The organism is Rhizobium sp. rho-13.1, from assembly GCF_007000305.1.
Classification (GTDB): domain Bacteria; phylum Pseudomonadota; class Alphaproteobacteria; order Rhizobiales; family Rhizobiaceae; genus Rhizobium; species Rhizobium rhododendri.
Map to the genome: position 1 here is coordinate 168,990 of NZ_SCFL01000005.1, position 55,140 is coordinate 224,129.

Annotated in this window: 57 protein-coding genes (2 of these 57 running past the window's edge); 22 read left to right on the forward strand and 35 right to left on the reverse strand. The window is 60.9% G+C overall.

Annotation, left to right across the window (positions count from 1 at the left end):
* Positions 1–465, reverse strand: the beginning of a protein-coding gene (locus EQW76_RS15680) for a GGDEF domain-containing protein (protein ID WP_224128267.1). Its footprint begins 591 nt before the window's first position; the window shows 465 of its 1,056 coding nt (coding positions 1–465); its start codon is at positions 463–465; its stop codon lies beyond the left edge, outside the window.
* A gap of 256 nt (positions 466–721) precedes the next feature.
* On the opposite strand from EQW76_RS15680, the gene ndk reads away from it, so the two are divergent.
* The gene (ndk, locus tag EQW76_RS15685) at positions 722–1,144 is read left to right on the forward strand and encodes a nucleoside-diphosphate kinase (RefSeq protein WP_142829659.1); all 423 of its coding nucleotides are present in this window, start codon (positions 722–724) and stop codon (positions 1,142–1,144) included.
* An 86-nt stretch (positions 1,145–1,230) separates the two neighbouring features.
* Here the strand turns inward: ndk and EQW76_RS15690 are convergent, their stop codons facing one another.
* On the reverse strand, positions 1,231–1,737 hold the full coding sequence (locus EQW76_RS15690) for a hypothetical protein (protein ID WP_142829657.1): 507 nt from the start codon (positions 1,735–1,737) through the stop codon (positions 1,231–1,233).
* Positions 1,734–2,285: a CGNR zinc finger domain-containing protein gene (locus EQW76_RS15695; RefSeq protein WP_142829655.1), complete on the reverse strand. Its 552-nt coding sequence runs from the start codon at positions 2,283–2,285 to the stop codon at positions 1,734–1,736. Before EQW76_RS15695 ends, EQW76_RS15690 begins: the two co-directional genes overlap by 4 nt.
* 65 nt (positions 2,286–2,350) lie before the next feature.
* Between EQW76_RS15695 and EQW76_RS15700 the strand changes: the two genes are divergently transcribed.
* Entirely contained in the window at positions 2,351–3,247 is an 897-nt protein-coding gene (locus EQW76_RS15700; protein ID WP_142829653.1) for a branched-chain amino acid ABC transporter permease, read from the forward strand.
* 3 nt (positions 3,248–3,250) lie between these two features.
* On the opposite strand, the gene EQW76_RS15705 is transcribed toward EQW76_RS15700, so the two are convergent.
* From EQW76_RS15705 to EQW76_RS15725, 5 genes are all read right to left on the reverse strand, one after another.
* A complete protein-coding gene (locus tag EQW76_RS15705; protein ID WP_142829651.1) occupies positions 3,251–3,733 on the reverse strand; it encodes a molybdenum cofactor biosynthesis protein MoaE in 483 nt (160 codons plus the stop codon).
* Between the two features lie 5 nt (positions 3,734–3,738).
* Positions 3,739–3,993: a molybdopterin converting factor subunit 1 gene (gene moaD, locus EQW76_RS15710; protein ID WP_142829650.1), complete on the reverse strand. Its 255-nt coding sequence runs from the start codon at positions 3,991–3,993 to the stop codon at positions 3,739–3,741.
* Positions 3,990–4,586, reverse strand: a complete 597-nt coding sequence (pgsA, locus tag EQW76_RS15715) for a CDP-diacylglycerol--glycerol-3-phosphate 3-phosphatidyltransferase (RefSeq protein WP_142829648.1) — start codon at positions 4,584–4,586, stop codon at positions 3,990–3,992. The genes moaD and pgsA overlap by 4 nt, the downstream gene beginning before the upstream one ends.
* A 111-nt stretch (positions 4,587–4,697) precedes the next feature.
* Positions 4,698–6,737, reverse strand: coding sequence for an excinuclease ABC subunit UvrC (uvrC, locus tag EQW76_RS15720; RefSeq protein WP_143122968.1), 2,040 nt, complete (start codon positions 6,735–6,737; stop codon positions 4,698–4,700).
* Positions 6,734–7,501 (reverse strand): SDR family oxidoreductase, encoded by a 768-nt coding sequence (locus tag EQW76_RS15725; RefSeq protein ID WP_142829645.1) that lies wholly within the window; start codon positions 7,499–7,501, stop codon positions 6,734–6,736. The genes uvrC and EQW76_RS15725 overlap by 4 nt, the downstream gene beginning before the upstream one ends.
* Positions 7,502–7,865: 364 nt before the next feature.
* Between EQW76_RS15725 and EQW76_RS15730 the strand changes: the two genes are divergently transcribed.
* Positions 7,866–8,498 carry an outer membrane protein gene (locus EQW76_RS15730; protein WP_142829644.1) on the forward strand — a complete coding sequence of 211 codons (633 nt, stop codon included), beginning with the start codon at positions 7,866–7,868 and terminating at the stop codon, positions 8,496–8,498.
* 145 nt (positions 8,499–8,643) lie between these two features.
* Here the strand turns inward: EQW76_RS15730 and EQW76_RS15735 are convergent, their stop codons facing one another.
* Together EQW76_RS15735 and EQW76_RS15740 are read right to left on the reverse strand one after the other, a co-directional pair.
* Positions 8,644–9,237, reverse strand: a complete 594-nt coding sequence (locus EQW76_RS15735; protein WP_142829643.1) for a glutathione S-transferase family protein — start codon at positions 9,235–9,237, stop codon at positions 8,644–8,646.
* A gap of 31 nt (positions 9,238–9,268) precedes the next feature.
* Positions 9,269–10,153, reverse strand: a complete 885-nt coding sequence (locus EQW76_RS15740) for a 23S rRNA (adenine(2030)-N(6))-methyltransferase RlmJ (RefSeq protein ID WP_142829642.1) — start codon at positions 10,151–10,153, stop codon at positions 9,269–9,271.
* Between the two features lie 21 nt (positions 10,154–10,174).
* Between EQW76_RS15740 and EQW76_RS15745 the strand changes: the two genes are divergently transcribed.
* The 3 genes from EQW76_RS15745 to EQW76_RS15755 all read left to right on the forward strand — a co-directional run bounded on the left by EQW76_RS15745 (position 10,175) and on the right by EQW76_RS15755 (position 14,225).
* The gene (locus EQW76_RS15745) at positions 10,175–12,358 is read left to right on the forward strand and encodes a molybdopterin oxidoreductase family protein (protein WP_142829640.1); all 2,184 of its coding nucleotides are present in this window, start codon (positions 10,175–10,177) and stop codon (positions 12,356–12,358) included.
* Complete coding sequence (locus EQW76_RS15750) at positions 12,355–12,948, forward strand: NUDIX domain-containing protein (protein WP_142829638.1); 594 nt, start codon at positions 12,355–12,357, stop codon at positions 12,946–12,948. The genes EQW76_RS15745 and EQW76_RS15750 overlap by 4 nt, the downstream gene beginning before the upstream one ends.
* Positions 12,949–13,046: 98 nt before the next feature.
* Positions 13,047–14,225, forward strand: a complete 1,179-nt coding sequence (locus tag EQW76_RS15755; RefSeq protein WP_142829636.1) for an alpha-D-ribose 1-methylphosphonate 5-triphosphate diphosphatase — start codon at positions 13,047–13,049, stop codon at positions 14,223–14,225.
* Between the two features lie 18 nt (positions 14,226–14,243).
* Here EQW76_RS15755 and purN read toward each other — a convergent pair whose 3' ends face one another.
* Both purN and purM read right to left on the reverse strand, forming a co-directional pair.
* On the reverse strand, positions 14,244–14,933 hold the full coding sequence (gene purN, locus EQW76_RS15760; RefSeq protein WP_142829634.1) for a phosphoribosylglycinamide formyltransferase: 690 nt from the start codon (positions 14,931–14,933) through the stop codon (positions 14,244–14,246).
* Positions 14,930–16,003 (reverse strand): phosphoribosylformylglycinamidine cyclo-ligase, encoded by a 1,074-nt coding sequence (gene purM, locus EQW76_RS15765; protein ID WP_142829632.1) that lies wholly within the window; start codon positions 16,001–16,003, stop codon positions 14,930–14,932. Before purM ends, purN begins: the two co-directional genes overlap by 4 nt.
* 218 nt (positions 16,004–16,221) lie before the next feature.
* On the opposite strand from purM, the gene EQW76_RS15770 reads away from it, so the two are divergent.
* The 4 genes from EQW76_RS15770 to ppx all read left to right on the forward strand — a co-directional run bounded on the left by EQW76_RS15770 (position 16,222) and on the right by ppx (position 21,865).
* Positions 16,222–17,352 (forward strand): AI-2E family transporter, encoded by a 1,131-nt coding sequence (locus EQW76_RS15770; RefSeq protein WP_142829630.1) that lies wholly within the window; start codon positions 16,222–16,224, stop codon positions 17,350–17,352.
* A 7-nt stretch (positions 17,353–17,359) separates the two neighbouring features.
* Complete coding sequence (gene hdaA / locus EQW76_RS15775; protein ID WP_142829628.1) at positions 17,360–18,070, forward strand: DnaA regulatory inactivator HdaA; 711 nt, start codon at positions 17,360–17,362, stop codon at positions 18,068–18,070.
* Positions 18,071–18,132: 62 nt separating this feature from the next.
* A complete protein-coding gene (locus EQW76_RS15780; RefSeq protein WP_142829626.1) occupies positions 18,133–20,334 on the forward strand; it encodes an RNA degradosome polyphosphate kinase in 2,202 nt (733 codons plus the stop codon).
* A 10-nt stretch (positions 20,335–20,344) separates the two neighbouring features.
* On the forward strand, positions 20,345–21,865 hold the full coding sequence (gene ppx / locus EQW76_RS15785; protein ID WP_142829624.1) for an exopolyphosphatase: 1,521 nt from the start codon (positions 20,345–20,347) through the stop codon (positions 21,863–21,865).
* A 135-nt stretch (positions 21,866–22,000) separates the two neighbouring features.
* On the opposite strand, the gene EQW76_RS15790 is transcribed toward ppx, so the two are convergent.
* From EQW76_RS15790 to EQW76_RS15810, 5 genes are all read right to left on the reverse strand, one after another.
* Positions 22,001–23,359: an esterase-like activity of phytase family protein gene (locus EQW76_RS15790; RefSeq protein WP_142829622.1), complete on the reverse strand. Its 1,359-nt coding sequence runs from the start codon at positions 23,357–23,359 to the stop codon at positions 22,001–22,003.
* Between the two features lie 104 nt (positions 23,360–23,463).
* The gene (locus EQW76_RS15795) at positions 23,464–24,537 is read right to left on the reverse strand and encodes an adenylate/guanylate cyclase domain-containing protein (RefSeq protein WP_142829620.1); all 1,074 of its coding nucleotides are present in this window, start codon (positions 24,535–24,537) and stop codon (positions 23,464–23,466) included.
* 93 nt (positions 24,538–24,630) lie between these two features.
* Positions 24,631–25,776, reverse strand: coding sequence for a ribonuclease D (rnd, locus tag EQW76_RS15800; RefSeq protein WP_142829618.1), 1,146 nt, complete (start codon positions 25,774–25,776; stop codon positions 24,631–24,633).
* An 83-nt stretch (positions 25,777–25,859) separates the two neighbouring features.
* Positions 25,860–27,251 carry a multicopper oxidase family protein gene (locus tag EQW76_RS15805; RefSeq protein ID WP_143122969.1) on the reverse strand — a complete coding sequence of 464 codons (1,392 nt, stop codon included), beginning with the start codon at positions 27,249–27,251 and terminating at the stop codon, positions 25,860–25,862.
* Positions 27,252–27,342: 91 nt separating this feature from the next.
* The gene (locus EQW76_RS15810) at positions 27,343–28,581 is read right to left on the reverse strand and encodes an MFS transporter (protein ID WP_142829614.1); all 1,239 of its coding nucleotides are present in this window, start codon (positions 28,579–28,581) and stop codon (positions 27,343–27,345) included.
* A gap of 225 nt (positions 28,582–28,806) precedes the next feature.
* Between EQW76_RS15810 and aspS the strand changes: the two genes are divergently transcribed.
* Complete coding sequence (aspS, locus tag EQW76_RS15815; protein WP_142829613.1) at positions 28,807–30,597, forward strand: aspartate--tRNA ligase; 1,791 nt, start codon at positions 28,807–28,809, stop codon at positions 30,595–30,597.
* A gap of 117 nt (positions 30,598–30,714) precedes the next feature.
* On the opposite strand, the gene EQW76_RS15820 is transcribed toward aspS, so the two are convergent.
* A complete protein-coding gene (locus EQW76_RS15820) occupies positions 30,715–31,905 on the reverse strand; it encodes a DUF945 domain-containing protein (RefSeq protein WP_142829611.1) in 1,191 nt (396 codons plus the stop codon).
* Positions 31,906–32,134: 229 nt separating this feature from the next.
* Between EQW76_RS15820 and parC the strand changes: the two genes are divergently transcribed.
* Complete coding sequence (gene parC, locus EQW76_RS15825) at positions 32,135–34,414, forward strand: DNA topoisomerase IV subunit A (protein WP_142829609.1); 2,280 nt, start codon at positions 32,135–32,137, stop codon at positions 34,412–34,414.
* A gap of 18 nt (positions 34,415–34,432) precedes the next feature.
* Here the strand turns inward: parC and EQW76_RS15830 are convergent, their stop codons facing one another.
* From EQW76_RS15830 to hemB, 6 genes are all read right to left on the reverse strand, one after another.
* Entirely contained in the window at positions 34,433–34,825 is a 393-nt protein-coding gene (locus EQW76_RS15830) for a type II toxin-antitoxin system death-on-curing family toxin (protein ID WP_142829607.1), read from the reverse strand.
* Positions 34,822–35,043, reverse strand: coding sequence for an AbrB/MazE/SpoVT family DNA-binding domain-containing protein (locus EQW76_RS15835; protein WP_142829605.1), 222 nt, complete (start codon positions 35,041–35,043; stop codon positions 34,822–34,824). The genes EQW76_RS15830 and EQW76_RS15835 overlap by 4 nt, the downstream gene beginning before the upstream one ends.
* A 65-nt stretch (positions 35,044–35,108) precedes the next feature.
* Complete coding sequence (locus tag EQW76_RS15840) at positions 35,109–35,996, reverse strand: DMT family transporter (protein WP_142829603.1); 888 nt, start codon at positions 35,994–35,996, stop codon at positions 35,109–35,111.
* Entirely contained in the window at positions 35,997–36,770 is a 774-nt protein-coding gene (locus EQW76_RS15845) for an arginyltransferase (RefSeq protein ID WP_142829601.1), read from the reverse strand.
* 158 nt (positions 36,771–36,928) lie between these two features.
* The gene (locus EQW76_RS15850; RefSeq protein WP_111220496.1) at positions 36,929–37,387 is read right to left on the reverse strand and encodes an RDD family protein; all 459 of its coding nucleotides are present in this window, start codon (positions 37,385–37,387) and stop codon (positions 36,929–36,931) included.
* Between the two features lie 168 nt (positions 37,388–37,555).
* Positions 37,556–38,569 carry a porphobilinogen synthase gene (hemB, locus tag EQW76_RS15855; RefSeq protein ID WP_143122970.1) on the reverse strand — a complete coding sequence of 338 codons (1,014 nt, stop codon included), beginning with the start codon at positions 38,567–38,569 and terminating at the stop codon, positions 37,556–37,558.
* 132 nt (positions 38,570–38,701) lie between these two features.
* Here hemB and EQW76_RS15860 point away from each other — a divergent pair, with 132 nt between their 5' ends.
* Together EQW76_RS15860 and EQW76_RS15865 are read left to right on the forward strand one after the other, a co-directional pair.
* Positions 38,702–39,139, forward strand: coding sequence for a DUF6163 family protein (locus EQW76_RS15860; RefSeq protein ID WP_142829597.1), 438 nt, complete (start codon positions 38,702–38,704; stop codon positions 39,137–39,139).
* Positions 39,140–39,269: 130 nt separating this feature from the next.
* Positions 39,270–39,785, forward strand: coding sequence for a MarR family winged helix-turn-helix transcriptional regulator (locus EQW76_RS15865; protein WP_142829595.1), 516 nt, complete (start codon positions 39,270–39,272; stop codon positions 39,783–39,785).
* A 149-nt stretch (positions 39,786–39,934) separates the two neighbouring features.
* Here EQW76_RS15865 and EQW76_RS15870 read toward each other — a convergent pair whose 3' ends face one another.
* From EQW76_RS15870 to EQW76_RS15880, 3 genes are all read right to left on the reverse strand, one after another.
* Positions 39,935–40,465 carry an AAA family ATPase gene (locus EQW76_RS15870; RefSeq protein ID WP_142829912.1) on the reverse strand — a complete coding sequence of 177 codons (531 nt, stop codon included), beginning with the start codon at positions 40,463–40,465 and terminating at the stop codon, positions 39,935–39,937.
* A gap of 347 nt (positions 40,466–40,812) precedes the next feature.
* Positions 40,813–41,055, reverse strand: coding sequence for a hypothetical protein (locus EQW76_RS15875; protein WP_111220501.1), 243 nt, complete (start codon positions 41,053–41,055; stop codon positions 40,813–40,815).
* Positions 41,056–41,212: 157 nt separating this feature from the next.
* Positions 41,213–41,590 carry a helix-turn-helix domain-containing protein gene (locus tag EQW76_RS15880; protein WP_143122971.1) on the reverse strand — a complete coding sequence of 126 codons (378 nt, stop codon included), beginning with the start codon at positions 41,588–41,590 and terminating at the stop codon, positions 41,213–41,215.
* 94 nt (positions 41,591–41,684) lie between these two features.
* On the opposite strand from EQW76_RS15880, the gene EQW76_RS15885 reads away from it, so the two are divergent.
* The gene (locus EQW76_RS15885) at positions 41,685–42,749 is read left to right on the forward strand and encodes an SDR family oxidoreductase (RefSeq protein ID WP_142829591.1); all 1,065 of its coding nucleotides are present in this window, start codon (positions 41,685–41,687) and stop codon (positions 42,747–42,749) included.
* A gap of 214 nt (positions 42,750–42,963) precedes the next feature.
* Here the strand turns inward: EQW76_RS15885 and pqqE are convergent, their stop codons facing one another.
* The 6 genes from pqqE to EQW76_RS15915 form a co-directional block, all read right to left on the reverse strand.
* Complete coding sequence (pqqE, locus tag EQW76_RS15890) at positions 42,964–44,091, reverse strand: pyrroloquinoline quinone biosynthesis protein PqqE (protein ID WP_161990954.1); 1,128 nt, start codon at positions 44,089–44,091, stop codon at positions 42,964–42,966.
* Entirely contained in the window at positions 44,088–44,387 is a 300-nt protein-coding gene (gene pqqD / locus EQW76_RS15895) for a pyrroloquinoline quinone biosynthesis peptide chaperone PqqD (protein ID WP_142829589.1), read from the reverse strand. The genes pqqE and pqqD overlap by 4 nt, the downstream gene beginning before the upstream one ends.
* The gene (pqqC, locus tag EQW76_RS15900) at positions 44,384–45,187 is read right to left on the reverse strand and encodes a pyrroloquinoline-quinone synthase PqqC (protein ID WP_142829587.1); all 804 of its coding nucleotides are present in this window, start codon (positions 45,185–45,187) and stop codon (positions 44,384–44,386) included. Before pqqC ends, pqqD begins: the two co-directional genes overlap by 4 nt.
* Positions 45,150–46,055: a pyrroloquinoline quinone biosynthesis protein PqqB gene (pqqB, locus tag EQW76_RS15905; protein WP_142829908.1), complete on the reverse strand. Its 906-nt coding sequence runs from the start codon at positions 46,053–46,055 to the stop codon at positions 45,150–45,152. The genes pqqC and pqqB overlap by 38 nt, the downstream gene beginning before the upstream one ends.
* A gap of 33 nt (positions 46,056–46,088) precedes the next feature.
* Entirely contained in the window at positions 46,089–46,184 is a 96-nt protein-coding gene (gene pqqA / locus EQW76_RS15910; protein ID WP_111220508.1) for a pyrroloquinoline quinone precursor peptide PqqA, read from the reverse strand.
* 338 nt (positions 46,185–46,522) lie between these two features.
* On the reverse strand, positions 46,523–47,440 hold the full coding sequence (locus tag EQW76_RS15915; protein WP_142829585.1) for a DUF1003 domain-containing protein: 918 nt from the start codon (positions 47,438–47,440) through the stop codon (positions 46,523–46,525).
* A 554-nt stretch (positions 47,441–47,994) separates the two neighbouring features.
* Between EQW76_RS15915 and EQW76_RS15920 the strand changes: the two genes are divergently transcribed.
* The 6 genes from EQW76_RS15920 (at position 47,995) to EQW76_RS15945 (ending at position 53,728) form a co-directional block, all read left to right on the forward strand.
* Positions 47,995–49,299, forward strand: coding sequence for a L,D-transpeptidase family protein (locus tag EQW76_RS15920; protein ID WP_142829584.1), 1,305 nt, complete (start codon positions 47,995–47,997; stop codon positions 49,297–49,299).
* Positions 49,300–49,461: 162 nt separating this feature from the next.
* Positions 49,462–50,760 carry a serine hydroxymethyltransferase gene (gene glyA, locus EQW76_RS15925; RefSeq protein ID WP_142829582.1) on the forward strand — a complete coding sequence of 433 codons (1,299 nt, stop codon included), beginning with the start codon at positions 49,462–49,464 and terminating at the stop codon, positions 50,758–50,760.
* Positions 50,761–50,769: 9 nt separating this feature from the next.
* A complete protein-coding gene (gene nrdR / locus EQW76_RS15930) occupies positions 50,770–51,246 on the forward strand; it encodes a transcriptional regulator NrdR (protein WP_111220512.1) in 477 nt (158 codons plus the stop codon).
* A gap of 3 nt (positions 51,247–51,249) precedes the next feature.
* On the forward strand, positions 51,250–52,335 hold the full coding sequence (gene ribD / locus EQW76_RS15935; protein ID WP_142829580.1) for a bifunctional diaminohydroxyphosphoribosylaminopyrimidine deaminase/5-amino-6-(5-phosphoribosylamino)uracil reductase RibD: 1,086 nt from the start codon (positions 51,250–51,252) through the stop codon (positions 52,333–52,335).
* Positions 52,335–52,955, forward strand: a complete 621-nt coding sequence (locus EQW76_RS15940; RefSeq protein ID WP_142829578.1) for a riboflavin synthase — start codon at positions 52,335–52,337, stop codon at positions 52,953–52,955. Before ribD ends, EQW76_RS15940 begins: the two co-directional genes overlap by 1 nt.
* Positions 52,956–53,158: 203 nt before the next feature.
* On the forward strand, positions 53,159–53,728 hold the full coding sequence (locus tag EQW76_RS15945) for a cytochrome b (protein WP_142829576.1): 570 nt from the start codon (positions 53,159–53,161) through the stop codon (positions 53,726–53,728).
* A 3-nt stretch (positions 53,729–53,731) separates the two neighbouring features.
* Here the strand turns inward: EQW76_RS15945 and EQW76_RS15950 are convergent, their stop codons facing one another.
* Positions 53,732–54,280 (reverse strand): GNAT family N-acetyltransferase, encoded by a 549-nt coding sequence (locus tag EQW76_RS15950; RefSeq protein ID WP_224128265.1) that lies wholly within the window; start codon positions 54,278–54,280, stop codon positions 53,732–53,734.
* Entirely contained in the window at positions 54,277–54,780 is a 504-nt protein-coding gene (locus tag EQW76_RS15955; RefSeq protein WP_142829574.1) for a cupin domain-containing protein, read from the reverse strand. The genes EQW76_RS15950 and EQW76_RS15955 overlap by 4 nt, the downstream gene beginning before the upstream one ends.
* Positions 54,781–54,961: 181 nt before the next feature.
* On the opposite strand from EQW76_RS15955, the gene ribH reads away from it, so the two are divergent.
* Positions 54,962–55,140, forward strand: the 5' end (the start) of a protein-coding gene (gene ribH, locus EQW76_RS15960) for a 6,7-dimethyl-8-ribityllumazine synthase (RefSeq protein ID WP_142829572.1). 277 nt of this gene lie beyond the right edge of the window; only the first 179 of its 456 coding nucleotides appear in the window; it begins with the start codon at positions 54,962–54,964; the stop codon falls past the right edge of the window.

Genomic DNA, 55,140 nt, shown 5'->3' on the forward strand with positions numbered 1-55,140 from the left:
GTAGATCATCAGGTTGGTCAGCGAGGCGTTGAGGAAATCCATCTCGGCGGAAAATGCAGCAAGGCTCTGCATCGGGTCTTCGTTGACAGACTGTGTGATCGTTTCGACGGCTTGAACGAAACTCTGCTTGTGCCTCAGGCCCTCGGCCAGTTGCCCGGCGACGTCGCGCAGCATCCGTGCTGTCTCTGACTGGGTATTCTCGGCGACCAGTCCGCAATGGCTGACAAGGCGGTACCTGAGGCCGATCTCGTCGAGCATGGCCTGCGAAGGGTGGCTGCCGAGAAGAGCGATCTCGTTCGATAGGCTGCGGTCGGCGCCGAACAGTGCCTCATGGAAAAGCTGGTAGTTGCGCGGCAACCCGCGGACCTTGAACTTGGCCATGGCGTGGCCAACCTTCTGGAGGTCGACCGGACCGAGCATCGAATTGGCCGAAGTCGCAGCAGCGCCTGGCGTTGGGTGTTTCATCGCTCTGTCCTGCTTGAGGTCGTCCTGCGCCTGGCCGTTTGGGTAATCGCTCTCGATTTGCGGCCTGCCGGGTTAAAACGGCTTTAAGGTAGCCCGGTATGGCGCCGTTTTTCGATAGTATCGGCTGGCGGGGTTAACGGGCGGTTGCAGCCAGGCGACTGTGACGGTCCCGTGAAATTGCCGCATCCCCCTTGTTTTCAGGCGGGCAGGCGGGTAAAGACCGCCAACTTTTGCCGCAAAACGAAGGATTTGAACCATGGCCACTGAACGCACCTTTTCGATGATCAAGCCTGATGCAACCAAGCGCAACCTGACCGGCGCGATCACCAAGATTCTCGAAGATGCCGGCCTCAAGGTCGTTGCTTCCAAGCGCGTCTGGATGAGCAAGCGCGAAGCCGAAGGCTTTTACGCCGTGCACAAGGAGCGGCCTTTCTTCGGCGAACTCGTTGACTCCATGACATCTGGCCCGACGGTCGTTCAGGTTCTCGAAGGCGAAGGCGCCATCCTCAAGAACCGCGAAGTCATGGGCGCAACCAACCCGGCTAACGCTGCCGAAGGCACGATCCGCAAGCTGCACGCCCTGTCGATCGGCGAGAACTCGGTTCACGGTTCGGACGCTCCCGAAACCGCTGCCGAGGAAATCGCTTACTGGTTCTCCGGCACCGAAATCGTCGGCTGAATCAAGCTCTCGGCATCTTTGCCGAAGCCATTGAACTAACTTGTCAAAGCCGGGTCGTTCGCGTCCCGGCTTTTTCGTGGCTGCGATCAGCCGGCGGCGCATTTTTCCGGCGAGAAATCGATGCTGCCGTCGGGCTTTACCAACTCGGGATTGACGCTATAGCCCGGCCCGACGACCAGCGGCCTTGCTGTCAGCACCGATTGGTCGACATCCGATATGACCTGCGTCTTGATGGTCTGGAATGTCCGGCCGTCGCCGTCCACCAGCCGGATGTTGACGGCATAGGGCCGATCCTTGCGGACGCAATGGACGGCTGGGCTTTGCAGCGTGATCTTGTCCCAGAGCGGAAATATCTTTTCCTTCACCACCAGCGGCTCGCCACCCATCGGGTTTTCGAATTCGGCAATGGCAAAGCTGCCATCCGGCATCGGCGCCTTCAGCGCAAGATTGACGAGGTAGGTCGCAGTTGAGACGCGGTAGTTGAAGACGAAGTACCGGCCGTTCAACTCGGTCGGACCGTCGCTGTCCTGCCGCTGGCAACCGCCCAGCGTCAAGAGGGCCATGGTGACTGCGAATATCTCTCTGGTTCTCATGACGGCACCTCCTGCTTCTTGCGCCTGTAGTGCCGGCTTGCCTTTACCCGGTTGCCGCAGACGGCCATGTCGCACCAGCTGCGGCTACGGTTCTTGCTGCGGTCGACAAACAGCCAGCCGCAATTGCCGCAGATCTTCATGCGGTCCTGTTCCGGGTTCGCGAGCAGCCGCAGCGTCGAATGTACGGTCGCGCTGGCAAGACTGTCAGGCGTGGTGGCACCGCGCAAACATGTTGCCATGGCCGCGAGCAGATCGGCCAGCAAAGCATCCGATGTCGTGCCCAGCACCACCGCCCGGAAGTAGCCGTCGATCGCTTCCCTCAGATGCAGGAATGCAGGCGCCTCGGAGGATTTCAGTGGCTTGATATCGCCGAACAATGCCCGTTCGGCGCAGAACTGCATTGCCGCAGGCGCAAAGTCTTCGAGATGTTCCGGTGTCGCAAAACGGTCGATGCTGCGTGTTGCGTCGTGTCGCAGGATGACGCTGTTGGCGACATCGAGCGCAAGGCCGCCACCGGAAAAGCGATGAGGGGTCCAGGAAAAGCTCATGCCGCAAATAATAACTGGTAAAACCTATTTTGCCAGTTATTATTTCAGCCGTGGGGAGGGGTGGCATGGCCTATCTGTTGCAGCAACTGGCGAACGCTGTGCCGCTCGCAGCACTCTACGCCGCCCTGGCTTTCGGCTATGCCATTGCCTTCGGTGTCACCAGGCGGCCCGATATCACCTATGGCGCGCTGTTTGCCTTTGCTGGCCAGATGCTGCTGCTGTTCAGCGATGTCGGCTACAACCGGCTCATCCTCGTGCTACCCGCAGCACTGGCATTCGGAGCAGTGCTCGCCTTCGTCTACACGCTCGGCGCGGGTCTGCTCATTGGTCGCTCCGTCATCCAGCCACTGGCAAAGACATCGCCGAACACGGTGATCGTCGCCGCCTTCGGTGTCCTGATCGTGCTGATGGAAACCGCGTCGCTGGCGATGGGCAGCCGGCCGCGCTGGCTGCCGCCGTTCCTCAATGCGCCGGTGGTGCTCTGGAACGACATCAGCTTCCCGGTGACGCTGACGGAAATCCAGCTGCTGGACACGGCCCTCATGTCAGCGATCGTCCTCGGCGGCGCGGCGGTGCTGCGCTACACCGCCTGGGGGCGCATCTGGCGCGCCGTAAATGAGGAGCCGCTCGCCGCCCAACTTTGCGGCCTGTCGACCAGCCGGGTCTTCCTCACAGCCTATGGCAGCGCAACCCTGATTGCCACGGTCTGCGGGTTGCTGTCGACATCCTACTACGGCACCATGGATTTCGGCGCCGGGATGATGTTTGGATTGAAGGTGCTGTTGATTGCTTCGGTCGGCGGCTACGGCAATCCGCTGAAATCGGCGGGCGGCGCAGCGGCACTGGCGTTTGCGGAGACGCTGTGGAGCGCCTACGGGCCGCTGCTCTGGCGCGATCTCATGGTGTTCACACTGCTGGTTGTTTTGCTGGTCATCAGCCGGCGGGAGCGGGTCATTCCCTGAGCGTCACCTGTCTGCGGTCCATCTCGTCCGCGCCGCATCGTCCGCATCGCGGGCCGCCACCCAGTCTCCGGCCTTGCCGTCGGCAGCATGTTCTTTTTTCCAGAAGGGGGCCGCCGTCTTCAGGAAATCCATGACGAAATTGGCGCCGTCGAAGGCGGCCTGCCGATGGCTCGAGGCGGCAATGACGAGCACGATGTTTTCGCCGGGGAGGATGCGGCCGAAGCGGTGGATGGCCGTCAGGCCGCGCAGTTCGAAGCGTTCAATGGCAGCGGTGGCGATTCTCTCCATCTCGGCCTCGGCCATGCCAGGATAATGTTCGAGTTCCAGCGCCGCGAGACTGGCACCTTCGTCCCGGCAGAGGCCAGAGAAGGTGACGACCGCGCCGATCTCGTGGCGTCCTCGCGACAGCTTCGCCACCTCCGCCTGCAGGTCGAAATCCTCACGCTGGACGCGGATCGTTGGCAGAATGGGAAGAACGTCGGCCATCCCCGTCAGCCGCCTGTCATCGGCGGAAACAAAGCAATCTCCCGCGCGCCGACGATGCTCTCGTCATGCTCGACATGTTCCATATTCACGGCAATTCGGATGGCATCCGGAAATTCCAATGCCATCTCGTACTCTTCGCCCAGCGTCTTCAAATGATTGAGGAGATCGGCACCGGTAATCACATCGGCGGGAAGAACCAGTTCGTCCTCGCCCCGGCCGATCCGTTCGCGCACCCAGGCGAAATAGACGAGTTTGGTCATCCCTCGTCGTCCACGATGTGCTTCAGACCGACGCGGAAATAGTCGTAGCCGGAATAGATCGTCAGGATCGCCGAAATCCACAACAGCGCGATGCCTATCTGAGTCGTGTGCGGGAGGATTTCTTCGCCGGCGGGGCCCGCCAGCAGAAAGGCGATGGCCACCATCTGCGCCGTCGTCTTCCATTTGGCGATACGCGTCACCGGCACGCTGATGCTGACCTTCAACTGCGCCAGATATTCACGCAGTCCCGACACCAGAATTTCGCGGCAGAGGATGATGATCGCCGCCCACAGCGACCAGCCGGCAATCGTCTGGTCGGCTGCGACCAGTAACAGGATCGAGGCGATCAGCAGCTTGTCGGCGATGGGATCGAGCATGCGGCCGATATTCGATGTCTGGTTCCAGATCCGCGCCAGATAACCATCCAGGAAATCGGTGATCGAGGCGATGATGAAGATCCATAGCGCGACCCAGCGCGCCGTGTTGCTGATCGAAAGCTTTCCCTCGACGAAAAAGCAGATGACGATGAGCGGCACCGCCAGGATGCGTCCGTAGGTGAGGAGATTCGGAATGTTATATGCGCGCGATGCCATGAAAATCGTTTCGTTTGGAGCGTCCGGGTAGAATGACGGTCATTGCTCTATAGCGTCAATATTGTTTCAGTTTTTCCGCCGTCATTGCGTAGAATTTGCGACCTGCCGCTTTTATTTCGCGGCGTCGTCGTGAAAGTGATTGTAGACGAGCTTCGCCACGGTCTCTGAAATCCCCTCGACGGCGAGCAGGTCGGTGTATCCTGCCCGCGACACGGCCTTTGCGGTTCCGAAGTGCTGCAGCAATGCGCGTTTACGCGAAGGTCCGATACCGCCGATCTCGTCGAGCGGATTCTTGACGAACTCCTTCTTGCGGCGTGCCCGGTGCGATCCGATCGCAAACCGGTGCGCCTCGTCGCGCAGGCGCTGGATGAAATAGAGAACCGGGTCGCGCGGTGGGAGGGTGAAGTTATCGCCGGACGGCGGAAAGAATCGCTCTCTGCCCGCCTCGCGGTCGACGCCCTTGGCAACACCGATGGCAATGACGCTGTCCGTGATGCCGAGTTCGTCGAGGATGGCGCGCACCGCCGTCATCTGTCCCTGGCCGCCGTCGATCAGGATGACGTCGGGCCAGGCTGGGAAGGGCAGGTCGGCCGCATCCTCGCTGATCGCCTTGGTCCGGTCCGGCAGGCCTTCCTCTTTCAACAGGCGCGAAAAACGCCGCATCATCACTTCGCGCATCATGCCGAAATCGTCGCCGGGGGTGATCTCCGTCGATTTGATGTTGAACTTGCGGTACTGGCTTTTGACAAAACCTTCCGGTCCGGCGACGACCATGCCGCCGACGGCATTGGTGCCCATGATGTGCGAGTTGTCGTAGATCTCGATGCGCTGCGGCACATAGGGCAGCTTGAATGTTTCCTTGAAGCCTTCGAGCAGCCGCGACTGCGAGGCGGTCTCGGCCAGCTTGCGACCGTGCGCCTCGCGGGCATTGCCGACGACGTGGTCGACCAGGTCCTTCTTCTCGCCGCGCTGCGGCACCAGAATGGCGATCTTGTAACCGGCCTTTTCCGACAGCGCGGCTGCCAGAAGCTCGATTTCCTCGACGGTCTCCGACAGCAGGATCTGGCGCGGCACCGGCTTGTCGTCGTAAAATTGCGCGAGGAACGAATTCAGTACCTCGGCGCCTGACAGAGACGGATCGGCGCGCGGAAAATAGGCCCGGTTGCCCCAGTTCTGGCCGGTGCGGAAGAAGAACACCTGGATGCAGGATATGCCGCCCTCGTGGTGGATGGCGAAGATGTCCGCTTCCTCGACGCCGGCCGGGTTTATGCCCTGATGGCTCTGCACATGCGACAAAGCCGAAAGCCGGTCGCGATAGACGGCTGCACTTTCGAAATCGAGGTTCTCGGCCGCCAAGTTCATCGCATCGGCAATATGCGATTTGACGTTCTGGCTTTTGCCCGAGAGAAAATCCTTGGCTTCCTGCACCAGTTCGCCATAGCCGTCGTCGCTGACTTCGTGGGTGCAGGGAGCGGAACAGCGCTTGATCTGGTGCAGCAGGCAGGGCCGGGTGCGCGTCTCGAAGACGCTGTCCGTACAGGTGCGGATCAGAAAGGCCCGCTGCAGCGAGTTGATCGTCCGCCCCACGGCGCTGGCTGAGGCAAAGGGGCCGAAATAGGCGCCCTTTCGGCTGCGCGCGCCACGATGCTTGAAAATCGCCGGTGCCCGATGATCACCGGTAATAAGGATATACGGAAAGGATTTGTCGTCGCGCAGCAGCACGTTGTAGCGGGGGCGCAGCCGCTTGATGAGGTTGGCTTCCAGCAGCAGCGCTTCTGTTTCGGTGCGGGTCGTAACGAACTCCATGTTCGCCGTCTCGCGGATCATCTTGGCGATGCGGTTCGAGTGGCCACGACCGAGAGCGTAGTTGCTGACGCGCTTCTTCAGGCTGCGGGCCTTGCCGACATAAAGCACGTCGCCCGCCTCGTTGAACATGCGATAGACGCCCGGGGCATTCGGCAGCCGCTTGACGAACTCGCCGATGAGCTCGGCGCCCTTCAGCCCGGTCTCGTTCTTTCCGCCTTCGTTCCAGTCGACGGCCACCGTCAGGGCAGGGACGGCGATGCCGCCGCCCTCGACCTCGATGTCATCGTCGGTATCGTCCGATTCGTCGTAGAGAACGCCGCCCTCGGGCAGCTTTCTGGCATTCATTCAGCGGTCTCCGGCACGTCGGGCGTCTCCCAGGCCAGGTGCTGGCCTCCATCCAGGGCAATCATTTGGCCCGTGATCGAAGGCGTGTCAAAAAGAAAGCGGACCGTCCGGCCGAATTCGTCGAGCCCCGGGCCTGCCTTCAGCAACAGCCCGTCGATCTGCGCCTGGAAATCCTCCGGCGCCTGCCGGCTGCTGGCGAGCGTCGGGCCCGGCCCGATTGCGTTGACCCTGATTCGCGGCGCAAAAGACTGGGCGAGGGTTTGAGTGGCCGTCCAGAGAGCCGCCTTGGAAAGCGTGTAGGAATAGAAACGCGGATTGAGAGCCCAGACCCGCTGGTCGATGATGTTGACGATCAAGCCGGGTACGCTGTCCGGGAGTTGTCGGGCAAATTCAGCCGCCAGGATGGAGGGTGCCCGCACATGGACGGCGAAATGCGCCTCAAACGCCTCCGCATCGAAAGCGTCTGCCGTGTCCGAGCGGAAGGTCGAGGCATTGTTGATCAGCAGATCCAGTGGCCCGAGAGCCGAAACCGTCCGTTCGACAAGGGTCGAGACCTCGAAATTATTTTGAAGGTCGGCCTTGACGGCAATTGCCTTGATGCCGTCAAGCCTCAATTCCGCCGCCAGGGCTTCCGCCTCGACCATCGATGTATCTGCGTGAATTGCAATATTGAATCCGTTAGACGCGAGATCCCGGGCCATTGCACTGCCTATCCGGCGGGATGCGCCGGTGATCAGCGCGGTTCGGAGTTTGTTATCGGTCAAAATGTCGCCTTTTCACTGCGTTGGTCGGATTAGCACTTATATAGGGAGCCGATAGACCATAGGAAGCCACTCCGATGCAGGGGCAGGGGAGACAAATCTTCTATGTAGATCTTGAGATATATTTGAATAAAATTAAGTATAGTCTCTTTAATAATTTGTTATGGTTAACGATTGTCCTGTGGCGTTAAAGCAACATCGAATTTCAGCCATTCGGTTGCCACAATGATTTCACAATTTAGCTCTTCCAAATCCGCAATTGCATTCCAATTTACAGTCATCCGGGAGGGAATATCCAGGAATTGCTCGGACCGTTCGAACGCCAGGACAGTAGGCGACGGAACGAGATTATTAGGAGAATAAAAGTATGCGTAACATCATCACGACCCTCATGGCTTCGGCTTTCGTTATCGGTGGTTTCTCGGCTGCAATGGCTGCCGACGCTGTCGAACAGATTCCTCAGCCTCCCGTCGCTCAGGACGCTCCCCAGGTCAGCAACTGGGCCGGCTTCTACCTCGGCGCGGCTGGCACCTACAACATGGGCAAGATCAAGGGCCAGGGCGGCAGCGCTGACGCTTTTGGCGGCCAGGTCTACTCGGGCTACAACTGGCAGGACGGCCAGATCGTATACGGTATCGAAGGTGACGTAGGTTACTCCGGCGCCGACAGCACGAAGAACGGCATCACAGGCAAGAACGAAACCAACGGTTCGGTTCGCGCTCGCCTCGGCTACGACTTCAACCCCTTCATGCTGTACGGCACGGCCGGTGTTGCTGCTGGCCAGAACAAGATGTCTGACGACACTTCTTCTGACAAGAAGACGGCTGTTGGCTGGACGGTTGGTGCTGGTGCCGAAACGATGGTCACCAACAACATCTCTGCCCGCCTCGAATATCGCTACACCGACTACGGCAAGAAGAACTTCGATCTCGACTCCGGCAGCGTATCGCGCGGCTACGACGAAAATAGCGTCAAGGTCGGTATCGGCTACAAGTTCTAAGACTTGGTCTGATGTTACGGAAGAAGCCGGGTTCGTCCCGGCTTTTTTCGTTTCTAGGCCTGTAGAAAGGCGAGGTCGGCAACGAAACCCTGCCGTTTGCTATCGCACCAGCCAATCTTGACCGGAGCGGCGGCGTCAAAGCCTCCTACTGCGGCTTCAGTTCCGGAAATGCCGGAAAGCGCTTTTCGAAGTCTCGCAGCCAATAGACCAGTGCCTTGTGATCGTCTTCCCACTCGCCGGCGAATCGCAGTTGTAGGTAACCCAGCATTGCCGCCATGGCAAAATGGCCGCCGTTCAGCTTGCGACCGATCTTCGGCGTGTCTTCGTTGAGGTAGGTAAGCGCTCGCTGGGCCTTGGCCCACTGGCGGTCGATCCACGGCTGGAACACCTTCTCTTCCGTGCGGAACCGCCGCTCGTAGATGATCGACAGCAGGCAGTCGCATGTGCCGTCGCAAAGAGCCTCGAGGACATCGGCCTTGGTGCGCTTGGTCTGGCTGCCGGGATAAAGCCGCTTGCCTTCCATGCGGCCGAAATAATGGTTGATGCCACGGCTGTCGAAAACGGAAAGACCGTCGTCGGTAATCAGTGTGGGAATTTTACCGAGCGGGTTGTTGTCGAGGAGAATTGCAGGCCCGGCATTGGTGTCGACGCTGATTTCTGTAAGCTTGATATCGAGATAGCGTGCCGCCATCCTGACCTTGGACGAGTACGGCGATGTCGACGAGCAGAGAAGCTTCATGGTTGTCTTTCCAAAACGGGAAGGGGAACTCTCAGATGTCTTCGTTGGCATCGGGCTTGCGGCTCGGTTGCTCGCCGCGCAGCCAGAAGGCCCGGTTTGAGGAGAAACGGTCCTGCGCAAGGATATCCTTCAACACCGGCAGCAGGGCGTGCAACTCGTCCTTGAGCGTGAAGGGCGGATTGACGATGATCAGGCCGGAGCCTGACAATCCGGTGAAATCGCGTTCGGTGCGCACCGCAAGTTCGGCACACAGCATCTTCGGGATCTCGAGCGCCTGAAGCGCCTCGTGAAACGCCTTGATCGGCGCATCCTTCTTCAGCGGATACCATAGGCAATAGGTGCCGCCCGGAAAGCGGCGATAGGCGCGCGCCAGTCCGTCGACCAGCCGGTCATATTCGCCTTCGATTTCGAATGGCGGGTCGACCAGCACGATGCCGCGCTTTTCCTTCGGCGGCAGGTGGGCGCCGAGCGCCAGCCAACCGTCGAGTTCCGTCACGCGCACCTGGTGGTCGCCCTCGAACAGCCGGTGCAGCCGGCTCGCATCTTCCGGGTGCAGTTCCATCGCCGACAGGCGGTCCTGCGGCCGGAACAGCAGGCTCGCCAGCTTCGGCGAGCCGGGATAGAATTGCAGGCCACCGTCAGGATTGAGCGCATTGACGGCGGTGAGATAGGGCTCGAGCAGTTCCGCTGCCTGCGCTGGCAGGTCCGCGGCCATAACCCGGCCGATGCCATCCAGCCATTCGCCGGTCTTCTGGGCTTCCTCCGACGACAAATCGTAAACGCCGATACCGGCATGAGTGTCGAGCAGCCGGAAGGCCTTGTCTTTCGTCTGCATGTAGCGGACAAGCCGAGCCAGGACCGCGTGCTTGAAGACATCGGCGAAATTGCCCGCATGGTAGATGTGCCGATAATTCATTTTCGGTGATGCCTGCATGAAATGTTGCGATGCACCGGTTTTGCTCTTTTTGCCGGCCTCGCCTTGAAATATACAGTTGCGATGAACATTGCGACCCCCATTCCGGCAAAAGCGAGAATCGGCCACACGGCCTGTCCGCACGACTGTCCGTCCACTTGCGCCCTCGACATCGAGATTTCCGAGGACGGCCGCATCGGCCGCGTTCGCGGGGCCGGCGATCATTCCTATACCGCAGGCGTCATCTGCGCCAAGGTCGCCCGATATGCCGAGCGGCTGTACCATCCCGATCGGCTGATGAAGCCTGTCCGGCGCTTGGGCGCTAAGGGCGAAGGGCGATGGGGAGACATTTCCTGGGACGACGCGCTGGATGAGATCGCCAACGCCTTCGTCAAGGCAGAGGCGAAGGACGGAAGCGAAGCCATCTGGCCTTATTTCTACGCCGGCACGATGGGCTGGGTGCAGCGCGACTCGATCGAGCGTTTGCGCCACGCGAAGCGCTATTCCGGGTTCTTCTCGTCGATCTGCACCAACCCGGCCTGGACCGGCTTCACCATGGCGACCGGCGTGTTGCGCGGTCCCGACCCGCGCGAGATGGGGCGTACCGATTGCGTGGTCATCTGGGGCACCAATGCTGTCGTCACCCAGGTCAATGTCATGACCCACGCGATCAAGTCGCGCAAGGAACGTGGCGCCAAGATCGTCGTCATCGATATCTACGACAATCCGACGATGAAGCAGGCCGATCTTGCGCTGATCGTCAGGCCCGGCACCGACGCAGCCCTTGCGTGCGCGGTCATGCATATCGCCTTCCGTGACGGCTATGCCGACCGCGCCTATATGGCGAAATACGCGGACGATCCGGCGGGCCTCGAGGCACATCTGAAGACCCGCACCCCGGCATGGGCCGCCGACATCACCGGTCTGACGGTCGAGGAGATCGAGGCTTTCGGTGCGCTCGTCGGCCGCACGAAGAAGTCCTATTTCCGCCTCGGCTACGGCTTTACCCGCCAGCGCAATGGCGCCATCGCCATGCATGCGGCAGCTTCGATCGCCACCGTACTCGGCTCTTGGCGATACGAGGGCGGCGGCGCCTTCCATTCCAACAGCGATATCTTCCAGATGAGCAGCGCCGAACTGACCGGCCGCGCCATGAAGGACGAGGATATCCGGATGATCGATCAGTCGCAGATCGGCCGGGCGCTGACGGGCGATGCCGAAGCCCTTCGCCATCGCGGCCCGGTGACCGCGATGCTGATCCAGAACACCAATCCCGTCAACATCGCGCCCGAGCAGCGGCTGGTGAAGCGCGGCTTTGCCCGAGACGACCTGTTTGTCGCCGTCCACGAGCAATTCATGACCGACACCGCATCGATGGCCGATATCGTCCTGCCGGCGACGATGTTCGTCGAGCATGACGACATCTACCGTGCCGGCGGCCAGAACCACATCCTGCTCGGCCCAAAACTGGTCGAGCCGCCGAAAACGGTGCGCAGCAACCTCTTTGTGATCGAGGAACTGGCCAAGCGCCTCGGCGTCGCCGACCGCCCGGGTTTCGGCTTCACGGCCCGCGAGATGGTCGACCGCATCCTCGCCGACAGCCATCTTCCGGATTACGACTATTTTCTCGAGCACAAATGGTTCGATCGCCAGCCGGATTTCGACAAGGCGCATTTCATCGACGGCTTTGCCCATCCCGACGGCAAGTTCCGCTTCCGGCCGGACTGGAGCAACCAGCCGGCGCCGAACCGTCCGCCGAAATCGATCGGCCTGCTCGGCCCGCATGCGGAATTGCCGACCTTTCCCGATCAGGTCGACGTGATCGAGGTCGCGGATGCAGAGCATCCATTCCGGCTGGCGACATCGCCGGCCCGAAACTTCCTGAATTCCAGCTTCGCCGAGACCAAGACCTCGCGACAGAAGGAAGGTCGCCCGGAAGTCATGATCAATCCGAGCGATGCCGAAGCGCATGCCATCGCCGATAGTGACCTCGTGCGTATCGGCAATGTCAGGGGCGACATCCGCCTTCACGCCCGCATCACCACCGAGGTCAAGCCCGGCGTGCTGATCGCCGAGGGGCTTTGGCCGAACAGCGCACATGTGGACGGCGAGGGCATCAATGTCCTGACCGGGGCCGATCCTGTCGCGCCCTATGGCGGCGCTGCCGTCCACGACAACAAGGTCTGGCTGCGCAGGGATGTCCAATGACGAAATTTGAGAAAGCCGGCGTGGCAATCGTCGCGCAGACCACGCTGTCGAAGGGCTGGACCGAGCTCAGCAGCTACGACATCGACTACACCGCCTCGGATGGCGCGACCCACCGCCTGAAGCGCGAGATCTACCATCGCACCCCTGCGGCCACGATCCTGCTCTACGATCCCCACAAGGAGACTGTCGTTCTCGTCCGCCAGTTCCGCCTTGCCGCCCATCTGAACGGCGATGCCGGCTGGATGATAGAGACGCCGGCCGGTCTTCTCGACGGGGAGGAGCCGGAAGCAGCCATTCGCCGAGAAGCGATGGAGGAAACCGGATATCACGTGCGCGACGTCAGGTTCCTGTTCAAGGCCTATATGGCACCGGGTGCAGTGACCGAGGTCGTCCACTTCTTCGCTGCCGTCATCGACACCGGCGATCGTTTGTCGGAAGGCGGTGGACTGGTCGAGGAGCACGAGGATATCGAGGTCATGGAAGTGCCGCTATCGGAGGCACTGTCGATGATAGAGACCGGCGCCATCATCGACGGCAAGACGATCATGCTGCTGCAATGGGCTGGGTTGAACCGCGACCGTCTCGCCTGAGCGCTCCCGCTCATTCGGTCGCCGACGTTCATGCAACGGTCATCGACCACGGTTAAGGGCTGCGCCTTGATACGCCGGCATACGCCAAGGAGGTTCCCATGTGGCTCAACAATTTCAAACTCGTCCTTGCCGATGAAGTGATCGACAAAGGCGCCGTCCGGATCGACGACGGGGCGATTGCCGAGATCAGGGCAGAACCTGTGGCGGAGGCCACCTTCGAGGGCGGCGGGCGGTTGCTGATGCCCGGATTTGTCGACCTGCACGGCGACATGATCGAGCGCGAGATCGCGCCGCGGCCGAATGCGATGATGCCGATCGATTTCGGCATCCACGAACTTGACAAGAAACTGGCGGCCTCGGGCATCACCACGGCCTACGCCGCGCTGTCATTCGCGACCGAGAGCGTCTACGGCCATATCCGCTCGTTGGAAAATACGCGTGCCATCATCGAAGGCATCCACCGGCTGAAGGCCGGCCTGCTGGTCGATCATCGCGTTCATGCCCGCTACGAGATCACCAACCTTGCAGCCTCGCCGGTGCTCGAAAAGCTCATCGAGGACGACCTCATCGACATGGTGTCGTTGACCGACCACACGCCGGGCCAGGGTCAATACAACGACGTCGAAGCCTATATGGAGCGGATGTCGGCGCAGAGGGGCATTTCGGCGGAGGCTGCGGCCGAAGTCGTCGCCCTTCGCATGGAACGCCGCAACAATCCCGAGGTTGACAAGCGGCTGCGCGAGATCACCGATCTATCAATGAAGCACCGTATCTCGCTCGCCTCCCATGATGACGACAGTGCCGCCAAAGTCGTCGAGATGAACGGTTTCGGCATCACCATCAGCGAGTTTCCGGTGACGCTCGAAGCTGCAGAGGAAGCCCGTCGGCTCGGGCTGTGGACGCTGATGGGTGCCCCGAATGCGCTGCGTGGCCTGTCGATGATCGGCAACCTCAGTGCGCTCGATGCCGCCCGCGCCGGGCTGCTGACCATCATTGCTGCCGATTATCATCCGGCCGCATTTCTGTCGGCGACCTTCAAGATTGCCGATGCGCTGGAGGGCGACCTTCCTGCAGCCGTTGCAATGGCGAGCCGCAATCCGGCGCGTGCAGCAGGCCTGATGGACCGGGGAGAGATCGCTGTCGGACAGAAGGCCGATCTGATCGCCGTGGAGCCCGGCGCCGTGCCGCGTGTCCGGGCAACATTCCGCAATGGCCGCGTGGTTTACAGCGACGGCACGCTGCACCCGCTGCATCTGCATCCGGCGCTGGTCGCCTGATCGCCGGAAGACTGCCTTTCAGGCCTTGTCTGGGTCGACCAGCAGGGCGATCAGTTTCTTGAGAGCCGGAGGGATCAGCGTTCCGCCGGCCTCGTTGGTGGTGACGGTGACGCCTTTTTCCATCCGCACCTTGCCCTCGGCAATCAGCCTGAGTGCGAGGGGATAGAGCTGGTGCTCGATGGTGAGCACCCGCGCGGCCAGCGTCTGGGCATTATCGTCCACCAGTACGGCGACAGAACCCTGGCCGATGACCGGGCCTTCATCCATGCCCTCGGTGACGAAATGCACGGTACAGCCGACGATCTTCATGCCGGCGTCCAGCGCCCGCTGGTGGGTGTTCAGGCCGGGAAACAGCGGCAGCAGGGAGGGATGGATATTGATGATCCGTCCCTTGTAGCGCTTGATGAAATCGCCGGTCAGAAGCCGCATGTAGCCGGCAAGGCAGATGATGTCTGGTTGAAGCTCGTCGAGCCGCTCAAGGATTGCCGCTTCATGGGCTTCCTTGCTTTTGAAATCACCGCGCGGGATGGCGAAGGCCGGGATGCCTTCCGCTTGTGCCTTGGCAAGGCCAGCAGCCTCGGCCCGGTCGGAAATGACGCCGACAATTTCGGCAGCATAGTCAGGCGCCTGTGCCGCCTTTATCAGCGACATCATGTTGGAACCGGTGCCGGAGATGAAGATGACGGCGCGTTTGCGCGTTTCGCTCATAGGGCGAGGGTTCCTTTGTAGACGGTGCCTGCCGCGCCCTCGGCACGAGCGATCATCCGGCCGAGAACGATGACGCTTTCGCCTTCAGCCTCGAGGGCTTTCGTAACGCGATCGACATTCTCTTCGGCAACGACGACGATCATGCCGACGCCGCAGTTGAAGGTGCGCAGCATCTCGTTCGCCTCGACGCCACCGGTCTTGGCCAGCCACGAGAAGACGGGCGGCACCCTGACGGCGGAAAGATCGATCTCGGCGGCAAGGTTCTTCGGCAGTACGCGCGGTATGTTTTCCGGAAAGCCGCCGCCGGTGATGTGAGCCAGCGCCTTCAGCGCACCGGTCTCGCGGATCGCCTTCAGCAGCGGCTTGACGTAGATGCGGGTCGGCGTCAGCAGCGCCTCGCCGAGGGTCTTTCCCTCGGCAAACGGGGCAGGGGCATCCCATGCGAGGCCGGACAGCGTGACGATCTTGCGTACTAACGAGAAGCCGTTCGAATGGACGCCGGAGGAGGCAAGGCCGAGAATGACGTCGCCCTCGGCGATGTCGCGCGTCGGCAGCAACTGGTGGCGCTCGGCAGCACCGACGGCAAAGCCCGCCAGATCGTAGTCGCCGTCGGAATACATGCCGGGCATTTCGGCGGTCTCGCCGCCGAGCAACGCGCAACCTGCCTCGCGGCAGCCGGCAGCGATGCCTTCGACGATGGCTGCTCCCTGGTCCGTGTCGAGTTTGCCGGTCGCAAAATAATCGAGGAAGAACAAGGGCTCGGCCCCCTGGACGACCAGATCGTTGACGCACATGGCGACAAGATCGATGCCGACGGTGTCGTGATAATTGGCGTCGATGGCGATCTTCAACTTGGTGCCGACGCCGTCATTGGCGGCGACCAGGATCGGGTCGGTAAAGCCTGCGGCCTTCAGGTCGAAAAGGCCGCCGAAACCGCCGATTTCGCCATCCGCACCGGGCCGGCGCGTCGAGCGCACCGCCGGCTTGATTTTCTCGACGAGGAGGTTGCCGGCATCTATGTCGACGCCTGCGTCGCTATAGGTAAGGCCGTTTTTTCCCGACTGGCTCATGCTGCGTCTCCGGTCGGCGCTCTTGCGCCCTGGCAATAGGGTTTTGACCGGGTCGCCATTGCATGGCAAGTCTCTTTATGCAAGGCGTTGGCGATCAAACCCCCGATTTTCACCGACCGTCGGCCGATCCCGCCATTGCCCGTTATCATCTTGACGCTAGTTGAGCGGCTATCCTATGTGCTAATTCAACGTCACCAGCAGCAAAGATCAGGAATATCATGGAGCAACAACCATCGAGCGTCACCGATCTGAAGCGGCAGGTCTTTTTCTGGCTCGCGATCCTGGCTTTCTTCATTGCCTTCCTTTTCCTGTTCAGCTCGATCCTGCTGCCCTTCATCGCCGGCATGGCGATCGCCTATTTTCTCGATCCGGTCGCCGACTGGCTTGAGCGGCGCGGTCTCAGCCGGACCATGGCGACCCTCGTCATCCTCGTCGTTTTCGTGCTGATCTTTGCGCTGGCGCTGACGATCCTGATTCCGATCATCGTCAACCAGTTCAACGACTTCCTGCAGCATTTGCCGGGCTACGTAGAGCAGTTCCAGAAGTTCATCACCAATACGCAGAATTCGATCGTACCGCAGTGGATCCGCAATCAGGCAGGCACGATCAAGGACAACATCTCGACGATCATGTCGGATGGCGTCAGCTTCGTTGCCGGGCTGTTCGGGCAGATCTGGAGTTCCGGCAAAGCGCTGGTCAATATCGTCTCGCTGATGGTCGTCACACCCGTCGTCGCCTTCTACATGCTGCTCGACTGGGATCGCATGATCGCCAAGGTCGACGCCTGGATCCCACGCGAGCATGTCGGTTCCGTCCGCCAGATCGCCCGCGAGATCGACCAGGCAATCGCCGGCTTCATACGCGGCCAGGGCTCGCTGTGCATCATTCTCGGCGTCTACTACGGCGTCGGCCTGTCGCTGGTCGGCCTGAATTTCGGCCTGCTGATCGGCATGTTCGCGGGCATGATCAGCTTCATCCCCTATGTCGGTTCGCTGGTTGGCCTGTTTCTCGCAGCCGGTGTCGCGCTGGTGCAGTTCTGGCCCGACTACCCCTGGATCGCGCTGGTGCTGGCCGTCTTCTTCACTGGCCAGTTTCTGGAGGGGAATATCCTGCAGCCGAAGCTGGTCGGTTCGAGCGTCGGCCTGCATCCGGTGTGGCTGATGTTTGCGCTGTTTGCCTTTAGCATCATGTTCGGCTTCGTCGGCCTGCTGATCGCAGTGCCGGCAGCGGCCGCCTGTGGCGTGCTTGTCCGCTTCGCCCTTTCGCGGTATCTTGAGAGCGACCTTTACCATGGACGCAAGCTGATCCTGCCGGCGCGCAAGGTTATCGACAGCAACATCGAGAAATAAAGCGACCATGAGCGATGTGAGGAAGGCTGATCCGAGGCGCCGCGGCGCCGAGCAGCTGCCGCTGGCATTCGTTCACGATGCCGCCAGCGGCCGCGACGACCTGCGCGTGTCCGCACGGCTTCAGGCAGCCGTTGCCATCGTCGACAGCTGGCCCGCCTGGCCGTCGCCTGTGGTGATCCTGGCTGGCCCCGTCGGCTCAGGCAAATCCCATCTCGCCAGCATCTGGCGCGAGCAGAGCGGCGCCGTCGAGATCCACCCCGTCAAGGGCGCCAATGCCGCGCTTGCAGCGGCTGCGGGACCGGTGATCTTCGAGGATGCGGACAGGGCGGGCTTCGACGACACCGAACTCTTCCATGTTATCAACAGTGTCCGCGAAAACCGCACCAGCCTGATGATCACCAGCCGGTTGTGGCCGATCTCCTGGCCGGTGACACTTCCGGACCTGATCTCGCGTCTCAAGGCGGCAACGACAGTCGAGATCGGCGAGCCCGATGAGGAGTTGCTGTCGCAGGTCATCGTCAAGCTGTTCGCCGACCGCCAGCTTTATATCGATGACAAATTGGTTCTCTATATCGTCGGCCGCATGGAGCGTTCGCTTGGCGCCGCCCAGACCATTGTCGACCGGCTGGATCGCCTGGCCTTGTCACGAGGCACCCGCATCACGCGAGGACTCGCGTCTGAGGTATTGAATGAATTGGGCAATTTCGATTCAATGTGATTGACTGTGACAGTTTCTTCGTCAAATTGATGTCCAACGCAGACAAACAGGGGCAGGTGCATATGGAGTCTTCAGTCGCAGAACTTCCGGAGGAAGGCGAACCGGAGATCGTTGCGAAGCCGCCGATCAGCGATCTGATGAACAGCCCGGAACGCTTCATCAACCGCGAGTTTTCGTGGCTGCAGTTCAATCGGCGCGTCCTTGAAGAGACCCTGAACACGGCCCATCCGCTGCTCGAGCGCGTCCGCTTCCTGTCCATCTCGGCCGCCAACCTCGACGAGTTCTTCATGGTCCGGGTCGCAGGCCTCGAAGGCCAGGTGCGCCAGAACATCGTCGTGCGCAGTCCTGACGGAAAGACCCCGGCCGAGCAGCTGAACGACATCCTGAGGGAGATCGACAACCTGCAGATGGAGCAGCAGGCCTCGCTCGCCGTCCTGCAGCAATACCTCGCCAAGGAAGACATCCTCATCGTCCGATCAGCGGCTCTGTCCGAGGCTGACCGCCAGTGGCTTGCCAACGAATTCGACCAGTCGATCTTTCCCGTTCTGACGCCCCTGTCGATCGACCCGGCCCATCCCTTTCCGTTCATCCCCAATCTCGGCTTCTCCATCGCACTGCAATTGAACAGCATGCGCGGCCACGAGGCGATGACGGCGCTGCTGCGCCTGCCGCCGGCGCTCGATCGCTTCATTCGCCTGCCGGACGCCAATGGCGTCATTCGCTACATCACGCTCGAGGACGTGGTGAACATCTTCATTCATCGTCTTTATCCGGGCTACGAGGTGCAGGGATCCGGCACATTCCGGCTTATCCGTGACAGCGACATCGAGGTCGAGGAAGAGGCCGAAGACCTGGTGAGGTTTTTCGAAACGGCGCTGAAGCGCCGCCGTCGCGGTTCGGTCATCCGCATCGAAACCGATTCCGAAATGCCTGCCCCGCTACGACACTTCGTCGTCACGGCGCTGGGTGTGCCGGACAATCGCGTTGCTGTGCTGCCAGGTCTACTGGCGCTGAACACGCTGTCCGAAATCACCAAGGCTCCGCGCGAAGATCTGCGCTATCAGCCTTACAATGCCCGCTTCCCAGAACGTGTGCGCGAGCACGCGGGCGACTGCTTTGCCGCCATCCGCGAGAAGGACATGGTGGTTCACCACCCTTACGAATCCTTCGACGTCGTCGTCCAGTTCCTGATCCAGGCGGCGCGCGACCCGGACGTGCTGGCGATCAAGCAGACGCTGTACCGCACCTCCAACGACAGCCCTATCGTACGTGCCCTCATCGACGCTGCCGAAATGGGCAAGTCGGTGACGGCGCTGGTCGAATTGAAAGCCCGCTTCGACGAAGAGGCCAACATCCGCTGGGCGCGCGACCTGGAGCGTGCCGGCGTGCAGGTCGTCTTCGGCTTCATCGAATTGAAGACCCACTCCAAGATGTCGCTGGTCGTCCGTCGCGAGGAGGGCAGACTGCGCAGCTACTGCCATCTCGGTACCGGCAACTACCATCCGATCACCGCCAAGATCTACACCGACCTGTCCTACTTCACCTGCAACCCGAAGATCGCCCACGACATGGCGAACATCTTCAATTTCATCACCGGCTATGGCGAGCCTGCCGAGAGCATGGAGATCGCGGTTTCGCCCTACACGCTGCGCTCGCGTATCCTCAAGCACATCGAGCAGGAGATCGTCCACGCAGGCGAGGGGCGTCCGGCTGCGATCTGGATGAAGATGAATTCGCTGGTCGATCCAGAGATCATCGATGCGCTCTATCGCGCCAGCTACGCCGGCGTCGAGATCGACCTCGTCATTCGCGGCATCTGCTGCCTCAGGCCCCAGGTGGCCGGGCTTTCCGAGAATATCCGCGTCAAGTCTATCGTCGGCCGCTTCCTCGAGCACAGCCGCATCTTCTGCTTCGGCAACGGCTATCGCCTGCCGTCGGACAAGGCGCTGGTCTACATCGGATCTGCCGATATGATGCAGCGAAATCTCGACCGGCGCGTCGAGACTCTCGTGCCTCTTCTTAACCCTACGGTACACGAGCAGGTTTTGTCGCAGATCATGCTCGGCAACCTGATTGACAACCAGCAGAGCTACGAGATATTGCCCGACGGTACCTCCAGGCGCATGGAAGTGCGCAAGGGGAAAGAGCCGTTCAACGCGCAGCAGTATTTCATGACCAATCCGAGCCTGTCCGGGCGCGGCGAGGCCCTGAAGTCCAGTGCGCCGAAACTCATTGCCGGCCTGTTGTCGCGCCGGAAGTCATAGCTGGAATCGCATGGTGGAATCAGAAGCTCAGGGGCGCCTTCCCGGAATTGCCCCCGTTTCCGTCGTCGACATCGGCTCAAACTCCGTGCGGCTTGTCGTCTATGAAGGCCTGTCGCGTTCGCCGACGATCCTGTTCAACGAAAAGGTCCTCTGCGGCCTCGGCAAGGGTCTTGCCCTGACTGGCAAGATGGACGAGCAGAGCGTGCTGCGCGCGCTGGCGGCGCTGCACCGGTTTCGGGCTCTCTCCGACCAGGCCCGCGCCCGTACCATGTATGTGCTGGCGACGGCGGCTGCTCGCGAGGCCAGCAATGGCCCCAACTTCATCCATCAGGCGGAAACCATTCTGGGCCGCAAGGTGCGCGTGCTGTCGGGCGAGGAAGAGGCGCTTTTCTCCGCCTATGGCATCATCAGCGGTTTCCACGCTGCGGACGGAATTGCCGGTGATCTCGGCGGCGGATCGCTGGAACTGATCGACATCAAGGGAAACAAGTTCGGCCAGGGGATCACCCTGCCGCTCGGCGGATTGCGACTGTCGGAATATGCCGACGGGTCGCTCGCCAAGGCGCATACCTTTGCCCGCAAGCACGTCCGCACCGCAAAACTGCTCGGTGGTGGCGAGGGACGCACCTTCTATGCGGTCGGCGGCACCTGGCGTAACATTGCCAAGCTGCACATGCAGGTGCGCGATTATCCGCTTCACATGATGCAGGGCTATGAATTGCCGCTCGACGAGATGCTGCGCTTCCTCGATCAGGTGGCCGTCGCCAAGGACAGCAAGGACCCGATCTTCCAGTCCGTCTCGAAGTTTCGGCGCTCGCTCCTGCCCTATGGCGCCATTGCGCTGCAGGAAGTTTTGCTGGCAATGAAGCCGGCGCGCGTCTCCTTCTCGTCGCAGGGCGTGCGCGAGGGCTATCTCTATTCGCTGCTCAACGAGCACGAGCGTCACGCCGATCCTCTGCTCGCCGCTGCCGGCGAACTCGCCATCTTGCGCGCTCGTTCGCCGGAGCACGCACGGGAGCTTGCGGACTGGACCGGCCGCATGATGCCCTTCTTCGGGGTCAATGAGACCGAGGAAGAGAACCGCTACCGCCAGGCTGCGTGCTTGGTGGCCGACATCAGCTGGCGTGCCCATCCCGACTATCGCGGCCTGCAGGCGCTCAACGTCATCGCCAACTCCTCCTTCGTCGGCATTACCCATGCCGGTCGTGCCTTTCTCGCCCTCACCAGCTACTACCGCTACGAGGGCCTGAGCGACGACAGCGCCACCGGCCCGCTGGCGACGATCGCGACGCCGCTCTTCATCGAGCGTGCCAAGCTTCTCGGCGGCCTTCTGCGCGTCGTTTATCTGTTCTCGGCCTCGATGCCCGGCGTCGTCAGGAACCTGACATTCCAGCGGTCCAAAGATCCGGATGTCGACCTCGACTTCGTCGTTCCACCGGAATATCGCGATTTTGCCGGCGAGCGCCTCGACGGGCGCCTGCAGCAACTGGGCAAACTCACCGGCAAGCGCCTGGCGTTCCGCTTCGAATAGCCTCGTCTTTCCTTCTCCCCGTCTGGGAGAAATGCCGAGCCAATGCGAGGCGATGAGGGGAGCCGCAACTTTGGCCGCCGCCCCTCATCTTTCCTTCGGACATCTTCTTCCCGGTAGGGAGAAGACAGATTCAACTTACTTCGCGTTCAGGAACTCGCCGACCTCGAGAAGTACGAACTCGTTGTCGTCAGCCTTGCCGAGTGTCCGGCCGGAAGAGAACGGCAGGTTGTTGTCGTTGCCAACGATGATATGGGTCGCATCGACGCGGTCGACATTCTCGATGGTCACGAACGGCATGTCGTAGAAACCTTCGCCGCCGCCCTGGCGCTTCTTGTTGTTTGGGTCGGCGATGTGCATCAAGTCGATATAGCCGATCTTGCGCACGGCCTTTCCGACGTTTTCTTCGGTCATTTCGATCTTGTAGACGCGCTTGTGCTTGGCGGCGACGGCAAAGCAATCGGGCTTTGGCGCCTTCGGATCGGCGCAGACCTTGTCGCCGGTGCCGGCACCGTTGTCGCGTTCGATCACCAGCCCGGTGCTGGCATCGAGCATGTTGAAATCGCCGATCGATTCGCCGCCGGGCGAGAACGGATAGAGCCAGGAGCGTCCGGTCCAGTTTTTCGCAGCAACGTCGAGTTCGATGATCCGCAGTGCGGGCTGGCCGTCGACCTTCTCCACAGACCCGTCATCCTGATAGAGCGCGCCTTCCAGCAGAGCATAAAGCTTTGTGCCGTCCGGCGACTTCGCAAGCCCCTCAAAGCCACGCGAGCGAGCGAGATTGAAGGCAGGCAGCTTGAGTGTGGGGTTGGCCGGCAGCGAGATCGTCGGATTGTCGGGGGATTTGACCGGCTTGCCGTTGACGACGGTGGATATCACGTCGGTCAGTCGGCCCTCGGTGTCGAAATGCAGCATGTAGGGACCGAATTCCTCGCCCGTCCAGAAACCGTCGGCTACGGGCTGGATCGATTCGACGTCGAAATCGGCACCGGTGAGGTAGCGCTTCTCGGCGCCTTCGAGAACGATCGGGAAGGGCGCCTTCTTGTCCGGGTCGGAGAGGAAGACTGTTTTCAGAACCTCGACCTTGCCGCTATCCCAGTCGAATTTGAGGTGGTGATACATTAGCGCTGCATCGCTGGAATTCGCCTTCGAGCCAAATCCGTTGTCGGAGAGGCTCCAGAAGGTGCCGTCCGGCATGGTCTTGATGCCGGAGAAACCCTGCACGGCCTGACCATCGAAGGGCAGCGCGAGATCGGTTTTCACCAAGCCGTCCATGCCGGGGACGCTGCCGAGAACGGTGGCGCGCTTGCGGTCGGGAGTGGTGAATTTACCGGCCGTCTTCAGGAAGTCCGGCGCATCGGCAGGCGCTGCAATGATCGTGTTAGCAGGCAGAATGGCCTGTGCGGTCAGGGTTGCCGGAAAGGCCTTTTCCTCGGCGAAAGCCTGAGACGACATCAAGAGGGAAAGCGCCACGGAGGCGTAAAGGATTTTGGTCATGATTCTCACCAGTTCCGGTCGGGATTGACGCCCGAGGAGTTACGGCGGGATCGTGTCTGTGAGATTATACTCGGATTAAGTTTTGATGACAGCGAACCACAACTTCAGGACGCCTTGCCGAGATTGAGCGAAAGCTGCGATGGCGGGCGGGCAATTCCGTCGCCAAGGTCGGTCAGAGCGACGACCCCGACCTCCCGGCCACGTCCCTTGACGGCGTGGTTGCCGAGATATTCCGCATGGATGCCTTTGGGCAATGTCATGAGGTCGGCAAGGTCGGACGAGATCAGGACATGCCTTTCCAATGTCTTCGAAAGACCCTCGAGGCGGGCCGTGGTGTTCACCGTGTCTCCGAAATAGGTGATCTTGTGACGATCGACGCCGATTTCCGCCGTGATCACCGACCCGCCGTGCAGGGCTGCGCGCAGACGCGGGACCTGGCCGTAGACCTTCAGCCAGACATCCTTGTTCTTCTCGATGTTTGCAAAGATATCGAAAATGCAACGGACGCAGCAGCCGTTCTTGATGCCGCGTTGCAGCGGCCACGTGACGATGGCGGCATCGCCGATGTAATCGTCTATGGCACCGTTATGGCGACGGATCTGTTCGGCGAATGTCCCGAACAGCGAGCCGAGATATTGCTGTGTCCTGAGGTCGCCGTGTTGCTCTGCAAATGCCGTGGAGCCGACCAGATCGATAAACAGAAAGACACGTTCCTCCGGCACCGGATTGCGGTAGCGGCCTGTCAGCAAACTGATGAAGACATCGCGGCCCAGCAGCTCGCGGACACGCATGATGAAAACCATCAGGGCGGTGACCGACAGCGCATAGACAAGAACCTCGGCGGACAGGATGGTCGCCTCCGCCCAGCTCGTGTTGGTTATGCCCATGATTTTCAGCAGGCTGCCAGAAATCGCATAGCCGACGCTGATGAGCGCAAGGTCGATCATCAGCGCGATGGGAATATAGGCCGGTGTCGGCAGCCGATGGACGCGATAGTAAAGACCGGGCAGCACCAGTCCACGCTCAAAGACCAGCACAGGCATGCCGGTCGTCAGGGCAAAGATGGCGCCGATATAGAAGTGCGATTCGGGATAGAAAGCCGCGCCGTAAAAAACACCGGACAACGCAACGACGGCAGCGATAGCAAGCCAGTTCAACGCCGTGGGCAGAGTTCGCATGGTTCGTTCCGACAGGCAGATGACAGACGTCTGCCGTTATTGATCCCGCCCAACTGCTGCGGTCAAGCCTTTTCGGTCCGAAGACGGTTCCCGCTAGATGGCGATCGTCTCCACCTTCTTGTCTACAAACCGCAGCGCAACCTCGCCCTTTATGAGTTTCAGCGCGGTATCGCCGAACAAGTCTCGACGCCAGCCGGAGAGGGCCGGTACGTCGGCCTTGTCGCCTTCTGCAGCGATCCGTTCGATGTCTTCGCTGTTGGCGATCACTTTCGGCGCAACGGCGTTCTTTTCCGCAATCAGCTTCAAAAGGACTTTGAGTAGCTCGGCAGCAGCAGCTGTTCCCTCCGGGGCCTGCGTGTGACGCGGAACATGCGGCATGTCGGCCTTCGGCATGTCCAGCGCGGCGTTGATAGCCTCCAGCACCGCGCCGCCGGCCGACGAGCGCTCCCAGCCCTTCGGAACGGTGCGCAGGCGGCCGAATGCCTCCACGTCACGCGGCTGCTGCTGGGCGATCTCGTAGATCGCATCGTCCTTCAGCACCCGCGAGCGCGGCACGTTGCGGCTGCGGGCCTCGCGCTCGCGCCAGGCGGCTACATACTTCAGCACGGCCAGTTCCTGCGGCTTGCGCAGCCGCATCTTCAGCCGCTGCCACGCATCGTCCGGATGCAGGTCATAGGTGTCGCGCGATTCGAGGATCGCCATTTCCTCGGCAAGCCAGGAGGCGCGGCCTTCGCGTTCGAGTTCGTCACGCAGGAAGATATAGACGTCGCGCAGGTGGGTAACGTCGGCAAGCGCGTAGTCGAACTGCTTTTCCGTCAGCGGACGGCGTGTCCAGTCGGTAAAGCGCGAGGTCTTGTCGATCTGGATATTCTTGATACGGCTGACAAGCTGGTCATAGGAGACCGAGTCGCCGAAGCCGCAGACCATCGCAGCAATCTGCGTGTCGAACACCGGATGCGGGATCAGGTTTCCGCGATTGTAGATGATTTCGATGTCCTGGCGCGAGGCATGGAATACCTTCAGCACCGAGGTGTCGGCCATCAGCGCGAAAAACGGCGCAAGATCGATGCCGGGCGCCAACGGATCGACAATGACCTCGGTTGTCGGGCTCGCCATCTGTATCAGGCAAAGCACCGGCCAGAAGGTCGTCTCGCGAAGAAATTCGGTATCGATGGTGATGAATTCTGACTTGGCCAGCTCTTGGCAGGCCGCCTCTAATTCGGCGGTAGTTACGATCATTTGGACACATTCATACGAAATTAGTTCTTGAACCTTCCTTTCCCTTTCGCTTCGATATGTCAATAAGCTGACGAGCCCGAAGGCTAAACGACCCGCAGATAGCTGGTCATGCCAGTCTTTTGATGCTCGATGATGTGACAATGCAGCAGCCAGTCGCCGGGATTGTCTGCGACGAAGCCAAGCTGGACCTTTTCGTTCGGCTGAATGAGATAGGTGTCGGAGACGAATGGCTGGACAGCGCCGGTTGTCGAGGAAAGCACCGTGAAGCTCATCCCGTGAAGGTGTATGGGATGGGAGTGCGGCGTCAGGTTTTCCATGTCGAACACATAGCTCTTGCCAAGCTTCAGTTCCGCCAGCGGCGCCGTCGGGTCCGGCGTGTCGCCCGGCCATGGCACCTTGTTGATGGCCCAGAAACTGTAGCCGAGCGAGCCGCAGATGCTGTCGGTCGACGTATCCTCCGCCGTCGCGCTGAGGATGATCGGGATATGCTCCGCGGCCCCGACATCGGCCTTGGCCACCGGGTTTGCGGCCAGCGGCGCCAGATCGCCCATGTCGCGCTTGAGCGAGCTACCGACCGCCTTCAGCGTCGCCAGCGTCTTCGGGCTGGTACCATGGATATCCTCAAGCGTGACAAGCGCCCCTTCGCTGTCCGGCATGCGGATGGCCAGTTCCAGCCGCTGGCCCGGCCCGAGTTGCAGCACGTCGAGAGGAAAGCGCTTTGGCACCGGGTTGCCGTCGATGGCGATGACTGCAGCCTCTGCGCCAGCGATCTTGAAGGAAAATATCCGCGTCACGTCGGTAATCGCCAGCCGCAGCCTGACGAGGCCGCCGGCGGGCGCGTCGTATTGCGGTTCGATCTGCCAGTTGGCCGAACGTACCGTGCCGTAGGTTCCGGACCGTGCCGAGTCGCGCGGCTTGAACTGGGCGATGAACTGTCCGTCGCCACCAAGCCGCCAGTCGCGCAGGTTGACGACGATCTCGGCATCGAATTGCGGATCCTTCGGATTATCGACGACGATCACCCCGGTCATGCCGTGGCCCATCTGGATCAGAGTGTTGCAATGGGGATGATACCAGAAGGTGCCCGCATCCGGCGGCGTGAAGGCATATTCGAATTTTTCGCCGGTATAGACATAGGGCTGTGTCAGGAATGGCACCCCGTCCATCGCATTGGGGATACGCATGCCGTGCCAGTGGATGGTCGTCGGCTCGTCGATGCCGTTGATCAGTCTTGCGGCAAAGGGTTCGCCCTGGCGCATGCACAACACCGGCGGCATGCCATCGGCGCCATAAGTCAGCACGTCCCTGGTCATCTCGGTGCCGGTGATGTTGGCCTGGATCTTGTTTGATTTCAAGATAACCGGTTCCGGCGCTGCCTGGGCACGTCCGAAGCGACCCGCCAGACCCATGCCGACACCGTAAACGCCGGCTACGGCTGAAGCCTTGATGAGATTGCGGCGGGTGAAAACGGCCATGCTATGCTCCGGACGGGGTCTAACCGGTCCTGTTTAAAGTTGAGCGCAGTATTCAGCAATAGCACCTGTTTGGCCAAACTGCCGCAGTCACCTATTGTTTATCGCGCTCGGAAGGCGGCGTGGCGAGCTTGTTGAAATAGGTCGAGGTCCGCAGCAGATTGCGAAACCGCATGCTGCGCCGCTCCGTCGGCACGCCCTCGCGCACCGTCATCCGCTGCAGTGTGTAGAGCATGAAGAAAAATAGCACGGCGGCCATGTAAATAAACAGCACGCGCGGGCCGAACCTGTCGAGCATGAAGGCTGCAAACATCGGCCCGACGATGGCGCCTACCGACCAGAAAAACAGCGTGCCTGCCGAGACCAGGGCATGTTGGCCCTTGGCGGCGTGATCGTTGGCGTGGGCCGAGCAGAGCGAGTAAAGCGGCATGCAGAAGGCGCCGAACATGAAGATGCCGACGAAATTGCGCCATTCGCTGCTGCCCGCGACAAGCGCCAGGAACAGGCAGCCGATCAGCGCGCCAACGGACGAGACGAGGATGATGAGCCGCCGGTCGAGCCTGTCGGAATAGGCTCCGAGCGGATATTGCAGCACGATGCCGGCAAAGATCCCGACGCTCATGAAGGTTGCGATCCCCGTCACCGACAGGCCGATGCCCTGCGCATAGACCGGACCCAGCGAGCGGAACACCGAGTTCGTCAGCCCGACGACGACGCAGCCGACGGTGGCGAGCGGCGATATCCGCCATAGCGTCTTGATATCGAAGCGAATGGCCTCCGGTGCGCCCGGGCTCGAGCGGTCGGCAAAGGAGATCGGTACGAGCGACAGGCTGAGCGCCATCGATATGATGGCAAACAGCTGGAACCCGTCGATGCCGACGGACGGGATCAGGTATTGCGCCAGCGTCACCGAGCCGAGGTCGACAAAACGGTAGACCGACAGCGTCCGAGCCCGGTTGGAGTTGGTCACGCGGGCGTTCAGCCAGCTTTCCACAACAGCAAACAGCCCTGCAAAACACAGGCCCTGCACGAGCCGCATGCTGAACCAGAACCATGGCACGATCAGCAGCACCATGGCGATCGAGGCGGCGGATGCGATCGCAGCCAGCGCAGAGAAGGCGCGGATATGGCCGATGGAGCGGATGATGCGGGTGACATAGACGCAGCCGATGGCAAAGCCGATATTGTAGCCGGTGCCGACAAGCCCGATGGTCGAGGCCGAAAAGCCCTCGTGCAGGGCGCGCAGCGAGATGAACGTCGCCTGCAGGCCGTTGCCACCGATCAGGATACCGGCCGTGACGAGCAAGGGAATAAGGGGTCGGATCTGGCTCATCGGGGAGGGCCTGCAAACGAATCGAACCATGACCGCGACCGGCCCGGCAACATGGCTGTCTTTCTAGGCGGGGTTTGGCTATAAAGACAACCTCAAACGCGACGAGGCGTGGCAAGTCTTGACAAATGAGGCAGGCCATGCGCTTTTCCGCCCGATTTTCTCGACGGGGAGATCGCGGCATTTCGACCGCTTCTGCCACCGTCCGCCAAGCCCAGGAATGATAAAATGCATCGCTATCGCAGCCATACATGCGCCGCTCTCAGCAAGTCCGACGTCGGGTCGACCGTGCGCATCTCCGGCTGGGTCCACCGCGTCCGCGACCACGGCGGCCTGCTGTTCATCGACCTTCGCGACCACTATGGAATGACGCAGATCGTTGTCGATCCGGACTCACCTGCCTTCAAACAGGCTGAACTGGTCCGCGGCGAATGGGTCATCCGCGTCGATGGCCTCGTCAAGGCACGCACCGAGGACACCGTCAACAAGACGATGCCGACAGGCGAGATCGAACTCTACGCACAGGAGATCGAGATACTCTCGGTCGCCAAGGAACTGCCGCTGCCAGTGTTCGGCGAGCCCGATTATCCGGAAGACGTGCGTCTGAAGTATCGCTTCCTCGACCTTCGCCGCGAGACGCTGCACAAGAACATCGTCAAGCGCAGCCAGATCATTTCCGACATCCGCAACCGCATGACGTCGGCCGGCTTCGGCGAATACACCACGCCGATCCTGACGGCCTCGTCGCCGGAAGGCGCGCGCGACTTCCTGGTGCCGTCGCGCATCCATCCCGGCACGTTCTTCGCGCTGCCGCAGGCGCCGCAGCAGTACAAGCAGTTGTTGATGGTGGCAGGCTTCGACCGCTACTTCCAGATCGCGCCCTGCTTCCGCGACGAAGACCCGCGCGCCGACCGCCTGCCGGGCGAATTCTACCAGCTCGACATGGAAATGAGCTTTGTCACCCAGGAAGATGTCTGGGACACGATGGCGCCGATCATGACATCCGTCTTCGAGCAGTTCGCCGAAGGCAAGCCGGTTACCAAGGACTGGCCGCGCATTCCCTATGACGTGTCGATCCGCAAATACGGTTCCGACAAGCCCGACCTTCGCAACCCGATCGAGATGCAGGCCGTCACCGAGCACTTTGCAGGCTCCGGCTTCAAGGTGTTCGCCGGCATGATCGCGTCGAACCCGAAGGTCGAAGTCTGGGCGATCCCGGCCAAGACCGGCGGTTCCAGAGCGTTCTGCGACCGCATGAACGCCTGGGCCCAGAGCCTCGGCCAGCCAGGATTGGGTTACATCTTCTGGAAGGAAGAGGACGGCAAGATCGTCGGCTCCGGTCCGCTGGCGAAGAACATCGGCGAGGAGCGTACAGAAGCGTTGCGCGTGCAACTCGGCCTGGAAGCCGGCGACGCCAGCTTCTTTGTCGCCGGCGAGCCTGCCAAGTTCTACAAGTTTGCAGGCGAGGCGCGCACCAAGGCTGGCGAAGACCTGAACCTCGTCGACCGTGATCGCTTCGAGCTTTGCTGGATCATCGACTTCCCGTTCTACGAATGGAGCGAGGAAGACAAGAAGATCGACTTCGCGCACAACCCGTTCTCGATGCCACAGGGTGGCCTCGAGGCGCTGAACACGCAGGAACCGCTTTCGCTGAAGGCGTATCAGTACGACGCCGTCTGCAACGGCTTCGAGATTGCCTCGGGCTCGATCCGTAACCAGTCGCCGGAAGCCATGGTCAAGGCCTTCGAACTGGTCGGCCTCAGCCAGACCGATGTCGAGGAACGTTTTGGTGGCATGTACCGTGCATTCCAGTACGGCGCCCCTCCGCACGGCGGTTGCGCCTTCGGTATCGACCGCGTCGTGATGCTACTGCTGGGTGCGAAGAACCTGCGCGAGATCACGCTGTTCCCGATGAACCAGCAGGCCCAGGACCTGCTGATGAACGCGCCTTCGCCGGCAGCACCGAAGCAGCTCATGGAGCTGTCTCTGCGCGTTATTCCGCCGATCAAGAAGGACTGATCTCGGTCTTCAGGCCGTTGTAAATTGGAACCCGGTGGCGAAAGCTGCCGGGTTTTTTGCAACAAAAAACCCGGCGATACAATCGCCGGGTTGCATTCAGGCAATCGACACTGACGATCAGTCGTTCGCGCTTACTTTCAGGCCGATGACTTTCGGGATGGTGTTCGGCGCGCCCATGGCGGCGCCGACGATCATCGGGAAGGGGACCGGCTTTTCCGGCGAAGCATTCAGCGTGAAGCTCTGCGGATTGTCGAGGTAGCTGTTGATCGCGGCAGAGACCGAGTTCTGCAGTTCCGGGATGTTCAACTGCGCCAGCATGATTGGCGCTAGCCCCTTCAACGTGTTGGCCATCTGGGCGCCAGAGACGTTCTGCGTCGAGCCGGCATAATCCAGCAGGCGCTTGGTGATGGAGGCGTCCTTGAAGTGGATCTCGGCGCTGTCGAGTGTCAGCTGCTGCATCAGCCCCATCATGGCAAGGCCGGTGGCCTGCTGGGCTGCCTGCTTGTCAGGGTTTGCCTGCGCAGCCTTTGCGGCCTCCTGCAGCGATTTCATGAATTCCATCGTGTAGCCGGAGATCGCCAGCGACAGGTCGAGGCGGCCGATATTGTCGAGGTCGAGGCCGAGGTCTTCGACAGTGACGGTGCCGGGCTTGATATCCCAGCTGCCCTTCATCGTCAGGGCGCCGGAAACGTGCTGCAGGGCAAGCTTGTTGATGGTGTCCTGCGATGCCGGATCCTTGACATCGGACAGGTCCGCCTTGATGGCGTTGACGTTGCCCGTAAATTCAAAACCGGAATCGTCATGGGTCGGCGTCAGCGCGAAATCCATGTCCTTAACCGACAAGACTTCCTTGCCTTCCTTGGTGACCGCCAGCGGACCCGTATGGGCTTTGGAATAGAGCAGCATTCCGTCGATGCCTTCAGCATTGGCGTCGGCCGGTACTGTTACTCCACCCAGGAACATGTCGCTTGCAGTGTAGGTCACGCCCTCGTTGGTCACCGAAATATCCGGAAACGTCACTTTGTCGATAGCGTAGCCGCCGTCACTTTCTTCCGTGACATCGCTCATCGTCACCTTGCCGAGGGGAACGCCCTGGCCGCCGGACAGCGGCTTGAACGAAGCGCCCTTGAGCGTCACCGTCGTGTCGTCGACCTCGACGCTGTCAGCTGCAAGACTGACGCCCTGGATAGCGTAGGCAGCATTCATCTTCTTCAGCAGATCGTTGCCATCGAGCGCGAAGGCCGAGCTTGCGAGCGAAAGAATGGCGGCGCTGGACAGCATCAGCCGGGTTGTCCGGTAAAAAGTCATGTCGGGCTTTTCCTCATTGGCCAAGTGACAAATAGATATGCAGTGTAGACGTATGAAGCCGGGTTTGTATCGCCCGTGTCTAAAATTCTGGTGAATTGCAATAGGGAAATGCGCTCCAAGTCTCTTCACTGTTGCATTGCGGTCAATCTAGGGCGCTGTGCGGCTTAATCCACAGGCTGATACCACTGTATTCCTTGCCGGACATCAGCTTCTCCGCTAGGCAAAGCCTATGGGACAAGAGATTTTGCCGCCTTCTGGCGGGGGCGATGACAGTATTCTGCCGATTGATCTGAAGGCGGCGCTCGAGGAGCGTTACCTTGCCTATGCGCTGTCGACGATCATGCACCGGGCGCTGCCTGACGTACGCGACGGCCTGAAGCCCGTCCATCGCCGCATCATCCACGCGATGAGCGAAATGGGCATCCGCGCCAACTCGTCGTTCAAGAAAAGCGCCCGCATCGTCGGTGACGTCATCGGTAAGTTCCACCCGCACGGCGACCAGTCTGTCTACGACGCTCTCGTCCGTCTGGCCCAGGATTTCTCGCAGCGCTATCCCATCGTCGATGGCCAGGGCAATTTCGGCAACATCGACGGCGATAGTGCCGCCGCCTATCGATACACCGAAGCCCGCATGACCGATGTTGCTACGCTGCTGCTCGAAGGCATCGACCAGGACGCGGTCGACTTCCGTCCGACCTACAACGAGGAAGACAGCGAGCCGGTCGTCATGCCCGGCGCCTTCCCGAACCTGCTCGCCAACGGCACGTCCGGCATCGCCGTCGGCATGGCGACATCCATTCCGCCGCATAACGCCCACGAGCTCTGCGACGCAGCATTGCACCTGATCAAGCATCCGGATGCCACGGTCGAAGATCTGATGGCCGATCCGAACAATCGCGAGAAGGGTGGCATAGAGGGTCCCGACCTTCCGACCGGCGGTATCATCATCGACAGCCGCGAAAGCATCGTCGAGGCCTACAAGACGGGGCGCGGCGGTTTTCGCGTTCGCGCCAAATGGGCGGTCGAGGATCTCGGTCGTGGCGGCTACCAGATCGTCGTCACCGAAATCCCGTTCCAGGTGCAGAAGTCGCGTCTGATCGAAAAGCTGGCCGAGCTGCTCAACGCCCGCCGCCTGCCGCTGCTGGAAGACGTGCGCGATGAGTCCGCCGAGGATGTCCGGCTCATCCTGGTGCCGAAGAGCCGCACGGTCGACCCGACGATCCTGATGGAATCGATCTTCAAGCTGTCCGAGCTTGAAAATCGTATTCCACTCAACATGAACGTCCTCTCCATGGGACGCATTCCACGGGTCATGGCGCTGAACGAAGTGCTGCTGGAATGGCTCGCCCACCGCAAGGACGTGCTGATCCGTCGCTCGAAGTTCCGGCTCGCAGCGATTGATCGCCGGCTCGAGATCCTCGGCGGCCTGCTGATTGCCTATCTCAACCTCGACGAGGTGATCCGGATCATCCGCGAGGAGGACGAACCGAAGCCAGCCTTGATCGCGCGCTTCGGCGTTACCGACATCCAGGCCGAAGCCATCCTCAACATGCGGCTGCGCAACTTGCGCAAGCTCGAGGAATTCGAGATCCGCACCGAATTCGACGCCCTGTCTAAGGAGAAGGCTGAGATCGAGGCGCTGCTTGCCTCCGACGAAAAGCTCTGGGCGACTATTGCCTGGGAGATCGGCGAGGTCCGCAAGAAATACGCCAAGGCCACAAAGCTCGGCGCTCGTCGTACGGTTTTCGCCGATGCACCTGAAACAGATCTTGAAGCCATCCAGCAGGCGATGATCGAGAAAGAGCCCGTCACTGTCGTTATCTCGGAAAAGGGCTGGATCCGGGCGCTGAAGGGTCATATCTCCGACACGTCAACGCTGACCTTCAAGGAAGGCGATGCGCTGCGCCTGGCGTTCCCGGCCCAGACCACCGACAAGCTGCTGATCGTCACGACCGGCGGCAAGGCCTACACGCTCGGCGCCGACAAGCTGCCCGGCGGTCGCGGCCACGGCGAACCGCTGCGTCTCATCGTCGAGATGGAAAACGACCAGGACGTACTGACCGCCTTCATTCATGATCCACATCGCAAGCTGTTGATCGTCTCGACCGAGGGCAACGGCTTTATCGTTCCGGAAGCGGAGATGGCTGCCAACACCCGCAAGGGCAAGCAGATCATGAATGTATCGATGCCGGCAGAGGCCAAGCTGCTGGTGCCGGTCAAGGGCGATCATCTTGCAGTCGTCGGCGAAAACCGCAAGATGGTGGTCTTCCCGCTGGCGCAGATCCCCGAAATGTCGCGCGGCAAGGGCGTACGCCTGCAGCGCTACAAGGATGGCGGCATTTCCGATGTCCGTTGCTTCAGCCTTGCCGATGGGCTGACCTGGGCAGACAGTGCCGGCCGCAGCTTCATGAGATCGAAGGACGACCTGATCGAATGGCTCGGCGACCGCGGCGCTGCAGGCAGAGCCGTACCGAAGGGCTTCCCCCGTAGCGGTAAATTCTCGGGCTAGCGAGGCCACCTGCCGGGGTCACTTTGGCAGGGGCACGCTCATATCACGCAAAAAGCGCGTCGCGCCGTCCTCGTCGATCTCGCCGGCGGCGACGCCGAGGACGAATTCGATTACCATCACCTCTTCAGCTTCGATCAAGTGACCGTTGATGTAAAGAAATGTGAAGGCTGCGAGAAAGCCCGTCCGCTTGTTGCCGTCAGAGAACGGGTGGTTTCTTGTCAGGCCATAAAGGTAGGCGGCCGCCAGAGCGAAAATATCGTCTTCGCCATAAGCCGCCTTGTGAAGCGGACGGGCAAGCGCTGCCTCCAGCGCATTCTCGTCTTTTAAACCAGCAAGCCCGCCATGCTCGGCAAGTTGCTCATGATGCATGATTTCAATGGCTTCGCGGCTCAACCATTTGAGCTCGCTCACTTTGCCAGCTCACGAAGAGCAATACGATATTTCTGCATGCCGATGCGGGCCGCACGCAGTTGCTCAGCTAGATCGGGCTTCTGGTGGACCAACTGGAAGCCGTTTTCGACTTCCCGTAATTCGAGGCTGTCGCCGCTCTTCAGGCCGAGGCTCTGCAGCGCCTCCTTCGGCAGAATCACACCTTCAGAATTGCCGATCTTGCGAATGATGACGTTCATAGCTCTGGCTCCGATGTTGTAACTACGTTATAACACGAACTAAAGTCGGCCGCAACGCCGCGTCTTCATCCAGCCAGCGCTGCTTGACGACCCTTCGTTCGGGCCTGCCAGAGCGAGTGGCTCGCCAGCGCGACCATCATGATGGAGCCGCCGATCAATGTCATCGGGCGCGGTGTCTCCTCAAAGATCATCCAGATCCATACAGGTGCAAGGATGGTTTCGAGGAGGTAGAACATCGCCACCTCAGGACCGGACAGGTAGCGGGGGCCTGTGGCAAGGCACCAGAAGGCGAGCGGCATCATCAGGCCGCCGTCGAGAAGGATCCAGAACGGGTGATCGACAACCAGCCCTGCGGGCAGGGCATAGGATAGCCCGATGGCCGCCGGGATGACCGTCGCCAGCAGCGGCATGAAGCCCATTCCTCGCTTCGAGCCCCGGCCAATGGTGATGGCGCAGGCGGTGGTCAGCGCCGAAATGGCCGATAACAGGTCGCCGAGCCAATGTCCGCCGCCGATGCCATCGCCAACGATCAGCCCTACGCCCACCAGCATGGCCAGCATCGTGGCTATGGTGACGTTCGACGGTCGCTCGCCAATCACGAACCATGCAAGAAGGGCCGCGAACATCGGATTGAAGGCGAGGATGAATACGACATTCGCGGCGCTGGTGTAATAGACCGCGAGGATGAAGGTGACAGTGCCGATACCATAGAACAGGCCAACCCAGAGGCCGGTTGCGCCCGGCAGCAGCAGGCGCCATGGCCGTCCGCCCGCCCTGAGGACCAGCAGCAGGATAATGCCGACAGAAAGGGTAACGATATTGCGCAGGCCGAGGATCGACCAGGCTTCACCGCTGGAAAGACGAATGAGCGGGATGTCCATCGATAGCGCGAGGCCGCCGATGGTCGTCAGCAGGAGGCCCTTGCCATGGTCGGATAAGGCTGAAAATCCCATTCAGACAGCGCTGGGGTCGAGGGAGGCCGGGTCGAACCGTTCCCATCCGCGCGGCGTCAGATGCTCCTGCGGCTGGTAGCGCGTCTTGTAGTCCATCTTGCGAGAGCCGTTGACCCAGTATCCGAGGTAGACATGCGGCAGGCCGAGCAGCTTGGCGCGGCGGATATGGTCGAGGATCATGAAGGTGCCGAGCGAGCGCTTGTCGAGCGCTGGATTGTAATAGGAGTAGACCATCGACAGGCCGTCGCTCATGACGTCGGTGAGAGCTGCGGCCATGAGTTCGCCGGTCGGACGCTCCTGCAGGCCAGAACCTTCCTCGCGGCGGCGATACTCGATGATGCGTGTATTGACATGGGTATCCTCGACCATGATGGCGTAGTCGAGAACCGTCATGTCGGACATGCCACCCTGCTGGTGCCGGTCGTCGAGATAGCGGCGAAACAGCGAATATTGCTCGCTCGACGGCTGGGCAGGAAATTCCGTCGCGATGATGTCTTCGTTTGTCGCCACGACGCGGTTCATGGATCGTGTCGCCTGGAACTCCTGGGCTAGGATACGCACGGATACACAGGCACGGCACGCCTCGCAGGCCGGGCGATAGGCGATGTTCTGCGAGCGCCTGAAGCCGCCCTGGGTGAGGATGTCGTTCATCTCCGTGGCGCGCGCGCCGACCAGATGCGTGAACACCTTCCGCTCCATTTCGTGCGGCAGGTAAGGGCAGGCAGCCGGAGCGGTCAGATAGAACTGCGGAGATGGCGTTGTCTGCGTGTTCATCAGCCGAAAATCGACCTCTCGTCAGTCGTCAAAAGTGTGCCCGTTCAAGCATGGCGAAAGAATGCGAAACGTCAACACCGGGAATTGCTCCCGGGCTGACGTTTTGTCGCTTCTGCGAAACAAACTTCAATTCTGCAATGATATAGGCCCGATCCGCCTCAAATCGAGCGTACGGTCACCGTGCCGATCAGCAGGTCGTGCAGGAGCCTGCTGCGATCGGTGAACAAGCCGACGAGCAGCACCAGCGGCGTCAGTACCGAGTTGAGGATCCAGAACAGCACAAGATGGACGATCGCCGTCATGAAATCGATGCGCTGCCCGTCGATGCGGCGCATGCCGATGCCGACCGAGCGCATCCCGAGCGACGCTTGCGCTGGCCCGCCGACAGTCATGCCGAAGTACAAGCCTGCAACGATGACGAACAACGCCGGATACAGGAAGAATCCGAGCCCAAGCGTGGCCACTGACACGATGAACAGCAGGATCCCGGCCGGAATGCACAGCAGGGCAACGATGAAGTAATCGAGGATGAACGCGAACACGCGGCGGCTGAGAACGCCGCTATAGGTGCGCCAGTCGTCCTGTACGGCGGGAATTGGGCTAGGGTTCAACGACATCATCGTGCTCCGCGGTTACGTCGTCAGAGATATGGTATGGCCGCCGGGAAATCGCAAGAGCGCCAAGAAAACCGCCCCCGCAATAAGGGCGAGGGTGAGGGGCATGCCCCTCTAGCGTCATCGCGACGCCACAGCAATCAGCGGCCCCTCCCGAAAGCCAGACTGCGCTCACCTCTTGGCAAGCGCCTTGGCGACGTCGATGGCGAAATAGGTCAGGATCCCGTCGCATCCGGCGCGCTTGAAGGAGAGCAGGGTTTCCATCATGGCGCGGTCGCCGTCGATCCAGCCGTTCATCGCTGCCGCCTTGATCTGCGAGTATTCGCCTGAGACCTGGTAGGCATAGGTGGGCAGGCCGAACGCCTCCTTCAGCCGCCAACAGATATCGAGGTAGGGCAGGCCGGGCTTCACCATCAGCATGTCGGCGCCTTCCTCGACGTCCATGGTCGCCTCGCGCAAGGCCTCGGTGCCGTTGGCCGGGTCGATGTAATAGCTCTTCTTGTCGCCCTTCAGCAGGCCGCCGGTGTTGATCGCCTCGCGGTAGGGGCCATAGAAAGCGGAGGAGAACTTCGTCGCATAGGACATGATGCCGACCATCTGGTGGCCGTGGGCGTCCAGCGCGCGGCGGATTGCGCCGATGCGGCCGTCCATCATGTCCGACGGAGCAATGATGTCGGCGCCGGCATCGGCCTGGACGATGGCCGCCCGGACGATCTGGTCCACCGTCTCGTCATTGACGATCTCGCCATCGCGCAGGATGCCGTCATGGCCGTGGCTGGTGAAAGGGTCGAGCGCCACGTCGGTGATAATACCGATGTTGGGAACCTCCCTCTTGATGGCTCTGGTTGCGAGATTGATCAGGTTGTTCGCCTCAAGGCTCTGTGAGCCCGTCTGGTCGCGCAGTGCCATCTCGACGTCTGGAAAAGTGGCAATCGCCGGAATGCCGAGATCGGCGGCCATCCTGGCGGCCTCGACCGCCTTGTCTATCGTCATGCGGTTGACCCCGGGCATGGCCGTGATCGGATCGACGATGCCGTTACCGGGAATGAGAAAGATCGGCCAGATGAGATCGTCGACTGTCACCCGGTTTTCCTGCACCATGCGACGGGTCCAGTCGGCCTTGCGATTGCGGCGCATGCGCCGATGGCCGGTGATCTCGTCCACCAGGTGGGTCTTGTCCGACATGTCGGTCGTCCTTTATCTCTGTCCTTGTATAGGCCGCTCATTAGCATGGTGGCGATGCAAAATAAAACCAGACGAAAGGCCGCAGCCATCAAGCCGCTGGCGAGGTGCCGATTGCCTGCCTATGATTTGCTCATGAAACATGATTCTTCCGCCATTCCGAAACGCAGCGTCCTGGACATCCTGTTCATCGTCTTCCTGCGCCTGATCGCCGTGTCCTGCCTATGGTTCGGGCTGCAATACTGGTCGATGCTGGTGGGCTATTCTCTGGCTGGCCAGGGCCGCTTCGATTTGCTGAGTCTGCCCTGGAAGGTCGCCGGCGCAGGCCTTGCCGTCGTTTTTCCCGTTGCAGCTCTCGGCCTGTGGCTGACGGTGTCCTGGGGACCGGTCATCTGGCTCTGCGCCGCAGGCGGCCAGGCGCTGATGTACGGGGTGTGGCCGGAGGTGTTCGGCAGCAATCCGCTGGTGATGATCCTGCACGCCGCAGTGGTCATTCTCTACTGCATTTTTCGCGTCATGCTCTACGTGGAGAAGCGGCAGCGCCGCAAAAGTGTAACCGTTGATTTACCCTGAGACACATCGGGCCTTTGGTAAGGTGCTGTTAAGCCTGCAGTTTAAGTAGAATTTTATGTGTATTCGATAGTGTCTGTCTCAAGGCGGGAAGAAAACCAACACCGCCAAACAAAACAGTGAGGCAGTCATCATGAACACGAAAATCAAGCCGCAGGCCGTGTCTCCCGTCCAGGACGTCAAGGTCGAAGCCATCCGCGATCTCTACATGGAATCGCTGCACCTGGTCGAGCGTCTCCACCGCCGTCTCCTTGATGTCATCAAGGACGAGTTCGACCGCCAGGGTCGCAGCGACGTCAACGCCATCCAGGCACTTCTGCTTTTCAACATCGGCAACTCGGAACTGACCGCCGGCGAACTTCGCTCACGCGGCTATTATCTGGGCTCGAACGTTTCCTATAACGTTAAGAAGCTCGTCGATCTCGGCTTCATCAATCACCAGCGCTCGCGTATCGACCGTCGCTCTGTTCGCATCAGCCTGACCGACAGCGGTCAGGACATCGCCGAGACTGTCGCCAAACTCTACGAGCGCCACATCGGCTCCATCGACAAGGTCGGCGGCATCGGCACCGACGAATTCACTCAGATGAACAAGCTCCTGCAGCGCCTCGACCGCTTCTGGAACGACTCGATCATGTACCGCCTGTAAAATCTGCCGGGCCGTTATCCCAGATGGCCCGACCGAGACCTCCAGTTGGTGCCTGAGGGCGCAATCATGCGGTGACGCATGGTTGCGCCTGCTGGCATTTGTGCGGGGAAGACGAGATCCCGGCGGGCTGAGCCCGGAGGGTCTTCCCCTCAGAGCGAAAAACTTTTCCGTGCAGCGTCAGGCATGGCTGCTAAGATTGCCGCAATGCTTTCGTCGACGGAGAGGTGGGCGGTGTCGAGGCTGAGGTGCGGACTATCCCATGGCTCGTACTGACGTTGCGCAACATCTTCCCAGGTCGGCAGCTTCAATCCTTCGACAGCTGACGGTCGGCTTTCCACACGATGCCGATGCATCTCCGGGTCGGAACATACGACCTCGACCTCGATGAAGCTCACTTTTACCTCTGCTGCGATGTCCCTGAAGGCTGCACGGGTTATTTCGACAGGATTGACAGAGTCGGCAATCACGAATTGGCCGAGGGCGAGATTGTCTGCAGCGAGGCGGTAGCTCGTCAAATAGCCGGCCGGACCCACATCCTTGCCTTGCGGTAAAATCTCGGCAGAACGAATTGCCTGCTCAATGGAGTCTATGCGCAGGTAAACCGCCTTGGTCCGGCTTGCCAAGGCTTGGGCGATGGTGCTTTTCCCGCTGCCGGGCAATCCGCCAAAGATAAAAAACATCCGACAATTCTCCGTCGTTCGCATACGACTCCAGTCGGCCACAGGTCTCCTGGTAGCATTGGCGATATTTACCGCTGCCACTGCGACAGATTTATATCGCCTCTCGATTGTTCGCGAATTCCAAATGCAGCGTTTTACCTTTCGCCGCCAGATCGTCACAGAAACGTAACGAAAACAATGCTATCTCGGCGTCGGACTGATCACGTGCCATCTGCAAATTTTGACGGGCCGTTATCCCAGATGACCCGGCAGAGACCTCCAGTTGGTGCCTGAAGGGCGCGACGGTGCAGGGATGTGCGGTCGCGCCCGCAGGTGTTCACCCGGCGCGACCATCTTTTCGCAAAATGTTATCTTGCAGTTTTGGTCATCAGGGCGCGACCGGCATTGCGGATGGTCAACGCCGAATCCGCCATCGGTGCGACGAGGCCGGCGGCAATGGCAGCCGTCAGGGCTTCAGCGTAATCTTCGCCTTCGAGGCCGTGCTTCTTGGAATGATTGAGGACAGCGCCGCGGGTGGAGGTCGGCGAGGCGCCGAAACGGCTGTTCTGAAAGGCATTTACGATGATCAGGTATTTTTCGTCGAGGGTCATGATAGCTCCGATGCGGTTCCGGTGGTGCTACCAGTAAGCGAGGCCAAGCGATACCTTCGTTCTGCACGGGTGGCAGAATTCTTGCATTATCTAGCTGTCCGGCCGATTTTTTGTGCTTTTTTCGGCCGGCTCCGACGCTGCTCGCCCCAATCTGCAGCTAGCCGCGGCGGCGCGATTTCGGTCTGGATGCCAATTGGTCGAGGGCGCCGGAATGGGCTTTTCCCCAGTTATAGAGCATCTCGATCGGCTCGACGAACTCAATGCCGAGGGGCGTCAGGCTGTATTCGACGCGCGGCGGGACAACGTCGAACACCTGCCGGGTAACCAGCCCGTCATTTTCCATCTCTCGGAGCGTCTGCGTCAGCATCTTCTTGCTGATGCCAGGCAGGCTGCGCTGCAGAACGCCGGTGCGGCAGGTTCCGCCGTGCAGCGTATGCAGTGCGTGCAGCACCATGCTCGTCCACTTGACGCTGAAGAGCTCCAGCACCCGGCGGGGCGCGCAGTCTTCCTCGTGGGTCGGTATCTCGTCTTTCATGGGCACCTCCCGGTGGCTATGGCACTTAACGGTGCCTTCTAGCAGAGCCTGCGCAAATTGCCTATTTCCTCTTCAGCAAAAGGAGTTTGGAAACATGACGAAATCAGCCCTCATCATTGGCGCCACCGGCATTGTCGGCAATAACCTCGCCCGTCATCTCATCGACAAGGGTTTCGAGGTAGCAGGCCTTGCCCGCAATCCGGCAAGCGACATCGCCGGCCTGCGCCCGGTTGCCGCCAACCTGCTCGATCCCGAAAGTCTCGCCTCCGCCGTGCGCGACCTGAAGCCTAGCCATGTCTTCTTCAGCACATGGTCGCGTCAGGCGACTGAGCTCGAAAATATCCGCGTCAACGGCGCGATGGTAAAGAACCTGCTCGATGCGCTCCGCCCACACAAGTCGGTCGAGCACGTGGCGCTGGTCACCGGCCTCAAGCACTACCTCGGGCCTTTCGAGGCCTACGGCAAGGGCGTGCTGCCGGCCACACCGTTCCGCGAGGAGCAGGGTCGCCTCGAAGTCGATAATTTCTACTATGCACAGGAAGACGAGGTTTTCGCCGCCGCCAAGACCGATGGCTTTAGCTGGAGCGTCGACCGCCCGCACACCATCATCGGCTACGCACTCGGCAACGCCATGAACATGGGCGTGACGCTTGCCGTCTACGCCTCGATCTGCAAGGCGACCGGCCGTCCCTTCATCTTCCCGGGCTCGCCGATGCAGTGGAACGGCTTGTCGGATATGACAGACGCCCGCCTGCTCGCCCGCCATCTGGAATGGGCCTCGACCACGGATGCAGCTCGGAACAAGGATTTCAACGTCGTCAACGGCGATGTCTTCCGCTGGAGCTGGATGTGGCAGCGCATCGCTGGATGGTTCGACATCGAGCCACAGCCGCTGCCATCCGAAATGACGACGCTCGAATCACAGCTCGCCGATGCTGGACCGATCTGGGCGGACATCGCCGCCAAGAACGGTCTTGCGGAACATGACATCAACAAGCTCGCCTCCGCCTGGCACACGGACGCCGATCTCGGCCGCCCCATCGAGGTCATGACCGACATGAGCAAGAGCCGCAAACTCGGTTTCCTCGACTACCAGGCTACCGACGACAGCTTCACGGACCTCTTCACCCGCCTCCGGGAAGCCCGCATTATCCCCTGAGTTAAGGGGTCAAGCCGGGGATAGGCATGGTTCCGCCCCCGGCCGTGCCCTATATCGTCCCTGGCAAGGTAGCTCGTAATCCTTGGCCCCGTCGCTCGTCATCCTCGGGCTCGACCCGAGGACCCACGACCTCAGAGTGTTTTACGGGTCCTCGGGTCAAGCCCGAGGATGACGAACTCTGGAGGCTCGTCCACCATCATCACACCGCCCACCATTACCGACCGCGATAAACAAACGGCGGCGGGATCGCGAGCGAGTCGGCTTTGGCCCGCGCCGTCAGTTCGCCGCGCAATGGAGAGAATGCGCAGACGGGGTCTGTGGCGGCGGGGTCGCCGGCGAGCGCCATGGCCTGGCAGCGACAGCCGCCGAAATCGATGTGCTTTCGGTCGCATGAGCGGCAGGGTTCCTGCATCCAGTCGTCGCCGCGATAGGCGTTGAAGGCGGCGCTGTCGTACCAGATTTCGGAAAGCGGCCGCTCCGTGGCGTTGTCGAAGGCGAGGCCGGGGATAGTCTCGGCGGCGTGGCAGGGCAGCACCTTTCCTGAAGGCGTGACGTTGAGGCCGATGCGCGCCCAGCCGCCCATGCAGGCTTTGGGGAAACGCGCATGATGGTCGGCCGGCACATAGTCGATAACCAGCGTGCCTTCGAGCCGCTTGCGCGATGCATCGACGAAGGCGTTGGTCGCTTCCACCTGCTCCAGCGTCGGCATCAGGGCCTGCCGGTTGCGCTCCGCCCAGCCGTGGAACTGTACTGTGGCTATCTCGATGCGCCGGGCGCCGAGCGCGATGGCGAGATCGAGCATGCCGCCAATCTCTTCCATATTCTGCTTGTGGCAGACGGCGTTGACCGTCAGCGGAATGCCGGCTGCGCGCGTCCATTCAGCAACCGCCATCTTGCGCGCATAGCCACCCCGGTAGCCGCCGACCTGATCGGCCTTTTCAGGCGTGATGCCCTGGATCGATAGTTGCAGGTGGTCGAGACCGGCGTCGGCCAGTTCGGCGATGCGGGCTTCGGTGAGGCCGACGCCCGATGTGATGAGGTTGGTGTAGAGCCCGAAGCCGGCTGCCGCGCGCGTCAGTTCGACCAGATCGCGCCGCGACGCCGGCTCGCCGCCGGACAGATGCAGGTGCAGGACACCCATGGCTGCCGCCTGGCGAAAGATCTCGATCCACTGTTCGGTGCTGAGCTCCGCATTAGCCCGCACCAGCTCCAGCGGATTGGAGCAATAGGGGCAGGCGAGCGGACAGCGGTGCGTAAGCTCGGCAAGCAGCGCCATAGGCGGTGGAGCTGCAACGCGGCGCGCCTCCGCCATCGATTTTTCCGCTGAGAAGACGACGGTCATTGGACGACCTCCAGCATCCGGCGATTGGCGAACTCTTGCGCAAAGGCGATGATGTCGGCCAGAACCTGGTCCTTCGGAGCACCGAAATCGCGGGCAAAGCCGTCAGCGATCTGATCGAGGCTCTTCACGCCATCGAGTGCGCGGACGATGGCGACAGCGATCTCGTCGAGCGCCAGCGCCCGCTCGGGCGCCAGCAGCACCATCTGCTTGCGCACCGGGTCGTCGTGCAGCCGCACGCCGCGCGGCAGCTTGATGACGGTTTCGGCGGTGATGGTGACTGTCTGTTGGTCGCTCACAGGCGCTGTCCCTTCGGGAAATCATCATCCGGCGAAAAAGCAATGACCGCCTCGCGGCCATCCCATCCCCCGGGCGGAATGCGGCCGGGCGTTACATAGGCGGAATAAAGCGCGTCGAGTTGAGACCAGAGCACATCGGTCTTGAAGGTCAGTGCCGCTGCGGCCGCATCCTGCTTTTCCAGCGTATCGGCATGGTCGAGTACATAGCCGAGCCCGAAGGCTACCTCCTCTGGTGCTTCGTTGAGACGCTGGCGAAAATAGGCGAGTGCCCGATCGTCGGCAAAGGCATAGTGCTTCAGCAATCCGGCAATGCGGTCGGCGTGGATTTTCGGTGCAAACATTTCTGTCAGCGACGAGGCGACGGCTTCCAGCATCGGCTTCTCGCGCACGAAATGCAGATAGGCGTCGACGGCGAAGCGGGTTCCGGCCAGCACACCCCTCGTCGATGCAACATAATCCGGATCGAGACCGACGGCTTCGGCAAGCTTCAGCCAACGGCGGATACCACCGCCTTCCTCGATGCCGCCATCATGATCCTCGATCCGCCGGCGCCAGGCGCGGCGCAGATCGGGGTTGTCCGAGCGAGACATGAAAGCGGCATCCTTCATGGGGATGCGGCTCTGATAGTAGAACCGGTTGATCACCCAGGCGCGCACCTGTGTCAGGCTACATTCGCCGCCGTGCAGCATGACGTGGAAAGGGTGCTTGTCATGGTATCGTTCCGCGCCGATGGCCCTCAGGCGATCTTCGAAACTGTGTCGGTCAGGTGTTTGTTGCAAGATTGATCTCCATGCCGTCATGGCCGACCTCGAAACCCGCATTATAGACTTTGTCGCGGGCAGGGCCTTGTCGCCAAATCGGATTGGTATTGTTGATATGGACGTAAATTTTTCGCCCGATGGTCGCGCTCGAAAGCGCCTCCAGGCTGCCGCCAGCGCCATCAATCGGCATATGACCCATGCGCCGGCCGGTCTTCTGCCCTGTACCGCTGAGGAGCATCTCGTCGTCGGTAAACAGCGTGCCGTCGAAAAGCAGCAGATCGGCGCCATCGATACGGGACATTAGCTTTTCCGTGAGCGCAGCGCAGCCGGGGATGTAATAGGCGCGCTGGTTTCCTGACTTAAGTTCGATGCCGACGGTCTGTTCGCCTTCGAGGCCGATCTCCGGATTGTCGTCCTCCAGGAATAGCGGCAGCTTGCCCGGCACGGGGAACAACTCTGCCGTCAATCCCGGGAGAAGCTGCAAGGGGGTGCCGAGAGCGATCGTTTGCCGCTGGACAAATGCGGGGTCGAGTGCCGAAAAAACCGGATTGCCAGACAGGATGTCGGCCAGGGCTTCCGTCATGAAGAGCCCGAATGCCTGCTTTTCCCGCAGGACAAGCAGCCCTGCGATGTGGTCGATATCGCCATTGGTGACGACAACGCTACGGATGGGGGAGTGCCGGAGTTCGCGGGGGTGCAGGGCGCTGTTGTCCGCTATCTGCTGGCGGATATCCGGCGAGGCATTGAGTATGGCCCAGTTTTCACCGTCGACGCTGACGGCAACGGAAGACTGGGTCTGCGGGCTCAGTCCGGATCCCTTGACCCGGGCCAGCCTGCAGTTGTCGCAGCCGCAATTCCATTGCGGCAATCCGCCGCCGGCTGCGGTCCCGAGCACGAGAAAGCGCATATCTGTCAAACCCGTGCTCCGGTTGCTTCAGTCCTAGAACAGGACGGGTTCGCTGCCGTCGGCCGGAGCGTAACGGTTGATTTCCATGCCGCAGCTAACTTCGATGAATTTTGGTGCATGCCATTTCATGATGGAATCTCCTGTTCGTGAATGTGAGGGCAGGGCAATCTGCTCCCAACCTTAAACTTCGCCCGGCCCGTTTCCGTTCCGAGCGACCGTGTCGAAAAAGGCAGGTCTTTCACCATCTTGGTTCACTTACCCGTGACAGGATTGCAAGTGTCCGGCTGATACAGCGTGACGCCAACGCGCCTGTCGGGTTCTGAACCAGAACCAAAAGACGACTGCCGGTGACAACTCTGACGGCAAGCGATCAAAAAGTAAATTCAAATCGATAGGGAGGCTAATAATGTCACCGCGACGCCTCCGACTTTGCCGGCAGTGCGCTGGCTCCTCGAGTATCAACCGTTCTATTCCAGCGCACCGTCCGGCAACGGGGCAGGCGGCGCCTTCTTCGGCGCGACCTTCTTGCGCACGGTCTTTGCCTTGCTGGCCTTGCTGACTTTCAGCACCCGGCCGGCTGCCTTTGCTTGTTCCAGCATCATCTCGATCTGGATTTGCTGGATCTCGGTCAGCCGCTCCCACTGGCGATTGAGCAGGTGGTCGACTTTTTCATGCAGGTGGCGGATTTCGAGCTCGGCCTTGAGGTTGACCTTGTAGTCGTTGAGCGCCCGCAAGCGGTCTTTTGCCTCCTGCCGACGCTGGCTCATCATGATGACCGGAGCCTGCAGGGCTGCGATTGTCGAGAGAATGAGGTTGAGCAGAATGAATGGATAGGCGTCAAAGGCCTGGGTGGCGCCCATGACGACATTGATGAGCATCCAGATGGCGAGAAACGCGCAGAAGGAGATGATAAAGGTCCAGCTGCCGCCGAAGGAGGCGACGACGTCGGACATGCGATCGCCGATCGACCGGTGGTCCTCGTAGTCTTCTTCGATATTCTCGGCCAGCGTGTCGTGCGTCTTCAGGCTCTCGACGACTTCGTCTTCCAGCGTCGACAGTTCGCCGCGCTCGTCCTTCAGCAGTTCGGCGATATACTGGCCGCGGTACTCGTCCATCGCCTTGCGACTGAGATAGTCGTCCGATCGAATGCCCGGATGCTTCTGGCGGACGAAATCGGCGAGCGACGGCCGCAGGTCGTCGAAATGCACGGCGTCCTTCTTCTTCAGGGCCGCGCCGGTAATCGCGTCGATCAGCTTGACGGACTTGGCCTTGGCTTGCGCGAGGCTCCGCGTGTAGTCGTCCATCTCGACGGTCGCGGCTTCACCCTGACCGGCGTCGAAATCCACCATGCCTTCTTCCGTTTCGATCGCATTCTCTTCAGCCATGGCGAATCCCTTCTTTCGATTGTTTGTTCGTCTAGACAGGCTTCTGAACAGGATTGTGACCGAAGTCCCTCGTGCGTCAGCTCTTGGTACGAGTGATGAGCACGATTTCCAGGCGACGACAAGAGGCGATGCCAACCATTGCCTGCTGTGGATTTTCTGCCACGCCGGCGACCTTGTTTCGAATGCAACCATGAGGGCCGCGCGTCGCTGATTGACGCCTATGCCGGATGCACTATGAGCATGCGGACCGTCTTGTTTCAGCAACACTGAATGATCATTTTTCGCCGTCGGACCATGCAAGCAAGTTCCGTGCCTGACGACACGAATCGGCCATATTGGTATGACAGCGAAATGGGATGGCAGACGTGCGCCTCCGGCCCGAATGCCTTGTTTGCCAAGGCTTTGACCTCTCAAAATTGTGATGGTCAAAAATGAGGTTCGGACCGGTGTGGACGCAACAGATCGCTGCGTGCCGCGTTATGCAGTGCGAGTGTTTCCAGAATTTCGCTTTTGGCCGCAGACGATCATCGTCGCCGGCGTGGAATGGTAGGGTTATGTCGAAGAAAAACGGAATTGTAGACTTCTCACGCCGCGCCTTTCTGCGGTCGGCAGCAACCGTCGGCGCCGTCGCTATGGCAGGCCCGGTATTCGCTCAGTCGGCAATGGACGATATCATCAATGCGCCGCGGCGCGGCTCCTGGGATGACCAGTTCGACGCCAAGTCCGCCTCCCGCACGGCCGCCGCGATGGTATCGAACACCCCGATCCTGAGCCCGGACTCGGTTTCCAACATCCAGCAGGCGATTGCCCAGTATCAGGCGATTGCAGCAAACGGCGGATGGCCGCAGATCGACGTCGGCGATAACAAGCTGCAACTCGGCGTTTCCGACCCCATCGTCGAAACGCTGCGGCAGCGCCTTGCCATCACCGGCGACCTGCCGCGCGAGGCTGGCATGTCGCCTGCGTTCGACTCCTATGTCGACGGCGCAGTAAAGCGGTTCCAGGCCCGTCACGGCCTGCCGCCAGATGGCCGTCTTGGCGAATACACCGTCAAGGCACTGAACGTGACGGCAAACGTCCGCCTACAGCAGCTGAATACCAACCTGATCCGCCTCCAGACCTTCCCGGCAGACCTCGGTCGCCGCCACGTGATGGTCAATATTCCGGCGACCTATGTCGAAGCCGTGCAGGACGGCCAGGTGGCGCTCCGTCACATGGCGATCGTCGGCCGTATGGCGCGCCCGACCCACATCATTAACTCGAAGATCTTCGAGGTGATCCTCAATCCTTATTGGACCTCGCCGCGCTCGATCGTCGAAAAAGACATCATGCCGATCATGCGCAAGGATCCGACATACCTGGCGAAGAACAACATCCGCCTGTTCGACCCCAAGGGCACGGAAGTCGCGCCGGAATCGGTGGACTGGAATGCCGACAAGGCGCCGAACCTGATGTTCCGTCAGGATCCGGGCAAGAACAACGCCATGGCCTCTGCCAAGATCAACTTCTACAACCCGAACAACGAATATATGCACGACACGCCGGAGCAGGGCCTGTTCAACAAGCTGATGCGCTTCGACAGTTCGGGCTGTGTGCGCGTTCAGAACGTCCGCGATCTCGTCGTCTGGCTGCTTGCCGAGACGCCGGGATGGCCGCGCCAGCATATTGAAAGTGTGATCGCCAGCCGTATCAACACGCCTATCAAGCTACCCGAGGAAATTCCGGTTTATTTCGCCTATATTTCCGCCTGGGGTGCGGGCAATGGCGTGGTGCAGTTCCGCGACGACATCTATCAGCTGGACGGCAACTCCCAGCTGGCCCTGGATACGACGCAGGGCATGGAAAAGCCGGTTCAGTAAGCTCAACGATGCAATATTCGACGAAAGCCGCGCCCCGTTGCGCGGCTTTCGTGTTTCTGCGGGCAGGACACCGCGGTTTGCCTAGCAAATGTCGCGGATCGTCTTGCCCTCGCAAGGCCGCGACGCTAAGACGTCATGCATTCCAGATCCGGAGATTTGACGATGACCCATCCTTCCACCGAGCCCTTCTTCAATCGCCCGCTGTCCGAGGCCGATCCTGAAATCTTCGGCGCGATCACCAAGGAACTGGGTCGTCAGCGACACGAGATCGAACTGATCGCCTCCGAAAACATCGTCTCGCGCGCCGTGCTGGAAGCGCAGGGCTCGATCATGACCAACAAATATGCCGAGGGATATCCGGGCAAGCGCTACTACGGCGGCTGCCAGTTCGTCGACATCGCCGAGGAGCTGGCCATCTCGCGCGCCAAGCAGCTGTTCGGCGTCGAGTTCGCCAACGTCCAGCCAAACTCCGGCAGCCAAATGAACCAGGCTGTCTTTCTGGCGCTGCTGCAGCCGGGCGACACATTCATGGGCCTTGACCTCAATTCCGGTGGTCACCTGACGCACGGCTCGCCGGTCAACATGTCAGGCAAGTGGTTCAACGTCGTTTCCTACGGCGTGCGCGAAGGCGACAACCTGCTCGACATGGAAGAAGTTGCCCGCAAGGCCGAGGAAACCAAGCCGAAGCTGATCATCGCCGGTGGCACGGCCTATTCCCGCACCTGGAACTGGAAGCGTTTCCGTGAGATCGCAGACTCTGTCGGTGCCTACCTGATGGTCGACATGGCTCACATCGCCGGCCTCGTTGCCGGTGGCCAGCATCCGTCGCCGTTCCCTCATTGCCACGTGGCGACGACCACGACCCACAAGTCGCTCCGCGGCCCGCGTGGTGGCATGATCCTTACCAATGATGAGGGTCTGGCAAAAAAGTTCAACTCGGCCGTCTTCCCGGGCCTGCAGGGCGGACCGCTGATGCACGTCATCGCCGCCAAGGCCGTCGCATTCGGCGAAGCGCTGAAGCCTGAATTCAAGGAATACGCCGCCCAGGTGGTCAAGAACGCCAAGACCCTGGCCGAAACGCTGATGGCCGGCGGTGTCGACGTCGTCTCCGGCGGCACCGACAACCACCTGCTGCTGGTCGACCTGCGCAAGAAGAACGCCACAGGCAAGCGCGCCGAGGCAGCCCTTGGCCGCGCCTACATCACCTGCAACAAGAACGGCATCCCCTTCGATCCGGAAAAGCCCTTCGTCACCTCGGGCGTCCGCCTCGGCACGCCAGCCGGCACGACGCGCGGTTTCAAGGAGGCCGAATTTAAGGAAATCGGCAATGTCATCATCGAGGTGCTTGACGGCCTGAAGGTCGCCAACTCCGACGAAGGCAATGCCGTAGTCGAAGCTGCCGTCCGTGAGAAGGTCCTGGCCCTGACCAATCGCTTCCCGATGTACGACTACATCGGCTGAGGGATTTAAATGCGCTGCCCATATTGCGGGACCGAAGACACCCAGGTGAAGGATTCGCGTCCGGCGGAGGATAACACCTCCATCCGCCGGCGGCGCATCTGCCCGGAATGCGGCGGTCGCTTCACGACCTTCGAGCGCGTGCAGTTGCGCGAACTCATGGTCACCAAGAAGACCGGCCGCAAGGTTCTGTTCGACCGCAACAAGCTGGTGCGTTCCTTCGAGATCGCGCTGCGCAAGCGCCCGGTGGATCGAGACCGCATCGAGCGCGCCGTCTCCGGCATTGTCCGTCGTCTTGAAAGTTCCGGCGAGACCGAGATCTCGTCCGAGCAGATCGGCCTGCAGGTTCTGGAAGCCCTGAAGACGCTCGACGATGTCGCTTTCGTCCGTTACGCCTCTGTCTATCGGGACTTTTCCCATGCCGAGGATTTCGAAAAGGTCATCGCCGAGATCAACGCGAAGATCGCCCGCGATCCACTGGACGGCTGAGCGATGACTGGCCCAAAGTCGGCAACCGATGAATTCTTCATGGCCGAGGCCATCGCCCTCGGGCGCCGGCATCTCGGCCAGACCAGCACCAACCCTTCCGTCGGCTGTGTCATCGTCAAGGATGGCAGTGTTGTCGGCAGCGCGGTGACGGCTCTCGGCGGCCGACCGCATGCAGAGCCGCAGGCCCTGGCCGCAGCAGGCGAGTCGGCCCAGGGCGCTACGGCCTACGTCACGCTCGAACCCTGTTCCCATTACGGTCGCACGCCGCCCTGTGCCAATGCGCTGATTGCAGTAGGCGTTTCGCGCGTTGTCGTCAGCGTCGGTGATCCCGATGCCCGCGTCGCCGGTCGTGGTCTCCAGATGCTGCGGGCCGCCGGCATTACTGTCGAGACCGGCGTATTGGAGACGGAGGGCTGCCGGTCGATGGCTGGCTACCTCATGCGGCAGACTCAAGGCCGTCCCTATGTCACTGTCAAGCTTGCCATTTCCGCCGATGGCATGATCGGCAGGTTGGGTGCGGGACAGGTCGCGATCACCGGTCCGCAAGCCCGCGCTGCAGTCCAGCTTCTGCGCGCCGAGAGCGATGCTATCCTCGTCGGCATCGGTACCGCCATTGCAGACGATCCGCTGCTGACCTGCCGGGCGCCGGGTCTCGAACACCGCTCTCCCATTCGGGTGGTGCTTGATCGGAGGCTTGAACTGCCGCTGTCCTCGAACCTGGCAAAGACTGCCGGGGAGGTACCTGTGATTTCGGTCGGGCTCGTCAATGACGCGGACCGGCGCGCGGCTCTCCGGGATGCAGGCATCGAGATCCTCGATCAGGATCCGAAAGATCTGGCGATGCTGCTGACGACGCTCGGCGGTCGCGGCATATCCTCGCTGCTGGTGGAGGGCGGCGCTAAGACTATCCGCAGTTTTCTCGCGGCCAGTCTCGTCGACCGCATCCTGCTATTTCAAGCACCCATCACCATCGGCACGGATGGCCTTGCATCGCCGGTTCAAAGCACCGATATCCCTGCAGGCTTCACCCATGTCGGCACCGAAGTCTACGGCGACGATCGCTGCGACACCTATGAGAGAGACATCTGATGTTCACCGGAATTGTCACCGATATCGGCACCGTCGAAGAAGTTTCCCCCATGAAGGAGGGCATCAAGCTTCGCGTCGCCACCATCTACGATCCGCAGACCATCGCCATGGGCGCATCGATCTCCCATTCGGGCATCTGCCTGACGGTGACCGGTCTTCCCGAAGGCGGAAGCAACGATCGCTGGTTCGAGGTGGAAGCCTGGGAAGAGGCCCTTCGCCTGACAACGGTTGGCACCTGGACGGCAGGCACCCGCATTAATCTCGAGCGCTCCCTGAAGATCGGTGATGAACTCGGCGGCCACATCGTCTCCGGCCATATCGACGGCAAGGCCGAGATCTTGTCGGTTACAGAGGAGGGCGAGGCCACCCGTTATCGCCTGCGCGCACCAGAGCACCTCGCCAAATTCGTGGCGCCGAAGGGCTCGATTGCTCTCGACGGCACATCGCTCACCGTCAACGCCGTGAATGGCACCGATTTCGACGTTCTGCTCATCCGTCACACGCTCGAGGTCACCACCTGGGGCGAGCGCAAGACCGGCGATTTCGTCAATTTCGAAGTCGACACCATGGCGCGATACGCCGCGCGACTGGCAGAGTTCCCGGCCGCGCAAGCGGGTTGAAGCGTGCGGTCATCATCAAAAAGCGACCTTTTCGCTGCATTTCGTAATCTTGGCGTAAGAAATCTGCGTTAGGCGCTGCGGGTGCGCCAGATCAACGCGCATTTTTGAAAACTGCGGCATCGATGGGATCCGACCTTTGTATCCATGTCTGCCTCATCTGCGTTGTAGCTTCGACGCCGTGTAACGTAAAAGCAGGAAATCCAATGTCCATCGAATCCTTGTCACCAGTCCGAGCCGGGCGCGCTATGCGATACGACCGATGGACAATAACCCTGCACTGGTTCTCGGCATTGCTGGTCATCGCCCTGTTCGCCTCCGCGATCACCTGGGATTACCTGCCGAGGGGCACGCCGCTTCGCAAATCCCTGCAGTCCCTGCATATTTCGATGGGCATCCTGCTCAGCGTGATCTTCATCGCACGCGTCTTCTGGCGTTCGACGGGTGGCCGCAAGCTTGCCGCGCTGGAAACCGGTATCCAGCGCATCCTGTCGAAGAGTGTCCACCATCTGCTCTACCTCATGCTGGCGGCGCAGATTGTGCTCGGCTATCTCTTCCGCTGGGCGCAGGGCGAGCCGTTCATGTTCTTCGGCCTGTTTTCGATTCCCAATCCTATCGGGGAGAACAAGGAGCTAGGCCACTGGTATTCCTCGATCCACTATTACGTGGGCTGGACGATTATCATCCTTGCATGTGGGCACGCCGTTGCCGCTCTCGCACACCATTACCTGATGCGCGACGGTGTGCTGAGACGGATGCTGCCGGCGCGCGTCTGAGTCTTAAAGGCGGCGTGCACGTTCCAGCAGCGTGACCTCGGAGCCGAGGTAGGAAGTGGTGGTGACCTTTTCGAAACCGAGCTTTTCGGCCACCCGCATGGAAGCACCGTGTTCGGAGGCGATGATGCAGGTCATGCGCTGCTCGGGGAAGCGCTCCTGGCCCCAGGCGATCATCGCCGAGACGGCTTCGGTCGCATAGCCCTTGCCATGAAAGGTGGGGTTCAGCACCCAGCCTGTTTCCAGTGTTCCCGCGATCGACGGTGTCATGTCACGCATTGCCTCCAGGAACCCGGCTTCGCCGACAAACGCGCCGCTTTCTCTTTCTTCGATAGCCCAGAAGCCGAAACCGAGCATCTGCCAACTCCCGGCATAGCGAAGCAGCCGCGCCCAGCTTTGCTCGCGTGAGAACGGCACCGCGCCGATGAAGCGGACCACGGCTGGGTCGGCCCACAGCGCCGTGCAAGCCTCGAGATCGTCGAGCCGGTGCGCCCGCAGGACCAGACGCTCGGTGACCATCACCGGCACATTGCCATCCGCTGCTTCCATGCTCATGCGCCGGGTTCTCCGTCCCAGTAATCCACATTGCTCTCTTCCCGGCCGACGAAGCGGAAGCGCTTCGTCACGGCGTCGCCGACCCGCGTCTTTGCCATGAACTTTCCGGAATCGGGATACTCGCAGATCTCGGTTCTGGCTACCGTCGAGATGGCGACGAAGACGAGGGGCGTGTCGCCCGTATTGATCAGCTGGTGCGCCGTTTCCGGGCCGCCTGCGGGCGCGCCGAGCACATCGCCGGCCTTGACCGTAATACGCCGCGCACCGAACCGGTAGTCGCCCTGCCCGGAGAGGATGATGAACGCCTCGTCCTCGACATGGTGGTTGTGGAACGGGCAGCCGGACTTGCCGGGCGGGACGATGTTGTAACTCATGCCCAGTTGCTTCAGCCCGATTATTGCCCCGAAGGAAGCGTCGCTGCCGCCGTAATATTCGCCCTGTTGCCAGTCTTCCAGCGGCAGCGCGTCGAGGCTGACGGCAACCTTGTCTGTGTCTGTCATTCACAACTCCCTGTGGTGGTACCAGATTATCGGAACCCGGCCAGGGCGGGAAGGGCAGTCTTGCGCGGTTCCGGGCGCTCTATTGCCTGTCTGAGACCGAAAAACACTTGCCAACCGCGATACGGCATGGTTTGACGCCCGCCATGTCAGGCGTTCGCGCCACTCAAGATCCAGGTGCCGTATGTCCAGCTCATCCAATGCTCATATTCTGATTATCGAAGCCCGCTTCTATGACGATATGGCCGATGCGCTTCTCGACGGCGCCAAGCATGCGCTCGAAGAAGCCGGCGCAACCTACGACATCATCACCGTGCCCGGCGCGCTGGAAATTCCGGCGACCATCGCCATGGCGCTTGACGG

What these genes read in the sequence shown, in the direction of transcription:
- EQW76_RS15875 (WP_111220501.1), bottom strand. Translation starts at nt 41,055, where the DNA reads ATGACCCTCGACGAAAAATACCTGATCATCGTAAATGCCTTTCAGAAC.
- EQW76_RS15750 (WP_142829638.1), top strand. Translation starts at nt 12,355, where the DNA reads ATGACGAAATTTGAGAAAGCCGGCGTGGCAATCGTCGCGCAGACCACG.
- EQW76_RS15740 (WP_142829642.1), bottom strand. Translation starts at nt 10,153, where the DNA reads ATGAATTATCGGCACATCTACCATGCGGGCAATTTCGCCGATGTCTTC.
- hdaA (WP_142829628.1), top strand. Translation starts at nt 17,360, where the DNA reads ATGAGCGATGTGAGGAAGGCTGATCCGAGGCGCCGCGGCGCCGAGCAG.
- EQW76_RS15690 (WP_142829657.1), bottom strand. Translation starts at nt 1,737, where the DNA reads ATGAGAACCAGAGAGATATTCGCAGTCACCATGGCCCTCTTGACGCTG.
- pgsA (WP_142829648.1), bottom strand. Translation starts at nt 4,586, where the DNA reads ATGGCATCGCGCGCATATAACATTCCGAATCTCCTCACCTACGGACGC.
- EQW76_RS15955 (WP_142829574.1), bottom strand. Translation starts at nt 54,780, where the DNA reads ATGACAGACACAGACAAGGTTGCCGTCAGCCTCGACGCGCTGCCGCTG.
- EQW76_RS15730 (WP_142829644.1), top strand. Translation starts at nt 7,866, where the DNA reads ATGCGTAACATCATCACGACCCTCATGGCTTCGGCTTTCGTTATCGGT.
- uvrC (WP_143122968.1), bottom strand. Translation starts at nt 6,737, where the DNA reads ATGAATGCCAGAAAGCTGCCCGAGGGCGGCGTTCTCTACGACGAATCG.
- EQW76_RS15945 (WP_142829576.1), top strand. Translation starts at nt 53,159, where the DNA reads ATGTCCATCGAATCCTTGTCACCAGTCCGAGCCGGGCGCGCTATGCGA.
- moaD (WP_142829650.1), bottom strand. Translation starts at nt 3,993, where the DNA reads ATGACCAAACTCGTCTATTTCGCCTGGGTGCGCGAACGGATCGGCCGG.
- EQW76_RS15835 (WP_142829605.1), bottom strand. Translation starts at nt 35,043, where the DNA reads ATGAACGTCATCATTCGCAAGATCGGCAATTCTGAAGGTGTGATTCTG.
- rnd (WP_142829618.1), bottom strand. Translation starts at nt 25,776, where the DNA reads ATGATCGTAACTACCGCCGAATTAGAGGCGGCCTGCCAAGAGCTGGCC.
- aspS (WP_142829613.1), top strand. Translation starts at nt 28,807, where the DNA reads ATGCATCGCTATCGCAGCCATACATGCGCCGCTCTCAGCAAGTCCGAC.
- purN (WP_142829634.1), bottom strand. Translation starts at nt 14,933, where the DNA reads ATGAGCGAAACGCGCAAACGCGCCGTCATCTTCATCTCCGGCACCGGT.
- EQW76_RS15940 (WP_142829578.1), top strand. Translation starts at nt 52,335, where the DNA reads ATGTTCACCGGAATTGTCACCGATATCGGCACCGTCGAAGAAGTTTCC.
- pqqA (WP_111220508.1), bottom strand. Translation starts at nt 46,184, where the DNA reads ATGAAATGGCATGCACCAAAATTCATCGAAGTTAGCTGCGGCATGGAA.
- EQW76_RS15755 (WP_142829636.1), top strand. Translation starts at nt 13,047, where the DNA reads ATGTGGCTCAACAATTTCAAACTCGTCCTTGCCGATGAAGTGATCGAC.
- ndk (WP_142829659.1), top strand. Translation starts at nt 722, where the DNA reads ATGGCCACTGAACGCACCTTTTCGATGATCAAGCCTGATGCAACCAAG.
- EQW76_RS15860 (WP_142829597.1), top strand. Translation starts at nt 38,702, where the DNA reads ATGAAACATGATTCTTCCGCCATTCCGAAACGCAGCGTCCTGGACATC.
- EQW76_RS15820 (WP_142829611.1), bottom strand. Translation starts at nt 31,905, where the DNA reads ATGACTTTTTACCGGACAACCCGGCTGATGCTGTCCAGCGCCGCCATT.
- EQW76_RS15915 (WP_142829585.1), bottom strand. Translation starts at nt 47,440, where the DNA reads ATGGCTGAAGAGAATGCGATCGAAACGGAAGAAGGCATGGTGGATTTC.
- ppx (WP_142829624.1), top strand. Translation starts at nt 20,345, where the DNA reads ATGGTGGAATCAGAAGCTCAGGGGCGCCTTCCCGGAATTGCCCCCGTT.
- EQW76_RS15840 (WP_142829603.1), bottom strand. Translation starts at nt 35,996, where the DNA reads ATGGGATTTTCAGCCTTATCCGACCATGGCAAGGGCCTCCTGCTGACG.
- EQW76_RS15735 (WP_142829643.1), bottom strand. Translation starts at nt 9,237, where the DNA reads ATGAAGCTTCTCTGCTCGTCGACATCGCCGTACTCGTCCAAGGTCAGG.
- EQW76_RS15810 (WP_142829614.1), bottom strand. Translation starts at nt 28,581, where the DNA reads ATGAGCCAGATCCGACCCCTTATTCCCTTGCTCGTCACGGCCGGTATC.
- pqqE (WP_161990954.1), bottom strand. Translation starts at nt 44,091, where the DNA reads ATGACCGTCGTCTTCTCAGCGGAAAAATCGATGGCGGAGGCGCGCCGC.
- EQW76_RS15695 (WP_142829655.1), bottom strand. Translation starts at nt 2,285, where the DNA reads ATGAGCTTTTCCTGGACCCCTCATCGCTTTTCCGGTGGCGGCCTTGCG.
- hemB (WP_143122970.1), bottom strand. Translation starts at nt 38,569, where the DNA reads ATGTCGGACAAGACCCACCTGGTGGACGAGATCACCGGCCATCGGCGC.
- EQW76_RS15850 (WP_111220496.1), bottom strand. Translation starts at nt 37,387, where the DNA reads ATGTCGTTGAACCCTAGCCCAATTCCCGCCGTACAGGACGACTGGCGC.
- EQW76_RS15805 (WP_143122969.1), bottom strand. Translation starts at nt 27,251, where the DNA reads ATGGCCGTTTTCACCCGCCGCAATCTCATCAAGGCTTCAGCCGTAGCC.
- parC (WP_142829609.1), top strand. Translation starts at nt 32,135, where the DNA reads ATGGGACAAGAGATTTTGCCGCCTTCTGGCGGGGGCGATGACAGTATT.
- EQW76_RS15770 (WP_142829630.1), top strand. Translation starts at nt 16,222, where the DNA reads ATGGAGCAACAACCATCGAGCGTCACCGATCTGAAGCGGCAGGTCTTT.
- purM (WP_142829632.1), bottom strand. Translation starts at nt 16,003, where the DNA reads ATGAGCCAGTCGGGAAAAAACGGCCTTACCTATAGCGACGCAGGCGTC.
- EQW76_RS15885 (WP_142829591.1), top strand. Translation starts at nt 41,685, where the DNA reads ATGACGAAATCAGCCCTCATCATTGGCGCCACCGGCATTGTCGGCAAT.
- EQW76_RS15705 (WP_142829651.1), bottom strand. Translation starts at nt 3,733, where the DNA reads ATGGCCGACGTTCTTCCCATTCTGCCAACGATCCGCGTCCAGCGTGAG.
- EQW76_RS15870 (WP_142829912.1), bottom strand. Translation starts at nt 40,465, where the DNA reads ATGTTTTTTATCTTTGGCGGATTGCCCGGCAGCGGGAAAAGCACCATC.
- EQW76_RS15950 (WP_224128265.1), bottom strand. Translation starts at nt 54,280, where the DNA reads ATGAGCATGGAAGCAGCGGATGGCAATGTGCCGGTGATGGTCACCGAG.
- EQW76_RS15795 (WP_142829620.1), bottom strand. Translation starts at nt 24,537, where the DNA reads ATGCGAACTCTGCCCACGGCGTTGAACTGGCTTGCTATCGCTGCCGTC.
- EQW76_RS15880 (WP_143122971.1), bottom strand. Translation starts at nt 41,590, where the DNA reads ATGAAAGACGAGATACCGACCCACGAGGAAGACTGCGCGCCCCGCCGG.
- glyA (WP_142829582.1), top strand. Translation starts at nt 49,462, where the DNA reads ATGACCCATCCTTCCACCGAGCCCTTCTTCAATCGCCCGCTGTCCGAG.
- EQW76_RS15865 (WP_142829595.1), top strand. Translation starts at nt 39,270, where the DNA reads ATGAACACGAAAATCAAGCCGCAGGCCGTGTCTCCCGTCCAGGACGTC.
- EQW76_RS15790 (WP_142829622.1), bottom strand. Translation starts at nt 23,359, where the DNA reads ATGACCAAAATCCTTTACGCCTCCGTGGCGCTTTCCCTCTTGATGTCG.
- EQW76_RS15780 (WP_142829626.1), top strand. Translation starts at nt 18,133, where the DNA reads ATGGAGTCTTCAGTCGCAGAACTTCCGGAGGAAGGCGAACCGGAGATC.
- ribD (WP_142829580.1), top strand. Translation starts at nt 51,250, where the DNA reads ATGACTGGCCCAAAGTCGGCAACCGATGAATTCTTCATGGCCGAGGCC.
- EQW76_RS15700 (WP_142829653.1), top strand. Translation starts at nt 2,351, where the DNA reads ATGGCCTATCTGTTGCAGCAACTGGCGAACGCTGTGCCGCTCGCAGCA.
- nrdR (WP_111220512.1), top strand. Translation starts at nt 50,770, where the DNA reads ATGCGCTGCCCATATTGCGGGACCGAAGACACCCAGGTGAAGGATTCG.
- EQW76_RS15745 (WP_142829640.1), top strand. Translation starts at nt 10,175, where the DNA reads ATGTTGCGATGCACCGGTTTTGCTCTTTTTGCCGGCCTCGCCTTGAAA.
- pqqC (WP_142829587.1), bottom strand. Translation starts at nt 45,187, where the DNA reads ATGACGGCATGGAGATCAATCTTGCAACAAACACCTGACCGACACAGT.
- EQW76_RS15845 (WP_142829601.1), bottom strand. Translation starts at nt 36,770, where the DNA reads ATGAACACGCAGACAACGCCATCTCCGCAGTTCTATCTGACCGCTCCG.
- pqqB (WP_142829908.1), bottom strand. Translation starts at nt 46,055, where the DNA reads ATGCGCTTTCTCGTGCTCGGGACCGCAGCCGGCGGCGGATTGCCGCAA.
- EQW76_RS15920 (WP_142829584.1), top strand. Translation starts at nt 47,995, where the DNA reads ATGTCGAAGAAAAACGGAATTGTAGACTTCTCACGCCGCGCCTTTCTG.